This window comes from Microbacterium sp. NPDC056569, from assembly GCF_042793475.1.
Taxonomy (GTDB): domain Bacteria; phylum Actinomycetota; class Actinomycetes; order Actinomycetales; family Microbacteriaceae; genus Microbacterium.
Genome location: NZ_JBHTUV010000008.1, coordinates 168,158 through 225,828, shown reverse-complemented (window position 1 = coordinate 225,828; position 57,671 = coordinate 168,158). Strand labels below are relative to the sequence as shown.

Annotated in this window: 43 protein-coding genes and 2 tRNA genes (2 of these 45 running past the window's edge); 32 read left to right on the top strand and 13 right to left on the bottom strand. The window is 69.4% G+C overall.

Going from position 1 to position 57,671, the window contains the following annotated elements; genetic code table 11:
* On the top strand, positions 1 to 32 hold the 3' end of the coding sequence (locus tag ACFQ7C_RS11595; protein WP_378900796.1) for a TIGR03618 family F420-dependent PPOX class oxidoreductase. 409 nt of this gene lie to the left of the window's left edge; 32 of the gene's 441 nt are visible here — the last part of the coding sequence; its start codon lies beyond the left edge, outside the window; it ends in the stop codon at positions 30 to 32.
* A gap of 36 nt (positions 33 to 68) precedes the next feature.
* On the opposite strand, the gene ACFQ7C_RS11590 is transcribed toward ACFQ7C_RS11595, so the two are convergent.
* Positions 69 to 1,133 (bottom strand): LLM class flavin-dependent oxidoreductase, encoded by a 1,065-nt coding sequence (locus ACFQ7C_RS11590; protein ID WP_378900793.1) that lies wholly within the window; start codon positions 1,131 to 1,133, stop codon positions 69 to 71.
* A gap of 129 nt (positions 1,134 to 1,262) precedes the next feature.
* The gene (locus ACFQ7C_RS11585; RefSeq protein ID WP_378900790.1) at positions 1,263 to 1,904 is read right to left on the bottom strand and encodes an NADPH-dependent F420 reductase; all 642 of its coding nucleotides are present in this window, start codon (positions 1,902 to 1,904) and stop codon (positions 1,263 to 1,265) included.
* Between the two features lie 118 nt (positions 1,905 to 2,022).
* Between ACFQ7C_RS11585 and ACFQ7C_RS11580 the strand changes: the two genes are divergently transcribed.
* Entirely contained in the window at positions 2,023 to 3,009 is a 987-nt protein-coding gene (locus tag ACFQ7C_RS11580; protein ID WP_378900787.1) for an aldo/keto reductase, read from the top strand.
* Positions 3,010 to 3,030: 21 nt separating this feature from the next.
* Here ACFQ7C_RS11580 and ACFQ7C_RS11575 read toward each other — a convergent pair whose 3' ends face one another.
* Positions 3,031 to 4,386 carry a cryptochrome/photolyase family protein gene (locus ACFQ7C_RS11575; protein WP_378900783.1) on the bottom strand — a complete coding sequence of 452 codons (1,356 nt, stop codon included), beginning with the start codon at positions 4,384 to 4,386 and terminating at the stop codon, positions 3,031 to 3,033.
* Between the two features lie 117 nt (positions 4,387 to 4,503).
* On the opposite strand from ACFQ7C_RS11575, the gene ACFQ7C_RS11570 reads away from it, so the two are divergent.
* The 5 genes from ACFQ7C_RS11570 (at position 4,504) to ACFQ7C_RS11550 (ending at position 11,105) form a co-directional block, all read left to right on the top strand.
* Positions 4,504 to 5,511 carry a LacI family DNA-binding transcriptional regulator gene (locus tag ACFQ7C_RS11570; protein ID WP_378900780.1) on the top strand — a complete coding sequence of 336 codons (1,008 nt, stop codon included), beginning with the start codon at positions 4,504 to 4,506 and terminating at the stop codon, positions 5,509 to 5,511.
* A 340-nt stretch (positions 5,512 to 5,851) separates the two neighbouring features.
* Complete coding sequence (locus tag ACFQ7C_RS11565; protein WP_378900777.1) at positions 5,852 to 7,618, top strand: glycoside hydrolase family 13 protein; 1,767 nt, start codon at positions 5,852 to 5,854, stop codon at positions 7,616 to 7,618.
* 31 nt (positions 7,619 to 7,649) lie between these two features.
* A complete protein-coding gene (locus ACFQ7C_RS11560; protein ID WP_378900773.1) occupies positions 7,650 to 9,020 on the top strand; it encodes an ABC transporter substrate-binding protein in 1,371 nt (456 codons plus the stop codon).
* Between the two features lie 130 nt (positions 9,021 to 9,150).
* Positions 9,151 to 10,122 carry a carbohydrate ABC transporter permease gene (locus ACFQ7C_RS11555; protein WP_378900770.1) on the top strand — a complete coding sequence of 324 codons (972 nt, stop codon included), beginning with the start codon at positions 9,151 to 9,153 and terminating at the stop codon, positions 10,120 to 10,122.
* Positions 10,119 to 11,105, top strand: coding sequence for a carbohydrate ABC transporter permease (locus tag ACFQ7C_RS11550; RefSeq protein WP_378900767.1), 987 nt, complete (start codon positions 10,119 to 10,121; stop codon positions 11,103 to 11,105). Before ACFQ7C_RS11555 ends, ACFQ7C_RS11550 begins: the two co-directional genes overlap by 4 nt.
* Before the next feature lie 51 nt (positions 11,106 to 11,156).
* On the opposite strand, the gene ACFQ7C_RS11545 is transcribed toward ACFQ7C_RS11550, so the two are convergent.
* Positions 11,157 to 12,518, bottom strand: a complete 1,362-nt coding sequence (locus ACFQ7C_RS11545; protein WP_378900764.1) for a diacylglycerol/lipid kinase family protein — start codon at positions 12,516 to 12,518, stop codon at positions 11,157 to 11,159.
* Between the two features lie 96 nt (positions 12,519 to 12,614).
* On the opposite strand from ACFQ7C_RS11545, the gene serS reads away from it, so the two are divergent.
* The 3 genes from serS (at position 12,615) to ACFQ7C_RS11530 (ending at position 14,938) form a co-directional block, all read left to right on the top strand.
* Complete coding sequence (gene serS / locus ACFQ7C_RS11540) at positions 12,615 to 13,880, top strand: serine--tRNA ligase (protein ID WP_378900761.1); 1,266 nt, start codon at positions 12,615 to 12,617, stop codon at positions 13,878 to 13,880.
* The gene (locus ACFQ7C_RS11535; RefSeq protein WP_378900758.1) at positions 13,877 to 14,785 is read left to right on the top strand and encodes an HAD family hydrolase; all 909 of its coding nucleotides are present in this window, start codon (positions 13,877 to 13,879) and stop codon (positions 14,783 to 14,785) included. Before serS ends, ACFQ7C_RS11535 begins: the two co-directional genes overlap by 4 nt.
* A gap of 68 nt (positions 14,786 to 14,853) precedes the next feature.
* Positions 14,854 to 14,938: transfer RNA gene (locus ACFQ7C_RS11530), tRNA-Ser, on the top strand.
* 39 nt (positions 14,939 to 14,977) lie between these two features.
* On the opposite strand, the gene ACFQ7C_RS11525 is transcribed toward ACFQ7C_RS11530, so the two are convergent.
* Positions 14,978 to 16,975, bottom strand: coding sequence for a DUF4012 domain-containing protein (locus ACFQ7C_RS11525; RefSeq protein ID WP_378900755.1), 1,998 nt, complete (start codon positions 16,973 to 16,975; stop codon positions 14,978 to 14,980).
* Between the two features lie 242 nt (positions 16,976 to 17,217).
* Between ACFQ7C_RS11525 and ACFQ7C_RS11520 the strand changes: the two genes are divergently transcribed.
* Both ACFQ7C_RS11520 and ACFQ7C_RS11515 read left to right on the top strand, forming a co-directional pair.
* Complete coding sequence (locus tag ACFQ7C_RS11520) at positions 17,218 to 18,504, top strand: LCP family protein (RefSeq protein WP_378900752.1); 1,287 nt, start codon at positions 17,218 to 17,220, stop codon at positions 18,502 to 18,504.
* A gap of 80 nt (positions 18,505 to 18,584) precedes the next feature.
* Positions 18,585 to 19,835, top strand: coding sequence for an LCP family protein (locus ACFQ7C_RS11515; protein ID WP_378900749.1), 1,251 nt, complete (start codon positions 18,585 to 18,587; stop codon positions 19,833 to 19,835).
* A 43-nt stretch (positions 19,836 to 19,878) separates the two neighbouring features.
* On the opposite strand, the gene ACFQ7C_RS11510 is transcribed toward ACFQ7C_RS11515, so the two are convergent.
* Positions 19,879 to 20,571, bottom strand: coding sequence for a DUF2278 family protein (locus ACFQ7C_RS11510; RefSeq protein WP_378900746.1), 693 nt, complete (start codon positions 20,569 to 20,571; stop codon positions 19,879 to 19,881).
* Positions 20,572 to 20,688: 117 nt separating this feature from the next.
* Between ACFQ7C_RS11510 and ACFQ7C_RS11505 the strand changes: the two genes are divergently transcribed.
* Positions 20,689 to 20,780, top strand: a tRNA-Ser gene (locus tag ACFQ7C_RS11505).
* A 432-nt stretch (positions 20,781 to 21,212) separates the two neighbouring features.
* Here ACFQ7C_RS11505 and ACFQ7C_RS11500 read toward each other — a convergent pair.
* Positions 21,213 to 22,346 carry a Gfo/Idh/MocA family protein gene (locus tag ACFQ7C_RS11500; protein WP_378900743.1) on the bottom strand — a complete coding sequence of 378 codons (1,134 nt, stop codon included), beginning with the start codon at positions 22,344 to 22,346 and terminating at the stop codon, positions 21,213 to 21,215.
* Complete coding sequence (locus ACFQ7C_RS11495; protein ID WP_378900740.1) at positions 22,346 to 23,056, bottom strand: FadR/GntR family transcriptional regulator; 711 nt, start codon at positions 23,054 to 23,056, stop codon at positions 22,346 to 22,348. The genes ACFQ7C_RS11500 and ACFQ7C_RS11495 overlap by 1 nt, the downstream gene beginning before the upstream one ends.
* 203 nt (positions 23,057 to 23,259) lie before the next feature.
* Between ACFQ7C_RS11495 and ACFQ7C_RS11490 the strand changes: the two genes are divergently transcribed.
* From ACFQ7C_RS11490 to ACFQ7C_RS11440, 11 genes are all read left to right on the top strand, one after another.
* Positions 23,260 to 24,795 (top strand): ABC transporter substrate-binding protein, encoded by a 1,536-nt coding sequence (locus ACFQ7C_RS11490; protein WP_378900737.1) that lies wholly within the window; start codon positions 23,260 to 23,262, stop codon positions 24,793 to 24,795.
* A gap of 67 nt (positions 24,796 to 24,862) precedes the next feature.
* Complete coding sequence (locus ACFQ7C_RS11485) at positions 24,863 to 25,819, top strand: ABC transporter permease (protein ID WP_378900734.1); 957 nt, start codon at positions 24,863 to 24,865, stop codon at positions 25,817 to 25,819.
* 1 nt (position 25,820) lies between these two features.
* On the top strand, positions 25,821 to 27,923 hold the full coding sequence (locus ACFQ7C_RS11480) for a dipeptide/oligopeptide/nickel ABC transporter permease/ATP-binding protein (protein WP_378900731.1): 2,103 nt from the start codon (positions 25,821 to 25,823) through the stop codon (positions 27,921 to 27,923).
* Positions 27,920 to 28,726 (top strand): ABC transporter ATP-binding protein, encoded by an 807-nt coding sequence (locus tag ACFQ7C_RS11475; RefSeq protein WP_378900728.1) that lies wholly within the window; start codon positions 27,920 to 27,922, stop codon positions 28,724 to 28,726. The genes ACFQ7C_RS11480 and ACFQ7C_RS11475 overlap by 4 nt, the downstream gene beginning before the upstream one ends.
* A gap of 25 nt (positions 28,727 to 28,751) precedes the next feature.
* Positions 28,752 to 29,708: a dihydrodipicolinate synthase family protein gene (locus ACFQ7C_RS11470; RefSeq protein WP_378900725.1), complete on the top strand. Its 957-nt coding sequence runs from the start codon at positions 28,752 to 28,754 to the stop codon at positions 29,706 to 29,708.
* Positions 29,705 to 30,667: an ROK family protein gene (locus ACFQ7C_RS11465; protein ID WP_378900722.1), complete on the top strand. Its 963-nt coding sequence runs from the start codon at positions 29,705 to 29,707 to the stop codon at positions 30,665 to 30,667. Before ACFQ7C_RS11470 ends, ACFQ7C_RS11465 begins: the two co-directional genes overlap by 4 nt.
* Entirely contained in the window at positions 30,664 to 31,353 is a 690-nt protein-coding gene (locus ACFQ7C_RS11460; RefSeq protein ID WP_378900719.1) for an N-acetylmannosamine-6-phosphate 2-epimerase, read from the top strand. The genes ACFQ7C_RS11465 and ACFQ7C_RS11460 overlap by 4 nt, the downstream gene beginning before the upstream one ends.
* Positions 31,353 to 32,129 (top strand): glucosamine-6-phosphate deaminase, encoded by a 777-nt coding sequence (gene nagB, locus ACFQ7C_RS11455; protein WP_378900716.1) that lies wholly within the window; start codon positions 31,353 to 31,355, stop codon positions 32,127 to 32,129. Before ACFQ7C_RS11460 ends, nagB begins: the two co-directional genes overlap by 1 nt.
* Positions 32,126 to 33,061 carry a DUF4862 family protein gene (locus ACFQ7C_RS11450; protein WP_378900713.1) on the top strand — a complete coding sequence of 312 codons (936 nt, stop codon included), beginning with the start codon at positions 32,126 to 32,128 and terminating at the stop codon, positions 33,059 to 33,061. The genes nagB and ACFQ7C_RS11450 overlap by 4 nt, the downstream gene beginning before the upstream one ends.
* 272 nt (positions 33,062 to 33,333) lie before the next feature.
* Complete coding sequence (locus ACFQ7C_RS11445; protein WP_378900711.1) at positions 33,334 to 36,291, top strand: exo-alpha-sialidase; 2,958 nt, start codon at positions 33,334 to 33,336, stop codon at positions 36,289 to 36,291.
* Positions 36,292 to 36,882: 591 nt separating this feature from the next.
* Positions 36,883 to 42,222, top strand: coding sequence for a hypothetical protein (locus ACFQ7C_RS11440; RefSeq protein ID WP_378900708.1), 5,340 nt, complete (start codon positions 36,883 to 36,885; stop codon positions 42,220 to 42,222).
* Positions 42,223 to 42,293: 71 nt separating this feature from the next.
* Here the strand turns inward: ACFQ7C_RS11440 and ACFQ7C_RS11435 are convergent, their stop codons facing one another.
* Both ACFQ7C_RS11435 and ACFQ7C_RS11430 read right to left on the bottom strand, forming a co-directional pair.
* A complete protein-coding gene (locus tag ACFQ7C_RS11435) occupies positions 42,294 to 43,667 on the bottom strand; it encodes a glycoside hydrolase family 28 protein (RefSeq protein WP_378900820.1) in 1,374 nt (457 codons plus the stop codon).
* A 37-nt stretch (positions 43,668 to 43,704) separates the two neighbouring features.
* A complete protein-coding gene (locus tag ACFQ7C_RS11430) occupies positions 43,705 to 44,658 on the bottom strand; it encodes a family 43 glycosylhydrolase (protein WP_378900705.1) in 954 nt (317 codons plus the stop codon).
* 194 nt (positions 44,659 to 44,852) lie between these two features.
* On the opposite strand from ACFQ7C_RS11430, the gene ACFQ7C_RS11425 reads away from it, so the two are divergent.
* The 7 genes from ACFQ7C_RS11425 (at position 44,853) to ACFQ7C_RS11395 (ending at position 54,514) form a co-directional block, all read left to right on the top strand.
* The gene (locus ACFQ7C_RS11425) at positions 44,853 to 46,196 is read left to right on the top strand and encodes an ABC transporter substrate-binding protein (RefSeq protein ID WP_378900702.1); all 1,344 of its coding nucleotides are present in this window, start codon (positions 44,853 to 44,855) and stop codon (positions 46,194 to 46,196) included.
* Positions 46,197 to 46,262: 66 nt separating this feature from the next.
* Complete coding sequence (locus ACFQ7C_RS11420) at positions 46,263 to 47,285, top strand: carbohydrate ABC transporter permease (RefSeq protein ID WP_378900699.1); 1,023 nt, start codon at positions 46,263 to 46,265, stop codon at positions 47,283 to 47,285.
* Entirely contained in the window at positions 47,282 to 48,178 is an 897-nt protein-coding gene (locus ACFQ7C_RS11415; protein ID WP_378900696.1) for a carbohydrate ABC transporter permease, read from the top strand. Before ACFQ7C_RS11420 ends, ACFQ7C_RS11415 begins: the two co-directional genes overlap by 4 nt.
* On the top strand, positions 48,175 to 48,891 hold the full coding sequence (locus ACFQ7C_RS11410) for a hypothetical protein (protein WP_378900693.1): 717 nt from the start codon (positions 48,175 to 48,177) through the stop codon (positions 48,889 to 48,891). Before ACFQ7C_RS11415 ends, ACFQ7C_RS11410 begins: the two co-directional genes overlap by 4 nt.
* The gene (locus tag ACFQ7C_RS11405) at positions 48,888 to 51,989 is read left to right on the top strand and encodes an NAD(P)-dependent oxidoreductase (protein WP_378900690.1); all 3,102 of its coding nucleotides are present in this window, start codon (positions 48,888 to 48,890) and stop codon (positions 51,987 to 51,989) included. The genes ACFQ7C_RS11410 and ACFQ7C_RS11405 overlap by 4 nt, the downstream gene beginning before the upstream one ends.
* A 15-nt stretch (positions 51,990 to 52,004) precedes the next feature.
* On the top strand, positions 52,005 to 53,588 hold the full coding sequence (locus ACFQ7C_RS11400) for a family 43 glycosylhydrolase (protein ID WP_378900687.1): 1,584 nt from the start codon (positions 52,005 to 52,007) through the stop codon (positions 53,586 to 53,588).
* A complete protein-coding gene (locus ACFQ7C_RS11395; protein WP_378900684.1) occupies positions 53,585 to 54,514 on the top strand; it encodes a nucleoside hydrolase in 930 nt (309 codons plus the stop codon). The genes ACFQ7C_RS11400 and ACFQ7C_RS11395 overlap by 4 nt, the downstream gene beginning before the upstream one ends.
* 15 nt (positions 54,515 to 54,529) lie before the next feature.
* Here the strand turns inward: ACFQ7C_RS11395 and ACFQ7C_RS11390 are convergent, their stop codons facing one another.
* The 3 genes from ACFQ7C_RS11390 to ACFQ7C_RS11380 all read right to left on the bottom strand — a co-directional run bounded on the left by ACFQ7C_RS11390 (position 54,530) and on the right by ACFQ7C_RS11380 (position 57,197).
* Entirely contained in the window at positions 54,530 to 55,606 is a 1,077-nt protein-coding gene (locus tag ACFQ7C_RS11390) for a LacI family DNA-binding transcriptional regulator (RefSeq protein ID WP_378900681.1), read from the bottom strand.
* Positions 55,607 to 56,035: 429 nt separating this feature from the next.
* Positions 56,036 to 56,608 (bottom strand): TetR/AcrR family transcriptional regulator, encoded by a 573-nt coding sequence (locus ACFQ7C_RS11385; protein WP_378900678.1) that lies wholly within the window; start codon positions 56,606 to 56,608, stop codon positions 56,036 to 56,038.
* A gap of 4 nt (positions 56,609 to 56,612) precedes the next feature.
* A complete protein-coding gene (locus ACFQ7C_RS11380; protein WP_378900675.1) occupies positions 56,613 to 57,197 on the bottom strand; it encodes a sugar O-acetyltransferase in 585 nt (194 codons plus the stop codon).
* 116 nt (positions 57,198 to 57,313) lie between these two features.
* Here ACFQ7C_RS11380 and ACFQ7C_RS11375 point away from each other — a divergent pair, with 116 nt between their 5' ends.
* A protein-coding gene (locus ACFQ7C_RS11375) for an MFS transporter (protein ID WP_378900672.1) crosses the window boundary here: on the top strand, positions 57,314 to 57,671 show its 5' end (the start). The gene runs 896 nt beyond the window's last position; 358 of the gene's 1,254 nt are visible here — the first part of the coding sequence; the start codon lies at positions 57,314 to 57,316; its stop codon lies off the right edge, out of view.

Here is a 57,671-nt window from a genome sequence, read left to right as displayed (position 1 = left end):
AGGTCACGCCGCACAAGCTCATCGCCTGGTAGCGGCCGGGCTCGTCATCGCCTCGCAGCGGCCGGGGCTCAGAGGCCGAGCTCGGCGGCCAGCAGCTCGAGCGTCTGCAGTCGGCCGGGTGCGGTGTCGATCGGCTCGTTCTCGTACGATCCGGCGATCGGCGAGATCATCACCTCGTCGACACCGTGCTGGGTGGCGAACGAGCGGAGATCGGATGCCACGGCCCCGGCCGTGCCGACGAACCACTTCGCCCGGGCCGAGGCCATGAAGGTCTCGCCGAGCCCGGCGAAGTCGGCGGCGTTCGCCAGGGCGTGCTCCACCGTCTCGAGCGGGACGAGCGGCTTGTTGGTGCGCAGGCGCGCCGTCATGCGCAGGTTCGGCAGGGCGCGATCCTCGGCCTCGTCCTGCGTCGGAGCCACCAGCACGTTGGCCGTCAGGAAGGTGCGCGGAGCCGCGAGCGTCTCGGAGGGTGCGAACGCCGAGCGGTAGAGGTCGAGCGCGCGCTCGAGCCCCTCGCCCGAGAAGTGGTTCGCGAACACGTAGGGCAGGCCCAGCGAAGCCGCGAGCTGCGCGGAGTAGTCGCTCGAGCCGAGCAGCCACACCTCGGGCGTCGTCGTCGCGGCCGGCGTCGCGTGCACGTCGTAGGTACCGCCCGACGTGAAGCGCAGCGACGCCCCGTCGGGTGCGACGAGCGACAGGATGTCGCGCACGTGGTCGGGGAACCGCTCGACATCGCTCGTGGTGCCGCTCTGGCGCAGCAGCTGCGTGATGACCGGGTCCGAGCCCGGAGCGCGCCCCAGGCCGAGGTCGATCCGCCCCGGCGCGAGGGCCTCGAGAGCGGCGAACTGCTCGGCGACGACGAGCGGCGAGTGGTTCGGCAGCATGACGCCGCCCGATCCCAGCCGGATCCGCGACGTCCGCGCGGCAGCGGCCGCGGCCAGCACCGGCGGTGTCGTCGATGCGACGGCGGGCATGTTGTGGTGCTCGGCGAACCAGTACCGCCGATAGCCGAGCCGATCGGCCGCATCGACGAGGGAGAGGGATGCTGCGACCGCCTGCGCGCTCGTCTGCCCGGTGCGCACCGGAACGAGGTCGAGGACGGACAGGGCCGGGGCGTGGGTCGCGGTGCTCATCGCTTGAAGGCAACCCGCGCCCCGGCATCCGCATTCCGGACTGCTCGATTTCGGCGAGTCGCCGGAATCGGCCGCAGATGGGTGCGCTTCGTGGCGACTCGCCACGAGCACAACCACGCCAGGCCGCGGTCAGGGCAGGCGGTTCGCCTTCACGAGGTTCGCGCGCAGCTCGTCGGCGGTCTGCGCGACGACGTACGCCGGACGGTCGCGCTCAAGGCGCCACGATTCGCTCAGCGGACCCGCGCTCACGGTGTCGAAGCCCAGCGCGTCGTAGACGCCGGTGACGAACTCGATGGCTTCCGGGTCGTCGCTCGCGGTGCCGAGCGCGCGGCGCTGCGGGTCGCCCGCGGCCAGCCCGCCGGCGTTGATGTCGGAGGCGTACAGGTGGTTGAACGCCTTGACCACCTTCGAGGCGGGCAGATGCGCCTGCAGGAGGCCGGAGGTCGTGGCCTCGCCGCGATCCAGGGCGTCGATGCGGCCGTCGCGCTCGAAGTAGTAGTTGTTCGTGTCGAGGACGATCTTGCCGGCGAGGGGCTCGACGGGAACGTCCTTGAGGGCCTTGAGCGGCACGGTCACCACGGCGATGTCGGCGGCCGCGGCCGCGTCGACGGCCGTCGCGGCGCTGACCTTGGGGCCGAGTTCGTCGACGAGTCCTGCGAGGCTCTCGGGTCCGCGTGAGTTCGAGATCACGACGTCGTAGCCGAGTCCCGAGAAGGCGCGGGCGAGCGCGCTGCCGATGTGTCCTGCACCGATGATTCCGATCGTGGTCATGTCGAGCCGCAACCTCGGGGCGCAGCATCCCATTCCGGATCGACGTCATAGGAGGACATCGAGGAAACGTTTTCGTGAATCCGCCCGCCGCCGCACGCAGCCGTGTGACGATGTCGGAATGGACTACACCCACCTCGGACGCACCGGCACCTCCGTCTCGCGGATCGTGCTCGGCACGATGAACTTCGGCGACCGCACCTCGGAGGAGGAGTCGTTCGCGATCCTCGACCGCGCGCTGGAGCTCGGCATCAACTTCATCGACACCGCCAACGGCTACGGAGGCGCGGGCGGCCGCGGCGCGACCGAGGAGATCATCGGCCGCTGGTTCGCCGCGCGCCCGGGCGTGCGCGACGACGTCGTGCTCGCCACCAAGGTGCATTCGCCGATGGTGGATCCGACCTCCGACGGCGACGTCGTCAACGCCCGCGGCGCGTCGGCGTGGCAGGTGCGCCGCGAGGCGATCGGGTCGCTGCGGCGCCTGCAGACCGACCGCATCGACCTCTACCAGTTCCACCACATCGACCGGCACATCTCGTGGCAGGAGCTCTGGCAGGCGATGGAGGTGCTCGTCGCGAAGGGCGACGTCGTCTACACGGGCAGCTCGAACTTCGCCGCCTGGAACATCGCCCAGGCCAACGAGATCGCGCAGCAGCGGCACTTCCTCGGTCTCGTCAGCGAGCAGTCGCTGTACAACCTGACGCAGCGCTCGATCGAGCTCGAGGTGATCCCCGCGGCGCAGAACTACGGGCTCGGCATCCTGCCGTGGTCGCCGCTCGCGGGAGGACTCCTCAGCGGAGGATCGACGGATGCTGCGGCCCGGTCCGGTTCCGAGCGCATCACGTCGCAGCGTGCAGAGCGCCGCGACCAGCTCCAGGCGTACGAGCGCTTCGCCGAGGAACGCGGCTGGACGCCGTCGGCCCTCGGCCTCGCGTGGCTGCTGCACCAGCCCGGCGTGACCGGCCCCATCATCGGTCCGCGCACGGTCGCCCAGCTCGAGTCGGCCGTGACCGCGCTCGACATCCACCTGAGCGTCGAGGACCTCGCGGCCCTCGACGAGCTCTTCCCCGGCCCGGGCGGTCAGGCACCGGAGGCCTACGCCTGGTGAGGCCTCGAGCGGGTCGTGCGCTCAGGAGCGCGCGGCCCGCTTGACGTGCTCGTACGCCGCGAGCGCGGCCTTGCGCGTCTCGCCGAGGTCGACGACCGGCTCGGGAGCGTCATCGTCCAGCGCGTCGGGAGCCCATTCGCGCACGTAGTGCCCGTCGGGGTCGAACTTCTTCGCCTGCAGCTCGGGGTTGAAGATCCGGAAGTACGGCGCGGCGTCGGCCCCCGAGCCCGCCACCCACTGCCAGTTGAACGGGTTGTTGGCCTCGTCGGCGTCGACGAGCGTGTCCCAGAACCACTCCTCGCCGCGGCGCCAGTCGATGAGCAGGTTCTTGACGAGGAAGGATGCCACGACCATCCGCACCCGGTTGTGCATGTAGCCGGTCGTCCAGAGCTCCCGCATGCCCGCGTCGACGAGCGCGACGCCCGTGCGGCCCTGCTGCCACGCGTCGAGGTGCGTCGGCTTCAGTCGCGGCCACGGGAACGCGTCGAACTCTCGTCGGAGGTTCTTCGTCGCGAGCTCGGGGAAGTGGAACAGCGTGTGCCATGCGAACTCGCGCCAGCCGAGCTCCGACAGGAACCGCCCGCCGTGACCGGCCGCGACCGTCTCGTGCCACACCGTGTGCGGGCTCACCTCGCCCCACCGCAGCCGCGGCGACAGCAGCGACGTCGCACCCGCCGCGGGCTCGTCCCGCGCGCGGTCGTATGCGGCGAGGTCGTCCTCGAGGAACTCCCGCAGACGCCGTCGGGCAGCCGGCTCGCCCGGCTCCCACGTCTCGCGCAGCCCGCCTGCCCAGTCCGGGTGTTGGGGAAGCAGTTCCCAATCGTCGACGGAATCGGATGCCGCGCCCCCGCGCACGCCGTCGACCTCGCGCGGCTCGGGCAGAGGTGCCCGCGGCGACGGCAGGGCGAGGCACGCGCGCCAGAACGGCGTGAACACCGAGAAGTGAGTCCCGGCACCCGTCTTCACGGTCCACGGCTCGAACAGCAGCGAGCCGGCGAAGGATGCGACCTCGACGCCCTCGTCCCGCAGTCCCGCCTTGAGCGCGGCGTCGACCTCGCGCTCGGGCCCGCCGTAGCGCCGGTTCCAGAAGACGGCGCCGGGCGCAGCATCCGTCACGAGTTCTCGCACCACGCGCTCAGCCGGCCCCCGCCGGAGGACCAGGGTCGCCCCACGCTCGCGCAGGCGCTCGCCGAGGGACGCGAGCGAGTGGTGCAGCCACCACCGTGCCGCGCCGCCGAGGGGGCGGATGCCGGGTGACCCCTCGTCGAGCACGTACAGGGCGATGATCGGCTCGTCGCGGTCGATCGCGGCGCGCAGCGCCGGGTTGTCGGCGAGACGGAGGTCATCGCGGAACCACACGATCGACGGTCGGGCCATGGCTTCATCCTGCCGGGTACAGGTGCGTCGTGCCGGGGCTTGACAGCCGGTCGACGCGTCCGGATCCCGCTTGCGTCGGCTTGCGCGATCCTGCAAGTTCTTGCGTACACTGAGCGCATGTCGAAGCGTCTCGCCGAAGTCGCGCGCAAGGTCGGAGTCAGCGAGGCCACGGTGAGCCGCGTGCTCAACGACAAGCCCGGCGTCTCGGAGGCCACTCGCCAGGCGGTGCTCACCGCGCTCGACGTGCTCGGGTATGAGCGGCCGACGAAGCTCCGCGGCGAGCGGGCGCGTCTCGTGGGGCTCGTGCTCCCCGAGCTGCAGAACCCGATCTTCCCCGCGCTCGCCGAGATCATCGGCGGCGGCCTCACCCAGAACGGCTACACCCCGCTGCTGTGCACCCAGAACGCGGGCGGCATCACCGAGTCCGACTACGTCGACCTCCTCCTGCAGCAGCAGGTGTCGGGCGTGATCTTCCTCGGCGGGAACTACAGCCAGGCGGATGCCGTGCACGAGCACTACGACCGGCTCCGACAGGTCAACCTGCCGACCGTGCTGGTGAACGCGCGCATCGATTCCCTCGAGTTCGCGACGGTCTCCACGGACGACGCCGCCGCGGCCGAGCAGGCGATCCAGCACCTGCACCAGCTGGGCCACCGGCGCATCGCACTGCTCCTCGGGCCGCTCGACCACATCCCGTCGCAGCGCAAGCTCGCCGCCGCGCGCCGACTGCTCGAACGCCTGGGTTCGCCGCTCGACGACGCGCTGGTGGTGCGCGGCCTGTACTCGCTCGAGTCCGGTCAGGCCGGGGCTTCCCGCCTCTTCGCCGCGGGTGCGACCGCCATCGTCTGTGCGAGCGATCCGCTCGCCCTCGGCGCCGTGCGCGCCGCCCGTCGTGCCGGACTCCGCGTGCCGGACGACGTCAGCGTCGTCGGCTTCGACGACTCGTTCCTCATGAGCTGCACCGAGCCGCCCCTCACGACCGTGCGCCAGCCGATCGAGTCGATGGGCCGCACGGTGATCGACCTCTTGCTCTCCCAGATCGCCGGCACGACGGAAGCCGGCGACGAGCTCCTCTTCGAGCCCGAGCTCGTCCTCCGGGCCTCTACAGGCCCCGCCGCCGCCTGACCCCCGGCCCCGGACGCCCGGACGCCCGGGCCCCGGACGCGGCGCACAACCTACCCCTTCCCTTCCCCTCCCCATCCGCCGTCCGCGCCCGCCTGCACCCGGCGCAGGAGTCAGCGGAGCGGGATCATCCGGAGAGCGCGCGGGCTCGGGACTGGCGGGCGCCGCCGGCGAAGCCGACGCCGCGGGTAAGCGCGCCGGAGGATGATCCCGCGCAGCGGTCGCTTCTCTGCAAGAGATGACCAAGCATCGCAATTTTGCAGAGATTTGTCTAGGACTTGCAAAGCACAATCCCCTGGAATACATTCGTCGCATCAAGTCCTTCCCATCGACGAGGAGACACGTGGACACCGAGGTCCTCACCCGCGGCGAGCGAGCCGTTCCCGCGAGCGACAACCCCCTGTGGTGGCGGTCGGCCGTCATCTACCAGGTCTACGTGCGGAGCTTCGCGGACGGGAACGGCGACGGCACGGGCGACCTGGCGGGCGTCCGGGCGCACCTCGGCTACCTCAGAGACCTCGGCGTCGACGCCATCTGGTTCAACCCCTGGTACCCGAGCCCGCTGGCCGACGGCGGCTACGACGTGCAGGACTACCGCGACATCGACCCGCGCTTCGGCACGCTGGAAGAGGCGGAGCAGCTGATCCAGGAGGCACTGGATCTCGGCATCCGCACGATCATCGACGTCGTGCCGAACCACATCTCGGCACAGCACCCGTGGTTCCAGGCGGCGCTCGCCGCCGGCCCCGGCAGCCGCGAGCGCGAGCGGTTCTGGTTCCACTCCGGCAAGGGTCCCCAGGGCGACGAGATCCCGACGCACTGGGTGTCGAGCTTCCAGGGCGAGACATGGACCCGCACGACGAACCCCGACGGCACGCCGGGGGAGTGGTACCTGCACATGTTCACGCCGGAGCAGCCCGACCTGAACTGGAACCACCCCGACGTGCGCCGCGAGCACGAGGAGATCCTGCGGTTCTGGTTCGACCGCGGCGTCGCGGGCGTGCGCATCGACTCGGCTGCCCTGCTCATCAAGGACCCCGAGCTGCCCGAGGTCGGCGCGAAGCAAGGCCCGGGCCAGCACCCCACCGAGGACCGCGACGAGCTCCACGACGTCTACCGCTCGTGGCGTGCGATCGCCGACTCCTACCCCGGGACGCGCGTGCTCGTCGGTGAGATCTGGGTGCCCGACATCGTGCGGTTCACCAACTACCTGCGCCCTGACGAGATGCACACCGCGTTCAACTTCGACTTCCTCGCGCGGCCGTGGGGCGCGGCATCCTTCCGCCAGTCGATCACCGCGACGCTCGCGGCGCACGCGCCGGTCGGCGCACCGAGCACGTGGGTCCTGAGCAACCACGACGTCACCCGCCCGGTCACCCGCTACGGGCGCGAGGACACCGCCTTCGCGTTCCTCAAGAAGCGGTTCGGCGTGCCGACCGACCCCGAGCTGGGCCTGCACCGCGCCCGCGCGGCGGCGCTGCTGGTCGCGGCGCTGCCGGGCAGCCTCTACATCTACCAGGGCGACGAGCTCGGACTTCCCGAGGTCGAGGACCTGCCCCTCGACCTCATCGAGGACCCGATGCATTTCCGCTCCGGCGGCACGGACCCGGGACGGGACGGATGCCGCGTCCCGCTGCCGTGGTCGGGCGACCGGGCCCCGTTCGGCTTCAGCCCTGACGAGACCCGCACGTGGCTGCCGCAGCCCGAGGGGTGGAGCGGGCTCACCGTCGCCGCGCAGGAGGCCGACCCGGCGTCGACGCTCAACCTCTACCGCGATGCGCTCCGGCTGCGCCGGCAGCTTCCCGAGCTCGGCGACGGTCCCCTCGAGTGGTGGGACGGCGACCCTTCGCCGGAATGGCCCGTCCCCACCGCGAACGACACCGGCCCCGACATCCTCGCCTTCCGGCGCGGCGACCGCTTCGCGTGCGTCGTCAACGCCGGCGACGACCCGGTCGCGCTTCCCCCCGGCGCGACCGTCCTCCTCACGAGCTCGCCGGTCGAAGCCGGGCTGCTGCCCGGCAACGCCGCAGCCTGGCTGCGGCTCGGGGCGGCGGCATCCGATTCCCACACCCGCACCAACACCCCGGAGACGTCCGCGCCGAGAGGCTGACGCGGAACCTCCCCCTCAGAAAGGAAAGACGATGAAGTCACCAGCAAGGGTCCTGCTCGCCGGTGTCGCCGCCGTGGCGACCGTCGGAGCGCTCGTCGGCTGCTCGGCAGCCGGTGGCGACGGCAACAGCGACGGCAAGCTCGAGCTGCGCGTCGCGACCTTCCCGCCCGGCGCCGACGCCGCGGCGTACGAGGCGTTCGCCACGCAGGAGGAGCAGTTCGAGAAGGAGCACCCCGACATCGACATCATCGGTGTCGAGTACGAGTGGGAAGGCCCGACGTTCGCCGTGCAGCTCGCCGGCGGCAGCCTGCCCGACGTGTTCACCGTGCCGTTCACCGACTCGAAGACGCTGCTCGAGAACGACCAGCTCATGGACGTCACCGCCGAGGTCAAGGAACTCGGCTACGAGGACAGCTTCAACCCGATCATCCTCGACGGCGTCAAGGACGCCGACGGCAACATCTTCGGCTTCCCGCGCCAGGCCTACGCGATGGGCCTGCACTACAACCGCGACCTGTTCGAGCAGGCCGGGCTCGACCCCGACCAGCCGCCGACCACGTGGGACGAAGTGCGCGAGTACGCCAAGGCGATCCACGACGCCACCGGCAAGGCCGGCTACGCGCAGATGGCGATCAACAACACCGGCGGCTGGCAGCTGACCGCGCAGACCGTCGCCCGCGGCGGCCGGACGCAGACCGACGAGGCCGACGGCAGCGCCACCTCGACGATCGACAACGACGCGACCAAGGCGACGCTCGAGTTCCTCCACAACCTGAAGTGGGAGGACGACTCGTTCGGCGCCAAGGTCGACCTCGACTGGGGCACCATCAACCAGGAGTTCGCCGCCGGCAACATCGGCATGTACACGTCGGGCTCCGACGTCTACACCGCCCTCGTGCGCGACTTCGGCCTCGACCCCGCCGTGTACGGTCTGGGCGTCGTTCCGGTCGAGGGCGACGACCCCGGCACGCTCGGCGGCGGCGACATCGCGGTGATCAGCCCGACGGTCGACGACACCACCAAGGAGGCCGCGGTCACCTGGATCGACTGGTACTACATGCAGAAGCTCCTCGACGAGGACGCCGCCGTGCAGGACGCGAAGGCCCTCTCCGAGTCCGACCAGGCCGTCGGCACGCCGGTGCTGCCGGTGCTCAGCCGTGAGCTCTACGAGGAGTCGCTCACCTGGATCGAGCCGTACATCAACGTGCCGCGCGAGCAGATGACGTCGTTCACCGACAACATCTGGGACCAGACGCCGGTCGGCGAGCCGAAGAAGTCGACCCAGGAGGTCTACGCTCTGCTCGACACCGTGGTCCAGACGGTGCTCACCGACGAGAACGCCGACATCGACGACCTGCTCGCGCAGGCGCAGACCGAAGCGCAGGCGCTGCTCGACGAGTGAGGGGATCACGGATGCTGCGACCCGGCCTCGCCGCCGGGTCGCGGCATCCGTCCCTCGTCTCTCGGTCGTTGAGCGAGCGAAGCGACACGAAACGCCCCGCACCACCGCACCCCGACACAGCAAGGCGAAGATGACCGCGACCCTTCCGGAGCGCCCCGCCCCCGCGGCGGCGCCCCCGCCCACCCCACCCCCGGCGAAGCGCAAGACCCGGCGGACCCCGCTCACCTGGTACCGCGGGGGAGGTCTCGCGAACCTCCTGTTCGTCCTGCCGATGGTGTTCGTGTTCTTCTTCTTCTCGTGGTCGCCGATCGTGCAGTCGGTGGTCATGAGCCTGCAGAAGACGAACCTGCTCGTCTCGGAGTGGGTCGGTCTCGACAACTACATCGCGGTCCTCACCGACCCGCAGCTGGGTCGCGCGGTCGTCAACACCGTCTACTTCGCGCTGCTGGCGCTGCTGCTCGGCTTCCCGCTGCCGCTGTTCGTCGCGGTGCTGATGAGCGAGGTCCGCCGCGGCAAGGGGCTGTACTCGGCGCTCGCCTATCTTCCCGTCGTGATCCCGCCCGTGGTCGCGGTGCTGCTGTGGAAGTTCTTCTACAGCGCCGACCCGTCGGGCGTCTTCAACACCGTGCTCAGCTGGTTCGGCATCCCGCCGCAGCCGTGGATCTCGTCCGCCGTCCAGGCGATGCCGTCGCTCGTGCTCGAGGCGACGTGGGCCGCCGCGGGCGGGTCGATCATCATCTACCTCGCGGCCCTGCTGTCGGTGCCGCCGGAGCTCTACGACGCGGCGGAGGTCGACGGCGCGGGCATCTGGCGGAAGGTCTGGCACGTGACCCTGCCGCAGCTGCGCGGCATCCTCTTCATCATGCTGATCCTGCAGGTCATCGCGACCGCGCAGGTGTTCCTCGAGCCCTTCCTCTTCACGGGCGGCGGACCGGCCGGGGCGACGAAGACGATCCTGCTGTACATCTACGACAAGGCGTTCCGCAACAGCCTGGGCGGCGACTACGGCGAGGCCACGGCGGTCTCGGTGCTGCTCGCGATCGTGCTCGCGATCCTGTCCTGGCTGTACTTCACGCTCACGAACCGCTGGAGCACCTCATGACCACCTCGATCACGAACGCGGAGCGCCGCGAGGGCATGCGAGGCTTCCTCTCGCGCCGCGGTGCCGGGGGCGGGCGCAAGCGCGACTCCGTCGACGACCTGGCCGAGCGCTCGATCGTCTCGTCATCCGAGCGGCGGCGCCCCGGCACCCGATTCGGGATGTCGCTCACCCACGCGTTCCTCTTCGTCTCGCTCACGATCGCCGGGCTCGGGCCCATTCTCTGGCTGGCGAAGTCCGCGGTCACCCCCACGCAGGACACCCTCCAGCAGCCGTTCGCGCTGTGGCCGAACGGCATCGACTGGGCGAACCTGTCGACGGCGTGGAACGACATCCACATCGACCAGTACTTCTGGAACACGATCGTGATCGCCGCCGGCGCCTGGTTCTCGCAGCTGTTCATCGCGACGACCGCCGGCTACGCGCTCTCGGTGCTGCGCCCCAAGTACGCGCCGGTGCTCAACGCGCTGGTGCTCGCGACGCTGTTCATCCCGGGCATCGTGCTGCTGGTGCCGCTGTACCTCACCATCGTGTCGCCGCCTCTCCTCGGACGCGACGCGAGCATGCTCAACAGCTACTTGGCGGTGTGGCTGCCCATGGCGGCGAACGCGTTCAACATCCTGCTGGTCAAGCGGTTCTTCGACAACCTGCCCCGCGAGGTGTTCGAGGCCGCGAAGACCGACGGCGCCGGGCCCTTCCGGCTGTTCTGGTCGATCGTGCTGCCGATGTCGAAGCCGATCCTCGGCGTGGTCTCGGTGTTCGCGATCATCGCCGCCTGGAAGGACTACCTCTGGCCGAAGCTCGTGCTCCCCGACCCCGCGGTGCAGCCGTTGTCGGTGCGCCTGCCCGACGTGCAGTCCCAGACCGAGCTCGACGTGTTCCTGGCCGCCCTGGCCATCGCCACCCTCATCCCGATCGCGATGTTCCTGCTGTTCCAGTCGGTGTTCCTGCGCTCGGCAGGGCTGGGCGGCGCCGTCAAGGGCTGACGCGTCTTCCTTTCGCGACTCCGGATGCCGCGGGGCGCAGCATCCGGAATCTCACAAGCCGTCGGTGGTGTGGCCCTTGGGGACCACGACGACGAGCGCCGAGGGCTCGACGCGGGTCTTGACCGAGAGGGCCTCGCCGAACTCGTCGCCATCGAGCTGGACGGGGCGCGCCTCGTGCGTGGCGAGCTCGATGCCGGCGCCGCGCGAGTAGACGACCGCGTTGTCCTTCGTGCGCAGCGACAGCACGCGGCGGCCGGCGCGGAAGCGGCGAAGGAAGCTGTTGTCCCACGCCACGCGCCGCCAGACGAAGAGCCAGCCGAAGAGGCCCTTGGGCTGGAAGATCACGATGTCGAGCGCGCCGTCGGCGATGGATGCCTCGGGGATGAGGTCGAGGCCCGCGGGGAGCTTGCCGCAGTTCGCGAACAGCACGCTCTGCACGCGCGATGAGTGCAGCCGGTGCCCGGGAAGCTCGTAGACGACCCGGAACGGCTTCGCCTTCGGCAGCGACCGCGCGGCGCCGTCGACATAGGCGACCCAGCCGACCGTCTTCTTGAGCTGCGGATTCGTGTTCGCGATCATCGCGGCGTCGAGGCCGATGCCACCCATCACGACGAAGGCGTGCTCGGCCGTCGTGCCGTCGGGGCGCGCGAGCTCGGTCCAGCCGATGTCCATCGCGAGGGTGTCGCCGTCGAACACGGCACGCACCATCGCGTCGGGCTCGGTGAGCGGGAGCTTGAGGTTGCGCGCCAGCAGGTTCCCGGTGCCGCTGGGCACGATCGCGAGAGGAACGCCCGTGCCGCTCATCGCTTCAGACACAGCGCGCACCGTGCCGTCGCCGCCGGCGACGAGCACGGCATCCACGCCCTCTTCGAGCGCCTGGCGCGTCACGTCATCGCCCAGATCGTCGACCGTCGTCTCGTAGAACAGCGGCTCGGACCACCCGGCGTTCGCCGCGAGCCGGGTGACGGTGTCGCGCAGCGTGGCGGCGTCGACCTTGATCGGGTTGTAGACCAGCGCGGCCTTCGGTGACGGGTGCGCGCCGTTCGTCGACAGCGGGCGGGTCGCACCTTCGGGGCCGACGCGGCGCGCGTGGCCGCTCTCGTCCTCGGTCGTGTCGGGCTCGACATCGGCTGGCTGGCGGATCACTTCGTCGGGCTCGGCGGCCTGCTCGGGGTCGGGTGCGTCGGACCCGGCGCCTTCTGATGCATGGGATGTCGATGAATCGGATGCTGCGGCCGATTCCGCCTCCAGCTCCGCCTCGGCGATCGTCAGCTCGGCGGTGTCGGGGCCGTCGGCGTAGATCGCGTCGGCGGGGTGCGGGGTGAGGTCGGTGGGGATCTCGCCGGTGCGCAGATCCTCGGCGGGAACGCCGTCGGTGGGAACCTCGTCGCCCGTTCCGGATGCCGCCGCCATGAGGTACAGATTAGGACCGAATCGCCGGGCGGGGGCATTCGACGTGGGGCTTGACAGCCCGGCTGTCCGCTTGCGGTCGCCGACTAAGCTTGCAGGGTGATCGATCCCGTGCTGCTTCGCGACAATCCCGAGCTGGTCAAGCGCTCGCAGGAAGCGCGGGGCGAGTCGCCCGAGACCGTCGATGCCGCCGTGGACGCCGACCGCGCGCGACGCGCCGCGATCACGACCTTCGAAGAGCTCCGCGCGGCGCAGAACGCGCACGGCAAGAAGGTCGCGCAGGCGCCGAAGGAGGAGAAGGCGGCCCTGGTCGCCGAAGCCAAGGAGCTCAGCGAGCGGGTGAAGCAGGCTCAGCACGCGGTCGCCGCGGCGGAGGAGGCATCGGCCGAGGCCTTCGGGGCGCTCGAGAACATCGTGATCGATGGTGTGCCGGCCGGCGGCGAGGACGACTTCGTCACGCTGCGGACGCACGGCGAGGTCCCGGCGTTCGGCTTCGAGCCGCGCGACCACCTCGAGCTCGGCGAGAAGCTCGGCGCGATCGACATGGAGCGCGGCACCAAGGTGTCGGGCAGCCGCTTCTACTTCCTCACCGGCATCGGAGCGCGGCTCGAGATCGCCCTGATGAACCTCGCGCTCGACCGGGCGCTGCAGGCCGGATTCACGCCGATCATCCCCCCGACGCTGGTGCGTCCCGAGGTGATGCGCGGCACCGGGTTCCTCGGCAAGCACGCGGCCGAGGTCTACCACCTCGAACACGACGACCTCTACCTCGTCGGCACGAGCGAGGTGCCGCTCGCCGGCTACCACATGGACGAGATCCTCGACCTGTCGCGCGGCGCCAAGCGCTACGCCGGCTGGTCGACCTGCTACCGCAGCGAGGCCGGCTCGTACGGCAAGGACACTCGTGGCATCATCCGCGTGCACCAGTTCAACAAGCTCGAGATGTTCGTGTACACCACGCCGGAGGAGGCGGAGGCTGAGCACCTGCGCCTCGTCGCGCTGCAGGAGGGGATGCTGCAGGACCTGGGCCTCTCGTACCGCGTGATCGACGTCGCCGCCGGCGACCTCGGCTCGAGTGCCGCCCGCAAGTACGACGTCGAGGCCTGGGTGCCCACCCAGAACGCCTACCGCGAGCTCACATCGACCTCGAACTGCACGACGTACCAGGCGCGGCGGCTCGACATCCGCTACCGGCCCGAGGGCGGCAAGACGCAGCCGGTCGCGACCCTCAACGGCACGCTCGCGACCACGCGCTGGATCGTCGCGCTGCTCGAGACGCACCAGCGCGAAGACGGCTCCGTCACGGTCCCCGAGGTCCTGCGACCGTTCCTCGGCGGGCTCGAGGTGATGGAGCCCGTCGCGTGAGCGAAGCGCACCTGCCGAAGACCGGCTCCATCAAGGTCGTCGCGCCGAAGAAGGCCGCGAAGCTCGTCGAGCAGGTCGCGCGCGACACCGAGAACCCCGCAGTCGCCACCGAGCAGCTGCTCATCGCCCTCGACATCGACGGCACCGTCCTCCTCGAGGACGAATCGCTGAGTCCCGGCGTCGTCGACGCCGTCGAGCACGCGCACCGAGCGGGCCACGAGGTGATGGTCGCGACCGGACGCAGCTGGGAGGGCACCCGCGGCATCGTGCGCGTGCTCGGCATCTCGCCCGAGTTCGTCGTGTGCTCGAACGGCGCCGTGGTGCTCAAGCGCGTCGAGGCCGACGAGCTGCGCTACGAGCGGTGGCACGTCGAGACCTTCGACCCGCGCGAGGTGCTGGAGCAGCTGCGCGTGCACCTGCCCGACGCCCGCTATCTCGTGGAACTCGCCGACGGGCATCGCCTGTACACCGAGTACCTCGAGGACTGGAACCTGACGCAGGCCCGGCGCGTGCCGTTCGAGGAACTCGGCGCCCAGCCGGTGTGCCGCGTGGTGGTGGTCTCTCCCGACAAGGGCGAGCAGGACTTCGTCGACCTCGTGAAGCGCATCGGCCTCAACCACGTCTCGTACGCCGTCGGCTGGACGGCCTGGCTCGACATCGCCCCCAAGGGCGTCGACAAGAGCACCGGGCTCGAGCTGGTGCGCACCGAACTCGGCATCGACCCGGAGCACGTGCTCGTGATGGGCGACGGGCGCAACGATGTCGGCATGTTCCGATGGGCTCTCGACAACGGCGGCCGCGCGGTCGCGATGGCGCAGGGTCCCCAGGAAGTGCGGGATGCCGCGGGCGAGATCACCGACTCGGTGCACGAGGGCGGCGTGGCCGCCGTGCTCCGCCGCCTCTGACGGTGCTGCCGGTCGGCTAGACTCGACGCCTGTTCGACGGATGCCTCCCCCAGGGGTCGCATCGGTCGGGAGGGTTGTCCGAGCGGCCGATGGACCTGGTCTTGAAAACCAGTGGGCAGCAATGTCCCGTGGGTTCGAATCCCACACCCTCCGCAGGAATGATCAGGCGCGGAACCGCCGTGATGTCGACGCTCAGCCGATCGTCGACAGGCGGACGTTGCGGGAGCCTTCCGGGCTGGCGAAGAGCGCGCCGCAGCCGGCGTCGACGGTGACCTCGGTGTGGTTGGGGCCCGGTGAGTGGCGCAGCTCCAGCGGGCCGAGATCGCCGTCCGGCAGCTGAACCTCGTACGAGATCGTCCGTCTCTCGCCCATCTCGAGGAGAAGCGTCCGGCTGAGTGCGGTGTTGTCGTGGTCGACACCCGCACGGTCGCGGAACCGGTTGCCCTGCCAGTTCACGGAGTCCTGCCAGTCGCCCCGCTTGGGGTCGGTCCGCAGGATCTCCGCCCCTGGAGGGGCGAAGAACAGCACGTCGAGCATCATCGTCCTGGGGTCGATCCCGCGGAACTGGTTGCGCAGCCCCAGTGTGTACTCGCTCTTGATGTCTTCGCTCATGCGGCTGTGCAGATCCATCGTGACCGTGATCGTGCGCTCTTCCACGTTGCAGCTCGCACGCTGCGAGTAATCCAGCCAGTAGTTCAGCTTGCCCACGGTGTAGTCGTTGAAGTAGATGCCGAGCTGGGTGGCCTCCGTGTTGTCCTCCCGCAGGACCCCGTCGAGGCCGTACTCATGCGCGAGCGACTTCAGGCCCTCGTCCTCGAACCACAGGAAGATACGCCCCTCTTCAGCGCTCCGGACGAGCTGATCCCACATTGCGCCGATCTCCCACCCTCCTCCGGTGAGAGCGTCGAACATGACGGTCGTCACCTCGCTGAAGTACGCGTCCATCGCGGCGTTGTCCGTTCCGAACCGCTCGTAGGGTTCGCTCATCAGCAGGGAAGCGGTGTTCTCCGAGCTCACGACCTCGCCGGAGGCGAGCGTCAGCGGGCCCGTCGCCTCGAGCATGTGCGCCAGCACGATCGGGTCGATGGAGATCACTCCGTCGAACTCCACCTTCCCGGTCAACTCGCGCGTCGCCTGGAAGAGCTCGACGGCACGAGGGAAATGCGGGGTCATCGTGAAGTTCGACGACCAGTTCGCCAGCTCGAAGGGGTAGAGCGAACGTGTCTCCGCCGGCAGCCTGATGAGCGACCCGTTCACGGTGTCGAATCCCTGCTCGGGCAGCTCCGTGTACATCAGGTCCACGCCGTTCTCCTGGCCGAGCAGCTCCACCTGACCGTTCTCGACCTTCAGCACCAGCCAGTGGGCGGGCCCGCCGCCCGTCGCACGGATCTCCGCCGGCGTCTGGATCATCAGCTGGTACACCATCGGCCCGTCCGCGCCCGCTGCGTGCAGGATGGCCGGGAGGTGCTCCTGGACGATGTTCAGGGCGGGGATCGCGACGGCGATCAGCTCGACCATTCCGTCGAGGGGTTCGTACACCGCGGGCAGAACGCCGGTCCGATCCATGTCCGCCGCGATCGCCGACGCATCCTCGAGGGAGGAGATGACCGTCGGCAGGACGCTCCCCGCCCCGAGGAACGGCCGCAGGTCGATCCCGAGGCTCTCCCCGGTGCGCTCCTCGGTGCCGGCGGCGGCCATCATGGCGACCAGGGGCGGGAGCGACTGCGAGGTGATCGTGTTCACCGCTTCCGTCACGGTGCGCACCGCGAGCACGTTGTTCCCGACCTGAGGGAGCTGTGCGGCGAGGTCCCACAGGATGCCGTTCGACGTGGCTCGCGCCCGTTCGGTCCGGGCGACGACGTCTGCGCTCGCCTGCTCGAGCTGCGGGACGTCCATGGACACCGCGGCGACGGCGAGGACCTTCAGCTGCTCCTTCGCGGCCTCCATGTCGTCACGAACCTGCAGCACCTGCTGCGCGAACGTCCCGACGGCGAACAGCGCGACGAGAAAGACCGCGGCGATCGGGCCGCCCACCAGGCAGAAGACGAGATACCTGCGTCGGCGGCGGAGCTGCGCTCGCGTCTCCCGGGCGGCGTGGCGGGCGAGGGGAGGCCTCGCCGCAGGGCGTCTGCGCGCAGCGGGGCTCTTCGTGGCGGGGCGCGGTGCCGGCGAGGGCGCGGAGGCGGTCACGGCGGGATGCTACCGGGTGAGTGTGGCAGGAGTCTTACGGCCGGGGGTCAGCGGTCGTGCCGGAGGGTGCCCTCAGCCCACCCTCAGGGGGGTGTGAAAGGATACCCCGATACCTCGGCATCCGTCTGATGTGTCCCGAGCGGATCACGGAACAACTGTGGAATTCTTGTCTGCGGTGGAGTCCACTGGGTTAACACATCGCGTCTTCCGCGGTGTGTCCCAGACCCCTTGAAAGGAACCGAGTGAGCTCGACGCACAAGCCCGCGAGGCGCGGCCGCCGCACGGTGGCCCGTCACGGTGAGCTGTCGTCTCCGAGCCCGCTCGGCTTCATCGCCAAGATCGTCGGGATCGTCGCGGCCGTGGCCCTGGTGTCGGGGTTCGGTGTCGCAGCGTACGCCGTCACCGACTTCACGACGAGCTTCACCGAGGACGCCGTCGAACTCGAGGGCCAGGGCGCGGTCCCGCCCGACATCGGAGCGATCGAGGGCGGCGTCGACGTGCTTCTGGTCGGCACCGACGAGTGCGAGGAGGAGTACGCCTACCTCTTCGGCGACCGTTGCACGGGGGCCGATGCCGCCGGTCAGCTCAACGACGTCAACATGCTCGTCCACATCTCCGACGACCCGCGTCGGGTCACCGTGGTGTCGTTCCCGCGTGACCTCATGGTGCCGATCCCGTCGTGCACGCGCGAGGACGGCTCCACGACGCCGGCCACCAGCAAGACGCAGATCAACTCTGCGTGGGGTTACGGCGGACTCTCCTGCGTCGCGAAGACGATCAAGGAGCTGAGCGGCCAGAACATCCCGTTCGCCGCGAAAGTGAGCTTCGGCAACGTCATCAACATCACCGACTCGATCGGCGGCGTCGACGTCTGCATCGGCAACGGCGGCATCAAGGACCGCTACACGGGCATCAACTGGCCGGCCGGCCCGCGCACGATCCAGGGCGTCGAGGCGCTCCAGTTCCTTCGCACCCGTCACGGCCTGCAGAACGGCAGCGACCTGGCGCGCATCAGCAACCAGCAGCAGTACATGTCGAGCCTCGCCCGCAAGCTCGTCAGCGACCAGGTGCTGTCCGACCCCGCGACGCTGTACAAGCTCGCGGCCACGGCGGTCGACAACATCACGCCGAGCAAGTCGCTGACCAACCCGATGACGCTCGTGCAGATCGCGCTGGCGGTCAAGAACGTGCCCTTCGAGGACATCGTTTTCGTGCAGTACCCGGTGCTGACCGACCCCGCCGACACCAACCGTGTGGTGCCCGACTACGAATCGGCGAAGGAGCTGTGGGCGGCGCTCGCGGCCAACGAGCCGATCGAGGTCACCCACGACCAGGACCTCACCGGAGGAGTGATCGTGGCCGACCCGCAGCCCACCGAGCCGCCCGCCGACCCCGCCCCCACAGCGACCGCCGATCCTTCGGCGACGCCCGCGCCCAGCGAGACCGCGGTGGCGCTCCCGGACAACATCCCGGGCCAGAACGCGGCACAGCAGACCTGCTCGGCCGGCAACGTCAGGGCCAACGGCTGATGGCGTCGGCGAAGCGGCCCTCCGCGGAGGGCCGGGCTCCCCTTGCGCGCCACGGAGTGCTGAAGTCGCAGCATCCGTTCATGACCCTCGTCGCCATGCTCGGCGTCGCGCTCGCCGTCTTCGGAGTGAGCGCAGCGGGCATCGCCGTCTACAACGTGTGGGATGCGACGCAGGCGATCACCGCCAGCGCCGTCGTGCTCGATGAGGACAAGCCGCTCCCGCCCTCGCTCGGCGCGATCGAGGGCGGCGTGAACATCCTCATGGTCGGCACGGACTCCTGCGAGGGCGCGAACGCAGCGCTCTCGGGGGCGTGCCAGGCCAAGACCACGGAAGGCGAGCGCAACGACGTCACGATGCTCGTGCACATCTCGGACGAGCCGCGTCGTGTGACGGTCGTGTCGTTCCCCCGAGACATGCTCGTGCCGATCCCGTCGTGCCCCAGGGAGGACGGCACCGGCAGCTACTCGGCCATGTCGTCGCAGATGCTCAACGCGTCGTACGAGTACGGCGGGCTCGCCTGCACGGTGCTGACGATCGAGTCGCTCATCGAGGATGAGATCGACTTCGCCGCCGCGATCCGGTGGACGGGCGTCATCAACATGTCCGACGCCATCGGCGGCGTCGACGTCTGCGTCGCCGGCGACATCAGCGACCCGCACACGGGGCTCGAGCTGACCGCCGGCAATCACACGCTGCAGGGTGTGCAGGCGCTGCAGTTCCTCCGCATCCGTCACGGCATCGGCGACGGCTCCGACCTCGGCCGCATCTCGAACCAGCAGCAGTTCATGTCGTCGATGGTGCGCAAGCTCCAGTCCGATTCGGTGCTCGCCAACCCGGCTACACTGCTGAATCTCGCGACGACCGCGATCAGCCAGGTGCAGCAGGGCCAGCTCGTGCTCAGCTCGGGACTCACGAACCCCACGCTCATGGTCCAGATCGCGATGGCCGTCAAGGACGTGCCGTACGAGGACATTGTGTTCGTGCAGTACCCGACCCGCTACGCTGCGGGCGACGGCGCCAGCCGGGTGATGCCGGTGAAGGATGCCGCGAAGGTGCTCTTCGATGCGCTCAAGGCCAACCAGCCGCTGACGCTGACCGGTGACGCGAGCCAGGGCTACGGTGTGGAGGTGACAGGCGAGGCGGTCCAGCCCGAGGCTGCTCCCACGCCGGCTGCGACCGAGGCGGCGAGCGAGGCGCCCGCGGCGGAGACTCCCGCGGCCGAGGCGCCGGCTGCCGAGACGCCGGCCGCGGAGACCCGCGTGGAGCTCCCGTCGGCGATCGCGGGGCAGACCGCCGCGCAGACCACCTGCACGGTGCCCGAGGGTCGGTAGCAGGCGGGGCGCGGGTGCTTTGATGCGCCTCGTGAGTTCCGGCTCACACGGGATGACCGAGGCTGTCGGTGCGGTCGGACTGCGTCGAGAACTTCGAGATGAAGACCAGCCAGGTGCCGTCGGACTCCTGCGTCGCGACGCCGCCGTCCTGCCAGATCCCGTTCTCCGCGAACCATTGCGATCCGGCGGGGTCGCCCTGGTTCTGATGGACGTTGTGGATGCCTCGCACCGACCCCGGCGCCGCGCCCTCGGGGAACGGCTCGCCCCAGACGAGCGTCAGCGCTCCGATGAACAGGGTGGCCTCCAGCGCCTGCGACGCCTGGAGCTGATCGCCTGAGCGCCATGGCCGGACGAACGGGATCCAGAAGGGCGAGCGATCGGCGGGTACGGCATCCCGTGCACGGAACAGCCATTGCAGGAACGAGCGGATGCCGACGACCCGCAGTGCCCGGTGGCGGAGGACGTCGATGGCTCCGGACGTGGGGGAGGAGACCAGCTTCGTGAAAGCGGGGTTCGGCGGCGTCGGCCAGCCGAGCTTGGCGCCCGTGGTACGGATGGTCTTCCACTGCACCCCGGACGCGGAGTTCTTGCTGTCGACGTCGACGGCGACCCGGTAATCCCGCGCACCGCTGCGAAGCGTGAGATTGACGTGCCACCAGCGGCCGAACTCATCCGGGTCGTCGCGCTGGTGCGAGACGAGGGTTCCGCTGAGCACTCCGTACTGTGTGAACGGCATATCGGGATGAGCGGGCGGCGGACGCGGGTGATACCCGGGCGGTTCGCGGGTGCAAGAAGTCGTCCCGGACTCGGTTATGATTGCTGGGTGCATCTGCGCCCCCGCGGTCGGATGCCTGGAGACGTCGCATAGTCAGGCCTAGTGCACCACCCTGCTAAGGTGGAGTCCTCGCAAGGGGACCGAGGGTTCAAATCCCTCCGTCTCCGCCATTTTCTACCCGATTCGACGTCGTCCTGAGGCGTCTATCCGGGGTTTCGATCCTTCTCGGTCCGTGCGGTTCCGTCTCGGATGTGGGCACGGCGACGAGCGAAGAAGCCTGGTCAGCGGCGAGCCTCATCGAGGGCGTGGCCATGTCCGACGTTCTGCGCTACACCCGGCGCAGCCGCTGAGCGATTTGCGTGGCTATCGTGAGGGTGTGATCGCCTGCCCACCTCGTGCCCACGGATGAGACGCAGGGGTGCTCGCCCTCCGTCTTCGTTCCGGAGTGTGCGCCGCCGCGCTGGTGACGCCGGAACAAGCCTCGGCGGAATGGGCTCGGCAACGCGGTGGAACTGGCGGCCCTTTCCACGAGGCTGCCGATCGCAGACAGGTTCTCTGCGCCGGTGATCAGATCGCCTTCCCAACTTCCGGGCACAGCGGCATCAGGCCGCGTCGAGAAGGCTCCCCCCCGTGACCTCGTCCACGCGCACGGACCGCCCGAGCGACAGCGCGCGGGTGAGCGCCTCGGCCGTCGCGATCGCGGCGCGTGCGGCCGACCCGTCGGTGAGCGGTGCGAGCGCCGGATCGACGGCGCGCGCACCGGTCGCGAGACCGTGGAAGTACGCGATCTCGTCCGCCATCGCGGCGCGCAGCCATCGCGGCGGGCGTCGGGCGGGATCGCCGTAGGTCACGCCGCTGCCGCCCGCCGCGCCCCGGTTCTCGCGGGTGCGCTCGAGATCGGCCTCGACACTGCCGTGGAGCGGGAACGTCTCGGTCTCGCCGCCCCGCTGGAGGGTCACACCGACGTCCTGCAGGTCGATCGCGAGATAGCCCTCGGTGCCCTGGACGGTGATGGTGTGCTCGGGGCGGCGGAAGACCGACCCCCACTCGAGCGTCGCGTATCGCCCGCCGGCGAAGGTCGCGGCCGCGAGGAGGATCGCGTCCTCGTCGCCCACGCGGCGGCCGGCCTGCGGCGCGGCCCCACCGGTCATCGAGACGGACTCCGCCGGTCCGATGAGGTGCTGGAGGATGTCGAGCTCGTGGATGTGATGGAACAGATGTCCGCCCGAGAGGGCGCGGGTCTTCTTCCACCCCGGCGCGGCCGTGCCGTCCTCCCACCCGGTCCGCGACGTGCGCGCGAAGACGGGCGCGCCGATCGCGCCGGCGGCGATCAGGTCGGCGGCGCGGCGGATGCCGGGCATGAAGTGCAGGATGTGTCCCGCGAGGAACAGCGTCTCCGCCTTCTCCGATGCGGCGACCATCGCGTCGCACTCCGCGTACGAGAGGGCGACCGGCTTCTCGCAGAAGACGTGACGCCCGGCTTCGGCCGCCGCGATCGCGGGCTCGCGGTGCGCGTGGTTGGGGGAAGCCACGATCACGGCGTCGACCGAGGCGATGAGCTCGTCGATCGAGTCGACGACCCTGCCGCCGGACTCGGCGACGAGGTCGTCGGCATCCTCGGGCGACAGCACCGCGGCGAGCTCGGCGCCGGGGACCTCCGCGAGGATCCGCGCGAACTCCTTGCCGAAGTACCCTGCGCCGACGATCCCGTATCTCAGCCCTTCCGCGCCGGCCATCACGCGGCCTGCGCCAGCGCCCGCTGCAGCGGGAGGTAGTGCTCGACGACCGCGCGCCGGTAGGCCTCGACGTCGCCGCGGCGGGCGGCGTCGAGCATGTCGCCGTGCGCGCGCACCGTGAGCTCGATGTCGGCCGGCAGTGCGAGGCCGAGTTGGGGGAGCACGGCGGTGTGGACGTCCCAGAAGGCGCCGACCAGCTGCTCCGCGAGCCGGTTGCCGGTCAGGGCGAACAGCGACGTGTGGAAGGCGCGGTCGGCCTCGAGGAACGTGTCGTTGCGTGCCGCGCGGCGCTCCATCTCGTCGACCATCTCCTGCTGCTCGGCGAGGTCCTGTCCTGCGGTCGCCGTGACGACGCGGTCAGCCATGGCGAGGTCGAGAGCCAGACGCACCTCGACGACCTCGCGGAGGGCTTCGATCGATCCGTCGGGCGCCAGCACGCCGCGGAACACGAGTGCCTGCACCATCGGGTCGAGCGACATCCCGCCGACGTAGGTGCCGTGGCCGTGGCGGACGTCGACGATGTCGAGCGTCGAGAGCGTCCGGATCGCTTCACGGACCGAGGAGCGCGAGACATCGAGAGTCTCGCACAGCTCGGCCTCGGTGGGCAGGGGGTCGCCGGGCCGCAGATTGCGGGTCAGGATGAGCTGCTTGATCTGATCGGCGGTCGTCGCGCGGCGCATCCGGGATCCGCGCTGGTCGATCGAGGGCATACGGCCCACTCCGTTCTGATGTTTCGCGAGGTTCGTCAGGTAACGAGTTCGTTTCGCCCATTGTGGCGGGCGGAAACGTGTGTTTATAGTACGTCAGACGTCTGATGTCCTCAAGGGCGTCGATCACATCAACTGGAGCACACATGAACCGATACTCCACCCGCACCCGAGCGGGTCGTCTCGCGGTCGTAGTCGCTGGCACCGTGGCCACTGCGCTCGTGCTGGCCGGCTGCGGATCAGCCGCGACCACCCCCGAGAGCACGCCCGCGGCAGCCGAGGTCGACCCCGACGCGATCATCGAAGCGGGCATCTCGTACGCGCTGAGCGGCAGCTTCGACCCGATGCTGGCATCGGGCGCCGTCACGCAGGCGGCGAACTGGCACGTGTTCGAGGGCCTCGTCGACCTCGACCCCGTCACGCGCGAGCCGTACGCGGCCCTCGCAGCCGACATGCCGACGCAGATCGACGACACGACGTACGAGGTCGACATCCGCGAGGGGGCGACCTTCCAGAACGGCGAGCCCGTGACGGTCGACGACGTCGTGTTCAGCTACGAGCGCATCCTCGACCCCGAGGCCGGGAGCCTCTTCACCTCGTTCGTCGACTTCATCGACACCGTCGAGGCCGTCGACGACGACACCGTCCGGATCACGCTGGACTACCCGTTCTCGCTGATCGACCAGCGGCTCGGCGTCGTCAAGATCGTCCCGAAGGCGCTGGTCGAGGCCGACGCCGAGGCGTTCGGCGCGAACCCGGTGGGCTCGGGCCCGTACTCGCTGGTCTCCGCCGTGCCTGACGACGCGATCGTGTTCGAGCGCTACGACGACTACAACGGCCCGCGTCCCGCCCAGGCCGCCGGCATGAACTGGAACCTGCTGTCGGATGCCGCGGCCCGCGTGACCGCGCTCTCCAGCGGCACGATCGACGCGATGGAGGACGTGCCCTACATCGACGTCGACACCCTCGCGGCGACCGCGGACGTCGAGACCGTGCAGTCGTTCGGCCTGCTCTTCATGATGTTCAACACCGAGATGGCGCCGTTCGACGACCCGCGCGTCCGCCAGGCGTTCTTCTACGCGCTCGACATGGACACGATCATCGGCACGGGCCTGCTCGGCAACGCCGAGCCCGCGACGTCGTTCCTTCCGGAGGGGCACCCGAACTACCACGAGGCGTCGACGGTCTACACGTACGACCCCGAGAAGGCCCAGGAGCTGCTCGAGGAGGCGGGCGTCAGCGACCTGTCCATCACGCTGCTGACCACCGACACCGGCTGGGTGCGCGAAGTCGCCCCCCTCGTGAAGGAGTCGCTCGACGCCGTCGGCATCGAGACGACGCTCGACATCGGCCAGTCCGGAGCCCAGTACACCAAGGTGGACGCTGGCGACTTCCAGGTGATGGTCGCCCCGGGCGACCCGTCGGTGTTCGGCAACGACCCCGACATCCTGATGCGCTGGTGGTACGGCGACAACGTGTGGCCGAACAACCGCTACCGCTGGGCCTCCAGTCCGGAGTTCGCCGAGCTGACCGCGCTCCTCGACGACGCCGTCCGCGAGACCGGCGACGAGCAGCAGGCCACGTGGGACGAGGCGTTCGACCTGATCTCGGAAGAGGTCCCGCTCTACCCGCTGTTCCACCGCAAGCTCCCGACTGCCTGGAACAGCGACAGCCTCGTCGGGTTCGCGCCCGTCCCGACCACCGGCCTGTCGTTCCTCGACGTCGGCGTCGCCGCCCAGTAAGTCCCGTATCCCCTCGGTCGGGGCGCGGCATCCCCACCGCGCCCCGGCCTCCCCGGAAGGACATGACGTGTCCAACACACTCCGCCTCATCGGCCGACGGCTTCTGCAGCTGCCGCTGATGATCCTCGGCATCACGTTCCTGGTGTTCTTCGTGATGTCGTTCTCGCAGGTCGATCCCGCGCTGGCCGCCCTCGGCGAAGGCGCCTCGATCGAAGACCGCGCGGCCTATCGCGAGGCCCACGGGCTGAACGACCCGCTCCTCGTCCGCTACGTCGCCTTCCTCGGCGGCCTGCTGCACGGCGATCTCGGCACTTACTCCGCGCGCCAGCTCCCCGTGATCGACGAGGTCGCCCGCGCGCTGCCCATCACCCTCCAGCTGACCTTCCTCGGACTGCTCATCGCGGTGATCGGCGCGTCGCTGCTCGGCGTCGCCGCCGCGGTGTGGCGCGACCGCTGGCCCGACCAGGTCATCCGCCTCGTATCGATCGCGTCGCTGTCGACGCCGTCGTTCTGGCTGGCGATCCTGCTGATCCAGCTGTTCACCCTCCAGCTCAAAGTGCTCCCGGCCTCCGGGCCGCTCCCCGAGTTCTCCACCGATCCGCTCGGCTGGCTCGCGCGCATGACGCTCCCCGCCATCGCGCTCGCGGTCCCGGTCATCGGCCAGCTCTCCCGCGTGGTGCGCACCGCGATGGTCGAGGAGCTCGACCGCGACTACGTCCGCACGGCGCTCGGCGCCGGCGTCCCCCGCGCCGTCGTGGTCGCCCGCAACGTCTTCCGCAACGCCCTCATCACGCCGGTCACGGTGCTCGGCCTGCGCGTCGGCTACCTCATCGGCGGCGCCGTGGTCATCGAGATCATCTTCGCCCTGCCCGGGATGGGCACCCTCATCCTGAACGGCATCACCAACAACGAACCGAACCTCGTGCAGGGGGTCACGCTCGCCGTCGCCCTGGCCTTCGTCGTGATCAACATCGTCGTCGACCTGCTGTACGTGCTCATCAACCCGCGAATCAGGTCGGTGTGACATGCGACGCAAACTGACAGAACGACTCTCCGCCCCCGGCCTGCGGCTGGGCGGGCTCTCGACGGGGGCCAAGGTCTCGCTCGGCTTCCTCCTCCTCGTGGTGCTGCTCGCGGTATTCGCGCCGCTCGTGTCGCCCTACGACCCGCTCGCGTCCGGACCGCCGGTGCAGCCGCCGAGCCCCGAGCACTGGTTCGGCACCGACCGCCAGGGTCGCGACATCCTCTCCCGGCTGCTCTACGGGGCGCGCTACTCGCTCGTGATCGGCCTCGGCGCCACCGCGGTCGCGCTCCTCGTCGCCGCCGTGCTCGGGACGATCGCGGCGACGGCGCCCAAGTGGATCTCCGAAACGCTGATGCGCGTGCTCGACGTCATCATGTCGTTCCCCGGCATCGCGCTCGCCGCCGTGTTCGTCGCGGTGTTCGGCCAGTCGCTGCCCGTCCTCGTGCTGACGATCGCGTTCCTGTACACCCCGCAGCTGACCCGCGTCGTGCGAGCCAACGTGCTCGACCAGTACGGCGAGGACTACGTGTCGGCGGTCCGGGTCATGGGAGCCTCCGCGCCCCGGATCATCGTCAAGCACGTCGTGCGCAACTGCGTCGCTCCGGTGCTGGTGTTCACCACGGTGCTGGTCGCCGATGCGATCGTGTTCGAGGCATCCCTCTCGTTCATCCAGGCGGGCGTGCCCGACCCCGAGCCGTCGTGGGGCAACGTCATCGCCGCCGGACGCAACCTCGTCATGGCCGGGGCCTGGTGGGCGACGTTCTTCCCGGGCCTGCTGATCATGCTGACCGTGCTGGCGCTCAACATCCTCGCCGAGAGCATGACCGACGCCATGGTGTCGCCGCGCGCCCGTCGCGTGACCGTGGATGCCGCATCGGCCGAGGAGTCGACCCACGACCTCGAGGAGCACCAGGCGCCTCTCCTGGCAGGAGCAACCCCGGCGGAGGTCGCCGCGGGGGTCGACGAGCTCGATCTCGAGCTCGAAGACGCCGGGCTCGCCGCCGACCTGCCGAACACGCCGGTCGCGGACGTGCCCGTCGCGGTGCCAGCCACGACGACCGCGGTGCCGCTCGAGACGCGGCTGGCGCTGCTGCGCGACCGCGAGTCGGTCCGCACGGACCGCCTCGTCTATGCGAAGGACGCCGCGCCCCTGCTCGACGTGCAGGACCTGCGCATCTCGTTCCCGCGGCACGGCGACGTCGACGTCGTGGACCACGTGAGCTTCACCGTCCGCCCCGGCGAGACGATGGCGCTCGTGGGGGAGTCGGGCTGCGGAAAGTCCATCACCTCGCTCGCGATCATGGGTCTGCTCGACCCCCGCGCCGACATCCGCGGACGCATCCTGTTCGAGGGCGAAGACCTCCTCGCGCTGACGCCGGCCCAAAGGGTCGCCAAGCGCGGCAGCGACATCGCGATGATCTATCAGGACGCGCTGAGCTCGCTCAACCCTGCCATGCTGATCCGCGCGCAGATGAAGCAGCTGACCTCGCGCGGCGGCACCCGCACCGCCGAGGAGCTGCTCGAGCTCGTCGGCCTCGACCCGAAGCGCACGCTCGCGTCGTACCCGCACGAGCTGTCCGGCGGCCAGCGTCAGCGCGTGCTGATCGCGATGGCGCTCACGCGCGATCCGAAGCTCGTGATCGCCGACGAGCCGACGACGGCGCTCGACGTGACGGTGCAGGCGCAGGTCATCGATCTGCTCAACCGTCTGCGCGAAGAACTCGGGTTCGCCATGCTGTTCGTCTCGCACGACCTCGCGCTCGTCGCCGAGCTGGCGCACCGGATCACGGTGATGTACGCCGGGCAGGTCGTCGAGCAGGGCACCACGACCGAGCTGCTCACCCAGCCGGTGCACGAGTACACGCGGGGACTGCTGGGCGCGGTGCTCTCGATCGAGTCCGGCTCCGACCGCCTGCACCAGGTGCCCGGCGTGGTGCCCTCGCCGCGCGACTTCCCCGCCGGCGACCGATTCGCGCCGCGCTCGTCCGACCCGGCGCGCAACCTCGGGGTCACGCCGGTCCGCCGCCGCATCGAGGGCACGGACCACTTCTATGCGGGGCATCCCGATGACGCGCCCGTCGAGCCGATCGGAGCAGCACGATGAACGAGCCCGTGATCGAACTCCAGGACGTGCACGTCCGCTACAAGGCGCGCTCCTCGACACTCTTCCGTGCGCAGTACGTCGACGCCATGGACGGCGTGTCGCTCACCGTCCGGCGAGGGCAGACGCTCGGCATCGTCGGCGAGTCGGGCTCGGGCAAGTCCACGTCGGCCAAGGTGCTCGTCGGGCTCGAGCAGCCCACGAGCGGCGGCGTCGTCTTTGCCGGCGAGCCGGTGCGCGCGTTCACGCGCAGCGTCCGGCGGCGTCTCGGGCGCATCCTCTCGGTGGTGTTCCAAGACCCGGCTACCGCGCTCAACGCCCGCATGACCGTCCGCGAGGCGCTGCTCGACCCGATGCAGGTGCACGGCGTCGGCACGAAAGACCAGCGCGAGGCGAAGGTGCGCGACCTGATCGCCATGGTCGGCCTGCCGTCGTCGGCGCTCGAGGCGCTCCCCGGCCAGCTCTCGGGCGGGCAGCGTCAGCGCGTCGCGATCGCCCGGGCCCTCGCGCTCGATCCGCAGGTGATCGTCGCCGATGAGCCGACCTCCGCCCTAGACGTGTCGGTGCGCGCGCAGATCCTCAATCTGCTGACCGACCTCAAGAACGAGCTCGGCCTCGGGATGGTCTTCATCTCGCACGACATCCAGACCGTTCGCTACCTCTCCGACGAGATCGCCGTGATGAACAGGGGACGCGTCGTGGAGTTCGGCGACGCCGCGACCGTGTTCGACAACCCCTCCGACGAGTACACGCGGACGCTGCTGGGCGCCGCGCCCTCGCTCCTCGATCCCACTCCCCTCGGCTGATGCCGCGAAACACCCAGGAACACCAATGACTTCTCCCTCCTCGCTCACCCGTCCCCGCTTCGCCGGCGTCGTGCCCCCGGTGGCCACGCCGCTCCTGCTCGACGGGGCGGTCGACCACGCGTCGCTCGCCCGGCTCGTCGACTACCTCATCGGCTCCGGCGTGCACGGCCTGTTCGCCCTCGGATCGACCGGCGAGACCGCGTACTTCACCGACGACCAGCGCATCGAGATCGTGCGCACGATCGTCGACGCGACGGCCGGCCGGGTGCCGATCATCGCGGGGGCGATCGAGCTGACGTCCGCGCGCATCATCGAGACCGCCCGCCGGATCGTCGCGACCGGAGTGGACGCGATCGTCACGACGGCTCCGCTCTACACGCTCAACTCCGCCGTCGAGGTGGACGCGCACTTCCGGGCGATCGCCGCCGCCATCGACGTGCCGCTGTGGGCGTACGACGTGCCGGTCCGGGTGCACTCGAAGCTCTCGCTCGACCTGCTCATGGGCCTCGCGGCGGACGGCGTCATCGCCGGCGTCAAGGACTCCTCGGGCGACGACGTCGGCTTCCGCCGACTGGTGGCGGCGAACGAGGCCGCGGGTCACCCGCTCCAGCTGCTCACGGGCCACGAGGTCGTCGTGGACGCGATGCTCCTCGCCGGCGCGGACGGCGTGGTGCCGGGCCTCGCGAACGTCGAGGCGACCGGCTACGTCGACCTGTGGGATGCCTCGACCCGAGGCGACTGGGAGGCGACGCGCGCCGCGCAGGAACGCCTCAATCGCGTCTTCGAGATCGTGTTCCAGCCGACGGGGCTCTCCGGTGACGCGACCGGCGTCGGTGCGTTCAAGGCGGCGATGAAGGCCCGAGGCATCATCGATCACGCGACCATGGCGTTCCCGACGCAGGCGCTCGACGCCGGCGCCGTCGAGCGGATCGAAGGCATCCTGGCGGAGCTCGACCTCCTCGCGGAGCGGGTCGCCCGATGACCGACGTCGTGCTGGCGGTCGACATCGGCGGCACGAAGACGGCGGTCGCGCTGGTCGACCGCGCCGGCACGATTCTCGACGGCCTCACGGCGCCGACGCCCGCGCTCGACGGCCCCGAGGCGGTCGTGCGCACCGTCGCCGACCTCGGCGGGCTGCTGGTCCGCCGGGCATCGGCCGACGCCCGGCTGTGCGGGCTCGGCGTCGCCACGGCGGGCGTGGTCGACGTGCGTGCCGGCCGCATCGTGTCGTCGACGGACACCATGGCCCGGTGGGCGGGCACGCCGCTCGCGGCGCGTGTGCGCGAAGCCCTCGGCGCGCTGCTCGCCGAGGGCGCGGAGGTCCACGTGCAGAACGACGTCGACGCGCACGCGGTCGGCGAGTTCCGGCACGGGGCCGCCCACGGGGCCCGGAGCGCCCTGATCGTCGCGGTCGGCACCGGCGTCGGCGCCGGAATCGTGCTCGACGGACGCGTGCTGCGCGGTGCCCGTCACGTCGCGGGTGAGATCGCTCACGTGCCCGTGCCGGGGGCCGAGCACCTGCGCTGCCCGTGCGGCCGCGCCGGTCACCTCGAGGCGATCGGCTCGGGGGTCGGCATGCATCGGCACTACGTGTCTCTCGGCGGGGATGCCGCCGTGCCCGACGCCCGCGGGATCGTCGCGCTCGCGCGAGACGGCGACCCGGTCGCCCGCCGCGCGCTCGACGACTCGGCCGCCGCGGTGGGGCGAGCGGTCGCGGGTGCGGTCACGCTCCTCGATCCGGAGCTCGTGGTCGTCACCGGGGGAGTCGCACAGATCGGCGCGGACTGGTGGCATCCGATGACGGCGGCGCTCGGCGCAGAGGTCATCGACGTGCTGAGCGACGTCCCCGTCGTTCCGGGCGCACTGGCCGGGGAGGCGCCGCTGCGCGGGGCCGCGGCATCCGTCTGGGAACTCGTCGACGAGAGGGCGGTCGCCGCATGAGGTCCACCGCCGAAGGCACGCTGGCCCGGCTCGCGGGCGGGCTCGTCGTCTCGTGCCAGGCCTATCCGGGTGAGGCGATGCGCGATCCGCGCACCATGATTCAGATCGCACGCGCTGCCGTGGTCGGGGGAGCGGCGGGCATCCGGCTGCAGGGCCTCGAGGACATCCGCGCGGCGTCCGACCTCGACGTCCCGGTCGTCGGGCTCTGGAAGGACGGCGACGCCGATGTGTTCATCACGCCGACGCTCGCGCACGCCGTCGCGGTCGCCGAGGCGGGCGCCGACATCGTGGCGCTCGACGGCACGCGCCGCGCGCGCCCCGACGGCCTCACGCTCGCCGAGACGATCGCGGGGCTGCGTGCACAGCACGACGTGCTCGTGATGGCCGACTGCGGGTCGCTGGATGACGCGATCGCCGCCGAGCAGGCGGGCGCCGACATCCTCGGCACGACGCTGTCGGGCTACACGGGCGAGCGGCCGAAATCGGCCGGACCCGACCTCGAGCTCATCGCACTGATCGCCGCGCGCTGCACGAAGCCGATCGTGGCGGAGGGGCGCATCCACTCCCCGGCGGATGCCGCAGCCGCCCGCACTGCCGGCGCCTTCGCCGTCTGTGTCGGCACCGCCATCACCCACCCCGCCACGATCACGTCGTGGTTCGTCGCCGCCCTCGAGGAAGAAGCCTGATGGAAGTCGTCATCGCCGCCGAAGACACGATCGGCGACCTCGTCGCGGACGAGATCGCCGAGCTGCTCGAAGGCAGGCCCGACGCGGTGCTCGGTCTCGCGACCGGGTCCAGCCCGCTGCGGATCTACGACGCCGTCGCCGCGCGCGTCGGCCGCGGCGAGACGTCCCTCGCCCGGGCGAGGGCGTTCACCCTCGACGAGTACGTGGGGCTTGCCCCAGGGCACCCCTGCAGCTACCGGACGGTGATCGACCACGACTTCGTGTCGCGCGTCGACTTCGCTCCGGGCGCCGTGCGGGGCCCCGACGGCAACGCCCCCGACCTCTTCGCGGAGTGCCGCGCCTATGACGCGGCGATCGCCTCAGCGGGCGGGGTCGACCTCCAGATCCTCGGCATCGGCACCGACGGGCACATCGCGTTCAACGAGCCGGGCTCGTCGTTCGCGTCGCGCACGCGGGTCAAGACGCTCGCAGCGCAGACGCGGATCGACAACGCCCGCTTCTTCGAGGGCGACGTCGAGGCGGTGCCGACCCACTGTCTGACGCAGGGGCTCGGCACGATCATGGAGGCTCGGCACATCGTGCTCGTGGCGACGGGGGCGGGCAAGGCCGAGGCGGTGCATCAGCTCGTCGAGGGCGCGGTGTCGGCGCGGTGGCCGGCGACGATCCTGCAGCACCACGCGCGGGTCACCGTGCTCGTCGACGACGTCGCGGCGGCGCGGCTGCGGCTGGCCGACTACTACCGGCACGCCTACGCCCAGCGGCATCTCGTCCGGTGAGCGGCTCGCCGGCCCGCGTGCTCGTCGGCGCCTATGCGGCGTCCCCGGCGCACACGCGGTGGGATCCGCTCCTCGAGGCCGAACTCCTCGCTGCGCTGTTCGCGCTGCCGTCGGTGCGCGGCTTCGAGCTCCCGTGGCTGGGAGCGGTGCACCCGCACGATCCCCGCTGGCTGCTCGACCACGTGCCGCGCGGCGCGCAGGTCGCGCTGACGCCGCTGCCGTGGGTGATGCGCCGGTCGGCGCAGTCGCCCGCGTACGGACTCGCGTCCGTCGACCCCGAGGGGCGCGCCGCGGCGGTCGCCGACCTCCGCCGCGTGAACGACGACGTCGGCCTGCTCGCGGGGGAGTCGGACGCGGAGCCGGCGCTCGTGCTGCTGCACTCCGCGCCGCGGAGGAGGGCGGATGCCTCGGCCCTCGCCCGCTCGCTCGACGAGCTCGCCCGGTGGGACTGGAAGGGCGCCCGGCTCGTCGTCGAGCACTGCGATGCGGTGCGCCCGGGTCGGGCGTTCGAGAAGGGCTTTCTGCCGATCGACGAGGAGCTCGCCGTGATCGGGCGCGCCGACGGGGATGTCGGGCTCTGGATGAACTGGGGCCGCTCCGCGATCGAGCTGCGCGATTCCGACGCCGTGACGGCGCAGATCCGGGATGCCTCGGCCACCGGTCGCCTCGTCGGCCTGTCGTTCTCCGGCGCTTCGTCGCACGACGGCCCCTACGGCCCGGCGTGGACCGACAGCCACCCGCCGATCCGGTCGACCGATCCGTCGTCGCACTCCGTGCTCGACGACGCGCACGTCGCAGCGGCCGTCGCGGCAGCCCCGGGCGTCCCATGGCTCGGGGTGAAGGTCGCCCGGCGACCGGACGACGTCACCGCGGCGGAGGTCGCCGCCACCGTCCGTCGCAACCTCGACATCGTCCGGGGCGCGTCCCGCTGACTCTCGGTGCGCCGCGCTGCGCCGCTCCGCGCCGCCGTGCCGCGCCGCGCCCGCGGCTGAGACGCCGCTCTCTCGCTCGCCGACTTGCCCTAGATGTACGCGAGACGCCGGCGTGTCTGTACACCTAGGGCAAGTCGACGGAGGGGGCTCGACGGCCCGGTCGGAGGGTGCTGCGCGCGATATCCGCGAGAAGGCCTTGTGTCGAGGCATCTGGGTCCGATACGTTCACGGAAATCAGATGTCTGATGTCAGACACGACGGAAAGGCGCTCCATGACACACCGTCCCTCGCATCGCCACCGGCGCACGCCCCGCGCGATGACGACCCTCCTCGCGGCTCCGGCCGTCGTCGTCGCGCTGACGCTCGCGTCGGTCGTTCCGGCGCACGCCGCGCCGGCGCCGGAGTACTTGCTCGACCCGTCCGATCCGCCCGGCACGTACTCGGTCCAGAACCTCGCCGCCGACCGCACGAGCGCGAACTTCTTCTACCGCATCCCGGCGCTCGCGCACCTCGGCGACGGCGTCGTCGTCGCCGCGTGGGACGCACGGCCGGGCAGCGCCGCCGACGCTCCCAACCCGAACTCGATCATGCAGCGCCGCTCGACCGACAACGGCGCGACGTGGGGGCCCGCGACGATCATCGCCGCGGGCAGGCTCGGCGACGCGAACGGCGCGAAGTACGGGTACTCCGACCCGAGCTACGTGCACGACCGCGAGACCGGACGCCTGTTCGCGTTCTTCGTCTACTCGAAGGACCAGGGCTTTCACGGCAGTGCCTACGGCAACGACGAGGCCGATCGTCAGGTCATCAGCTCGGCGGTGATCCACTCCGACGACGGCGGGGTGACCTGGAGCGAGCCGCGGCTCATCACCGACGTCACCAAGCCCGCGAACGGCACCGTCACCGGCGGGGTCTACACGCCGGTCGCCGGCGACGTGCGGGCTAACTTCGCGACCTCGGGCGAAGGCATCCAGCTGCGCTACGGCGCCTATGCCGGGCGGCTCATCCAGCAGTTCGCCGGCACGGTGCGCCAGGCGAACGGCTCGGTCGCCATCCAGGCGTACTCGGTGTACTCCGACGACCACGGCGCCACGTGGCACAAGGGCGAGAACGTCGGCACCGGGATGGACGAGAACAAGGTCGTCGAGCTCTCGGACGGCCGCGTGCTGCTCAACTCGCGCGACAGCGACAACGGCCGCTACCGCAAGGTCGCGATGTCGACCGACGGCGGCGCGACGTACGGCGCCGTGACCCAGGACCTCGAGCTGCCCGACCCGACGAACAACGCATCGATCGTGCGCCTGCACCCCGACGCCGCCGAAGGCACCGCCGACGCGCGCAAGCTCCTCTTCACGAACTCGAACAACGGCGCCAACGGCAACCGGGTGAACGGCGCGGTGCGCGTCTCGTGCGACGACGGGCAGACCTGGCCGGGCCTGCGCGGCATCGACACCGGCTCGTTCGCCTATTCGAGCGCGACCGTGCTCGACGACGGGCGCATCGGCGTGCTCTGGGAGCGCAACTACACGAGCGACATGCCGTTCTCGTCGTTCGACGAGGCGTGGATCAACTACGTCTGTGCTCCGCTCAGCGTGCCCGAGCAGGCGCTCGCGCCCGGCGTCGAGTCCGTGGTGCCCGTGACCGTGACCAACCAGGAGCAGACGGCCCTCAGCGGCGCGGTGACGTTCCACACGCCGAGCGGCTGGACCGCGGACACGGTCGCCGTCGAGGGGATCGCCCCCGGCGCATCGACGACCGTCGACGTGCGGGTCACCGCGCCGGCCGGAGCCGCGGGCACGCAGCGCCTGCAGGCCGCGTTCACCGTGACCGACGGGCGGCTCAGCCAGTTCACCTCGACGCTGCGGCTGCCCGCGGCGACGAACCTGGGGCTCACGCTCACCTCGGCCTCGACGAGTCCGACGCGCGACGTCGTCGCGAACCCGTACGTAGAGGGCGACGTGCTGAGCTTCAGTCTGCGCGTCACGAGCACCGCCGGGGTCGCGACGCTCGTCACCCCGAAGGAGGCCAACTTCACGACCGGGTTCCTGCCGACCGCGTGCCGCTGGCAGAACCTCGCCCCCCTCGGCGCCTACAACTGCACCACCCCGAAGCGCACGCTGACGGCCGACGACATCGCGCGCGGATGGTTCACACCGGAGTTCTCGTTCACCGTGGCGCCCATGAGCGACACGGCCGCGGCCGTCACCGTGACCCATACCGGTGCACCGGTGGCGCTGCGCGACGGAGTTCTCGGTGCGACGATCACGGGTGCGCGGGCGGATGCCTCACGCGACCTCGCCGCGGATCCCTATGCGGTCGGCGAGCAGGTGCCCTACTCGTTCCGGGTCGACAGCACATCGCCGGTGACCAGCACCGTCGCACCGACCTCGGGGAGGTTCGCCCCGTTCGTGCCGCCGGGAGCCGGCAACTGCCGCTTCACGGGTCTGGCGGCGTTCGCGGGGTACGACTGCGCGACCCCGCGACACACCGTGACCCAGGCGGACCTCGACCGCGGCTACTTCGACGCCACCTCGTCGTGGACCGTGACAGCGGTGGGTCAGACCACCGCGTCGGTCACGGTCGAGGCCCCTGAAGTGGATGTCATCGCCCGCGACCCGCGGATCGGCGGGGCGACCGTCGGGACGTGGCAGGACGTGAACGGCGACGGCGTCGCCACAGTCGGCGATACGGTGACCTGGACCACGCGGGTCGAGAACACCGGCAATGTGCGACTCGACGCCGTGACGGCGGGGGATCTCGAGCGAACGTCGCTCGCGCCGGGGGAGAGCGAGGTCGCCGAGACGTCGACCGTCGTGCTCGCCTCGGCCGACATCGCCACCGGCGAGGTCGCGGCTCCGGTGATCGCCGCAACCGCGTCGAACGGCGCTCGTGCCGTCGGAGCGGACATCGCCGGCCCGGCGATGGTGCTCGCGGTGCCCGGCGCGTGGTCGGCAGGCGTCACGTACCTCGCGGGCGAGCGGGTGCAGTACGCCGGCACGCAGTGGGTCGCCTCGTGGTGGACGCGCGCGCAGACACCCGGCGACCCGTCGGGCCCGTGGCAGGAGTTCGCGACCGACGAGTCCGGCGCGACGCTCTGGACGCCGTCGCGGATCTACACGGCCGGCGAGGTCGTCGAGCACGACGGCGAGTCGTTCGTCGCGAAGTGGTGGACACGCAACCAGCGCCCCGGTCAGGCGTGGGGGCCGTGGCAGGCGGTGACCGAGGACTGACCCGCGGCAGGAGTGGCGGAGGGGGCGAGCGATCCGGCTCGTTCCCTCCGCCTCCGGCTGCGGGCGGCGGACGTGATCGCGTTCAACGACGCGATGGCGGCCGTCGGATGGCGCGGCGGAAGCGGGACCGTCGTCGTGGGGCGCACATCGGACTTGCGATTGGCCTTCACGCCAACTCGGTTCGTGATCACGGCGTGCCCACGAACCAAAGGGAATGGGGTGGAACCAGTGCCGGAGATTGCGGAGCAACGCACGTCAGGATGCGCGTGATTGCGCGGTATCTCGTCTGAGACAGGTTCAGACGGATCAGCCAGGATCCCGCTCGGCGTGCTTCAAATCCCTCCGTCTGCGCCAGTTTCCGGCCGGTTATGCGTCGTTCTGGCCCTACGTCTCCGCACTGGAGTGCGCGCCGCCCCGCTGGGGGCCCAGGTACAGCCTCGGCTGAATGGGTTCGGGACTGAGGCTGAAGTGGCGGCTCACTCTTCACTGTTGACTGCCCCACGATCCTTCGATAGCGTCTGCAACTAGTTGCATGGATAGCGCTTACCAACGCGCGCAAGAGGTTGTGAATCGCCGATCGAAGGAGATCCTGTGTTCCCCACATTTCCGAGCGACCGGCCGCGCCGGGCGAGCCGCGCCGCGATGCTGCTGATAGCGGGCGCAACGACGCTTGCGCTCACGCTCTCGGTCGCGCCCGCGGCGTCCGCAGCGGCAGCCGCCGACATCAACGCGAGGCACGGTGAGCACGCCGCTGCACCGGTCGCCGGTGTGATCGATCGCGTGACGTTCGGTGATGCCGCGTCCGAGGAGGCGCATCGATTCCGGACGGACGGGAGCACGGTAGAACCTCGTGAGTCGGGATCGGTCCGTGTCGCGCAGCCGCTCGCGCCCACTCAGAACCGACTGGGCGATCTGGTGGTGACGCTGGCGGTGGATCCGGCCGCGCAGAACCACCTGAGCATGACGTTCTCGGGGGACGAGGCATCCCCACTCCGCACTCACCTCCTCGTGGACGGCCAATACATCAGCTACCTCGCCGCGGGCGACTACGAATCGATCAACCCCGCGTTCGGCGCTGGCCTCCCCGGGCGCCCGTACACGGCGACCACGCTTCTGCCTCTTGAGTCGACGCAGGGACGCACGCACGTCCAGGTGACGGTCCGCACCGCGGCGGCCGCGGCAACGGCGCACGCCGCCAGCCCGTCGCGTTCGTACTACGACATCAGCACCCACGTCGAGGCGTCCGCAACGCTCCCGTCGGAGTCTGCGCGTGGCGCGCTCGAAGCCGTCGGTGTCGCCGACGCCTGGAGCGAGGCCGATGAGCAGGCGGCGATCGATGGATACCGTTCCCTGCAGCTGAGCCGTGTCGCCGCGATCGCGGGCAAGATCGATGCGGGTCCGGCGGGCATCCCCGACATCTCGAAGTACGCGAACGAACTGCGCTATTACGCCGAATCGCTGACGAGCTCCTGGTCGCCCGACGACACCCCGGTGGAGCAGCGCGCCGCGCTCGGACGGATCTTCTCGGCGATCGACCGGTACACCGTCCGCTACTACGCCGACGTGCGCTCGCTCGGCAGCGGCGGCCATCAGTCCGACTGGGGTGGCTACTACGCGGAGCTCGGCGAGGCGCTGTACATCGTCGAGAACCTGATCGCGGATGACTCGGTCTTCGGCCGCGAGGCATTCGAGGCGTTCCTCGAGGAGCCGTTCACGACGGGCACCGTCGACGGGCCCAACACGATCGCCGGGGTGGACTGGAGCGGGGACTCGCTCAGCCGCGGTGAAGCCTGGGAGCGCGTGCTCAAGGCGAACTTCGACTTCGCCCGGTCACGGCTCTCGTACATCTCGAACCAGGTCCACTACACCTACGAGGGCGCATGGCGCGCACACGAGGGGCTGCGCGTCATCGGGTCCGACTTCTATGAAGGGCGCGCACGCAGCCATGAGATCCTCCGGGAGATCTGGGGCATCTCCCCTTTTCTGGGGGAGGAGATCCTCGTCGGTCCTGACGGACAGGAGCTCGACGTCTACCACTCGCTGTTCAACCACGACGCGAACGCCGAGTACACCGAGGACTACCTCCAAGTGATCATGCGAGGACTCGCGAAAAGCGCCCTGGATGACCACGGCGGGGTTCAGCGGCGTCTGCCGTACGGCACGGAGTACACCTCGATCAGCGAGCAGGCGCTGCTGCGTGAGAACCACTACGTCGGCAACTACGGTGAGACCGCGAATTGGATCCCGACGTACTTCTGGCGCACCTGGGGTCACGTCGGCGACGAGCAGATCAACGCCGAACTGCTCCAGCAGGCGCTCAAGAACATGCACTCCCGCGCGCTCACCCGCTATCAGGGTGTGACGACAGCCGGAGACCGGGCGATGTTCATGGAGCAGATCGTCGACGATCGAAACACTGCCTATCCGGGCAAGGTCGCGTACGCCACCGACAGTGGAACGAACCTCGGTCTGATGTACGTGTCGCTCGAGCAGCACATGGTTGAGAACGCGTCGCTCTACGACGGTGACGAGTGGGACGAGTACTGGGAGTACGCGCGTGAGGGTGTGGGCATCATGCAGCAGCAGCTCGCCGACAACCAGTACTTCCCTTATTTCTCCAGCGCGACCCGCGCCACGCCGCAGGTCAACAAGGATCATCGCCTTCCTGAGTCGTGGGCCTACCTCAACGGTGGTCGCGAAGCGGCGCTGGGGGACGCTGATGCGGCGGTCGTGCTGCCGAACACCGACCTGGCTCTTTACTCCGACGCCGAACTCGCCGACCTCGGGGTAGCCCGAGACGCACTGGACGAGCCGGGCGCGTGGGTCGACATCGACAACCTGTTCGTGCGGATGCGCGACGGGTCGACCACGATTCTCGGATCGCTCGCGATGCGCAACTACGGCTACCTCGCGAACGGACGCCTGCACGTTCAGTCTGACGGGAATGAGCACCTGGCGCAGATCGCCACATCCGGGGTGTTCACCTACGACCAGACGACGACGATCGGCGAGGGCGTGAGCAATCCCATCTTCGTCGACCCGGACTCGGACGGCCCGAACCCGGGCAATGCTCGCGCCGGGCAGGTGGTTCCGATCACGTCCCAGCCCGGTGTCGGGGAGGTCGTTCGCGACAACTTCACCGTCGACACCCCGTACTCCGGGTATCCGGATCTGATCCGTGCTGTCTACGGTGACTACCTGTTCGCCGTGAACACCACGCGCGACGCGTATGACAACGCGAGGACGATCGCCGTGGAGCTCCCTCAGGGGGTTCAGGCGCGAACCGTGTTCGACCTCGTCTCGGGCAGTGAGTTGCAGGTCCGCGACGGGGCGGTGCAGGTACCCTCGCACACCGCGGTGGTGCTCCGTGTCGCCGACGCCGACCAGCCGCAGGAGGCGCCGGCGAAGGTCGACGCGGTGGTGTTGACGCCCTCGCCGTCCGGCGTCGTCGTCTCGTGGCGCCTCGCATCAGGGGCGAGCAGCTACCGTATCGAGCGCGAAGCAAAGAACGGTCGCTTCGAGGTCGTCGCACGCAAGGTCACCGGGTCCACCTACCTCGACGACAATGTGCGCAGCGGAACCCAGCGGTATCGAGTGGTCGCGGTGAACGGCAAGACCGAAGCCTCGCCCTCCGCCCCGCGTTCGACCGAGGTCGCCGGCTCCACGCTCAAGAAGGACTGGGACAACACGTCGGTCGGCGCTATTGGACACCCCCTGATCGAGGTCCGTGGTGACAGCATCCGGATCAGCGGTGCCGCCGCCTCCGGGTACGGCGTCGGTGACGACTATATGATCTACGACCGATTCGCCGAAGACTCGCTCGCGCAGGTGACCACGGCGCGAACGGGGAGCTATTCGATCTCCACCAAGCTCACTGCGCACTCTGGCGACATCGCCGGCATCACCGTCCGCGGCGGTGCGAGCGCCACCGCGCCGTACGTCTACCTCGGCGCTCGGTCAGACGGCCAACTGGAGATCCGACAGCGCACCCTCGACACGCGGGTGAATCTCGTGGGATCGGCCGGCGGTGCGGGCACGACCCGCTCCGAACAGACGTCACCTCGGACGATCGCGCTGCCTGACGCGACCCTCGCGCAGTATCCCTACCTCCGACTGGATCGGGACGCCGGCGGGCAACGCGTGATCGCGCTGGTGTCGGCCGACGGAAAGACGTGGACTCAGATCGCTCAGCTCGCGCTGGTCACCGCCGGCGGCTCGCACGTCGGAGTCGTCACCACCTCCACCGTGACGGCCGAGAAGATCGACGTCGGCGCATTCAAGGTCGACGAAGTCGTCGCATCCGCCCGACAGGTCGATCAGCTGGTCTCGCTGGTGTGGAACCGTCCCGAGTCAGCATCGGCCTTCCGCGTGTACCGCACGTTCGACGCGAAGGCCGCGGCGAAGGGGCTCCGAGGCGACGCGTGGTCGGTCATCGCCGACGGCATCGTCGAATCCGGATACACCGACAGCCTCGTCGGCGAGGACGCGTGGTATGTCGTGGCGTCGCTCGACGAGCGCGGCGACGTCATCGGGAGCAGCGCCGCGGTCGGGGCAACCGGCTATCCGATCGCATCGCTGATCGCGGCCGCTCGCAGCATCGACCTGAGCGGGTTCACTGCTGCCAGCGTGGGGCTGTACCTCGCGGAGATCGACGCGGTCGAAGCCGAGGCGGCAAGCCCCGAAGCGGATCACGGTGCGCTGGCGATCCGCCTCGCGGCGGCGACAGACCTGCTCGTGCAGCTCTACATCGATGGCTTCGAGCCGGCGACCGCGGATCGCTGGGAGGGCCTTCGGACGACGAGCACTCCCGCGGCCTACACGCAGGAGGTCAGTCAGGATCCCGCCGTCGCACGAACGGGCTCGGGCTCGCTCGTGATCACGAACTCCGGCGCGGACCGCAACGCCGCGCACAACGCGTGGTTCACGAACATCTCGAGTCCGGTCCAGATCGACGCCGCTCCCCAGACGACCTATCGGGTTTCGTTCTCCTACCGGCTCGAGAACTACGCGTACGCCTCCGGCGTCGGCGCGTACCTCTTCCTCCGCGGGTACAGCGGGTCGAGCGCGCCCGAGCCGGAGACCCGGTTCTGGCTGCAGGAATCGAGCACGCCGGGGAGCGAGTGGAAAACCTTCACGACGCTCCATACGACCAGCGCAGCACCGATCGATCGGTTCGTGACGCAGTTCGGCCTGCGTGGGGCCACGGGAACCGTGCGAATCGATGATCTCCGCATCGAACCGGTCGACCTGCTGACCGAGCTCATCGCTGCTGCCCGCCTCGTCGATCTCGCGGGCTACACCGCCGCGAGTGCGGAGGCGTACAGCTCCGAGATCGATGCGATCGCCGTGGCAGCGACGGCACCGGATGCCGACAAAGCGGTTCTCGTCGCACGTGTGCGCGCCGCGGCATCCCTTCTCGTTCAGGTCTTCACCGAGGGGTTCGAGGCCGATGCCTCGAGTCGATGGGCGGTAGGGCGTGCGAGCGGGACGCCGACGACCTACGCAGCGACGATCGAATCGGATGCGGCGACCGCTCGCACCGGCGAGGGTTCGCTCCTGCTCGCCGGCAATGAACCGACGCTGAACGCGGCGCACAACGTGTGGCTCACCAACGCGGCATCGAACTCGCCCGTCAAAGCGGCCCCGTTGACGACCTACCGGATCCGCTTCAGCTACCAGCTGACCGACCTGTCGGCCGCCCCGACCGTCGGCGCGTACCTGTTCGTCCGAGGGTTCTCCGGGTCCACCGGCGGAACCGAGACGCGCTACTGGCTGCGCGAGTCGACGGCTGCCGGGGAGTGGCGCGAGTTCGACGCGACGTTGACGACGTCTGCGGCGGCGGTCGATCGGCTCGTCCTGCAGTTCGGGTTGCGTGGGTCGAGCGGTGCGTTCCGGATCGATGACGTGCGGGTGGAGCCGGTGCAGCCGTGAGCTGAGGTATCCGCCGTCCCAGGCCGATGGTCCCGACCCGCGTAGGGTCGGGACCATCGGCACATCCGTGCTTAGACCGGCGCCAGAACTGTGACGTCTTCGTTCAGCACGGTGCATCCCTCGATGACATAGGGCGGGCGCGCGTCCGGATGCTGCGCCTCCAGCACGATCGCGTCTAGTCGAAGCTGGTCGACATTGCGGACATCAAGGAAGGTTGTGCGGCTCCACGTCGGGTAGTAGTTCGAGGATGTGCCCTCGGTGCACCGCTCGAGCGCGTCGACGACCTCTGGGTACTCGTCGAACGGGTGTGAAGGCTCCCGCACCCCGCCCCAGGGGACATAGGTGATGTCGCGGAGCGTGAGATTCCGGATGGGCCTGCTCCGCGCGGCATCCACGCGCATGCCGGCGAACTCGGGCGTGCCCTGGATGTCATGGTCGAACCTCCACTGCTCGAGCGCCATATCTGCGGAGTCGACCGCGGTCAGTCCGGTGATCCGGACGTGGGACAGCTCGCCGATCGGCGGCATCTGGTCGAGCTCGATCGACGAGCCCAGGTCATCGGGCTCGAAACGGTTGTTGAGCAGGATCCAGACCGGGCGGCGGACATCGTGCATGACGACGTCGCTGATCGCGATGCGGGTGATCGTGCCACCCTCGGTGCACTCGATTTTGACGCCCTCGCGGAGGATGCGGTTCATCGTGATGCCACGGACCGTGACGTCGCTGATCGTCCCGATCGACTTCAGCCCGATGCGGATGCCGGCGCACACCGAGCTGAGCTCGCAGTCGCTGATGTGGATGTTCCGCGTCGGATACGCTTCGCTGGAGGACTGCAGGCAGATGTTGTCGTCGGTGCCGACGATGTGGCATCCGCGCACGAAGACGTGCTCGCAGCCGTCGAAGTTCAGGCCGTCGCCGTTGAAATTCGATTCGTTGTGGATGCGGACGCCCTCCACCCAGATCCATCGGGAATCGAGGAAGGCTGTCGTCCAGCCGGCCGCGTCGAGGAGCCGCAGGTCGCGCACGCGCACATGGCTCGCTCGGAGCGTGCGCAGCATCATGGCGCGCTGGCCTGTGTCTCGCTGGGGAAACGCGGGCCCGTTGCCGTTGATCTCGCCCGGGCCGCTGAGGGTGACGTGCTCCACGTCGCGGGCCAGGAGCAAACACCGGTCGAGTTCGGGCTCGTTGCGGTACCTGTTGTGGTGGACGTCTTCTGGATAGTCCGCGATGTCGGGGCTCGCGAGCAGCCGGGCCGAGGCCGCGACGTGCAACTCCACACGCGACCGGAGGAAGAGTGTTCCGGTGAGGTACGTGCCGTCCTCGACGGCGACGAGGCCGCCGCCGGCCGCCCCGCAGGCGTCGAGTGCCGCCTGCAGAGCTGCGGTGTCGAGCGTTGTCCCATCGCCGATGGCGCCGAAGTCACGTGGGTCGAAGGTGTGCGGCATAGCTGAGGTTCCCTCTTCGTCGTGTTGTATCTCGTCGTCAGTCGCACCCATCGGTGGCGTCATCGCCTGGGTTGAATCGGCTTTCGAGCGGTCGCCAGGACTCGGTCCACTCGAGTACGGCGGATCCGGCCGACAGCCGGAGTGGGAGCCAGACCGCCGCAGAGTTCGCGAGATCGTCGGGCAGCCAACGGTCCCCGATGTAGAGGAATCGGTCGCCGTCCAGCGCAACCACCGCGCTCACCTGAGATTCGAACGTGCGGCTTCCGGGAGGGGCGAACTCTTGCCAGCCGGACCATGGCCCGCGGAGGTCGGCCGCCGTGGCGTACTTGTTGTCGTTCATGGACCAGCCGGTGAGATCCGAGCCGAACAGGTAGTACAGGCCGTCGTGCTTCACGAGCGCGGGGGACTCGTACCCGAACTCGGGTCGCGCCTGTTGCGACAGCGTCGCGACGATCGACTCCGCGCCGGTCCACTCCGCGTTCAATCGGTAGATGTGCAGGCCGTTGGTGCGGTCCTCCGACAGGAGATACGCCACGTCGCCTTCGGCGTAGACACCGATGTCGCGACTGAGATTCGACAGCGGTCGTTCGCTGCCGAGGTACTCGTATGGTCCGGCGGCGGAGTCGGCGATCGCGTAGCCGACGCGGGCGTCGGCGTAATCCCCGCTGTCGATGTGGAGATAGAGCACCCAGCGTCCGTCGGGGCGTCGTAACGCCTTCGGCCGTTCGATGATGCGGTCGCGAGCGAGGTCGCCGGTGCCGGCCTCGATCGCGTTGCCCTCGAATCGCCAGGCGGCGAGATCGGCGGACGAGTAGACCGCGACGGCGGTGAAGGTCGAGCCCGCGGTCTTGTCCTCACCCCACGCCCACCACCGGTCGTCGATGCGCTGGATGCCGACGCCGTGCAACTGCGCGACGCGGCCACGGTCGTCGATGAAGGGGGTCCCTGGCGTGATCGCCGCTGAGGCAGCCGCGGGGTCGAGTTGTGTCATGGTGTGGTCCTTTCACGTCTCACGGAGCGATCCTCGACCTCGGTGCACAGGAAGATCGGCACTGGACTTGCGGAAACCGTCCGTCGAGATCAAACTGTAATGCAACTAGTTGCAAAAAACTCTGGAAAACGCCTTCCTCCGGAGTTATGCTTCGAGCGGCGGACCTGATCCGGCCGAAAATCAAGGGAGATGAAATGACAATCGCAACGACGCGTAAGGCAGCAGGCCGCATCGCAATCGTGGCCGCAGGGGCGGCTGTGTCGGCGCTCGTTCTCGCCGGCTGTACTGGCTCCGAAGGAAGCGACGCGGCTGCGGAGAAGACGGAGATCCGTTTCCTCTACGCCACAGGTGACGAGACCTGGAACAGCACGGTGGACGCTCTCGTGACGGCGTTCAACGAGCAGAGCGACACCACGACGGTCGAGCTCGACCCGCTTCCCGCCGGCACCGACTACCCGACCGCGCTGAAGACGGTGGACGCGACCGGCAACTGGCCGGCGATCGTCGACATGCGCGACACCCTGACCTACGTCACGGCGGGCAAACTCGCCCCCATCCCATCCGAGGTCACCGACCTGCTCGAATCCGACGCGTACGCCGCCGCCGCAGACGGCAACGTCTACACCATGCCGTACAGCGCGCTCAACGGCGAGCTCGGAATCAACATCGTCTACAACAAGGACTACTTCGAGGAGAACGACCTCGAGGTGCCCGAGACGTACGACGAGTTCGTGGAACTGCTCGAGGACATCAAGGCGAACGGCGACGTTCCGCTCGCGACCGCCGCCGCTGAGATCTGGCCGGCCGACCAGCTGTGGAAGTCGCTGGCAGCATCGACGTTCGCGGAGTACTCCGAGGACGGTGGCTACTGGAACACCGCGGCGGCCGGCGACGCGTCCGTCGAGGATCTGCGTGAGCCGCTGGAGAAGCTGCAGTACATCGTCGACAACTTCGTCCTCGACGGCTGGCAGTCCACCGCGGACGCACAGACGACCACGCTGCTGGTCAACGACCAGGCGGTCATGGCGACCTCGTCGGCCGGCCTCGGCCGGCTGATGGACATCAGCAAGGTCGACCCCGATTTCAACGCCGGCATGTTCATCGTCCCCGCTGAGGACGGCAACCTCTACGTGCTGAAGAACAGCCCGGTCGGCGACACCGCCGGTGGCCTCGCGATCTCGTCACAGGCCGCCGAGGACGAGGACGAGTACGCGTCCTCGATCGAGTTCCTCGAGTACTTCTACTCCGTCGATGCGGCGAACCTGATGCAGGAGAACGGCTGGCTGTCGCCCAACATCGTCAAGTCGGACGAGGTCGTGCAGAACGACTCGATCCCCGGTGCCGCCGACTACTTCGGTCTGCTCGATAACCCGAACCTGGTCTGGTACGAGAACGCACCGGAGTTCTCGACCTTCAGCGCTCTGAACACGTTCTTCCGCCAGGCCCGCATCGAGATGCAGGACGGCCAGACCACGATCGACGAGACGATCGCCAAGACGCAGACCGAGCTCGAGACCCAGGTCGCAGCCGCCAAGTAAGACCACTGCCGGGTGGGGTGCGTTCCCCACCCGGCAGATCCACAGTTCGGTCCGAAGGAGGACGACATGAGCGATCAGAGCTCACAAGAAGGCAGTGGCGGCATCGTTGCCGCGACGACGCTGCTGACCGGGAAGCGTCCCCTCGACGGCATCCCGGATGATGATCTCGCACCCGAGACCGCGGCGCCCCCGAAGGCGCGGCGGTTCACCGCGGCCCATCGCGGGAAGCTGGTGCTGTTCGGGTTCGTCGCTCCAGCGCTCGCGATCTATCTGCTGATGGTGATCGTCCCCTCGATCCAGTCCGTGCAACTGAGCTTCACGGACTGGGACGGCATCAGCGACGGCTACGACTACATCGGCTTCCAGAATTACCAAGACATCCTCACCAGCGGCCGGTTCTGGAATGCGGTGAAGAACACCCTGATCCTGGGCCTCGGATCGGCCATCATCATCAACGTCATCGCGCTCATCGTCGCGCTGCTCCTGGACCGGCTGAACCACGGTCAGGGGTTCTTCCGCACCGCTGTCTACCTGCCGGCGCTCGTCAGCGCATTCATCATGGCGACGATCTGGAAGTACCTCCTGAACTACAACTTCGGGATGGTCAACAACGTGCTGCGCGATCTCGGACTGCCCGAGTGGGCGCGCGACTGGCTCGGCGACAGCAGCATCGTCGTCTGGGTGATCCTGTTCATCACCTGCTTCACCCTCGGTGGCAACACCACCCTCATCTACCTCGCCAACCTGCAGTCCGTGCCGCAAGAGCTGCTCGAGGCCTCCAAGATCGACGGCGCAAATGGGTGGCAGTCCTTCTGGAACGTCACCTGGCCGATGATCGCCGGTGCCGTCACCGTCAACATGACCCTCGCGATGATCGCGGGCTGGGTCATCTTCGATCAGGTCATGGTGCTCACCTCCGGTGGTCCCGGTTTCGTCAGCGAAACTATGGCGTTTTTCATCTACAAGGTTGGCTTCGGCGAGTACCGCGCCGGCTTCGGTTCGGCGGCCGCTGTCGTGCTGTTCCTCGTCGTCATCGTCAGCACCGTCGGCGCGAACGCCTACATGCGCAAGAGGGAGATCCAGGCATGAGCACCTCGGACGCCACACGCCTCAACGTCCTCCCGAGGGCGCGTCGTCAGAAGACGCCCAGGGAGAAGAAGAAATGGACCATCGGCGAGGTCGTGGTCATGGTCATCCTCTCCGTCCTGGTCCTCATCGTCGCGTTCCCCGTCATCTACGCACTGCTGCAGTCCTTCCGCAGCTACGCCGAGATCACCATCGACCCGATGGGGCTTCCGACCAGCTTCACCTTCGACAACTACGTCGCGCTGTTCGAGCAAACCGATTACGCCGAGGCCCTGCTGAACACGCTCATCATCACGGTCGGCACGGTGGTGCTGCTCGTGGCGATCGTGCCGATGGCAGCGTGGGGCATCGAGCGCATCGGCGGCACGTGGGGGCGCTTCCTCTACATCCTGTTCATCGCCGGACTCATGATCCCGTTCCAGGTGCGCATGATCCCGCTCGTGAAGGGCTTCAACGAGGTCGGCCTCTACAGCACCCTCACCGCGGTCATCCTGGTGCACCTGGGCGGGGCGGCGAGCTTCGGCATCCTGCTCTACTGCAGCTTCATCAAGGGCATCCCCATCGACGTCGAGGAAGCCGCGCACGTCGACGGCGCCGGCCGGTTCCGCACCTTCTGGTCGATCGTCTTCCCCATGCTGCTGCCTGTGACGAGCGCATTCGTCATCATCCAGGCGCTCGGACTCTGGAACGACTTCTTCATCCCGCTGGTCTTCCTCGATTCGTCCAACGCGGGAACGATCAACGTGGCGATCAACCGCATGGTGGGACTGCTCACCTCCCAGTGGCAGCTCATCTACACCGGTGCGATCCTCGCGATCGTCCCGTCGATCGCGATCTTCGCGGCGTTCCAGCGCTACTTCATCAAGCGCATGTCGGTCGGGGCGGTGAAGGGATGACCATCGCACGTCTCACATCGCGGCGCCCGCCGTCGCGGATGCAGCGCCTGCTCGGATACGACGGGCCGGTCGCGACGATGCTGCTGGCGACCTTCCAGTACTTCACCGTCTCGGTTTCGTTCGTCGCCTGTCTCGCGCCGGTGCTCGCGTTCCAGGCTCTCGTCGGCTGGCAGCCGACCCACCTGGCCATCGGGCTCGGCGCGCTGTCGCTGCTTCCCGTGTTCCCCGCCGTGCACGGTCTGCTGCTCGCGGCCGAGGTGCTTCGGGCAGAGGGCGCGAGCGGCCGGGCAGGTCGTCGATTCTGGGCGGGCTTCGCTTCGGCGTTCCGCACCATGACGTGGGCGGCGGTCGGCGTCGTCGTCGCCGCGCTACTGATCGGCTACGACCTCGCCCTGTTCGGTCACGAAGACATCGTGTTCCTCATGGCCGTCGGCACGGCCGCCGTCGCGGTGATCCTCGCGATCGCAATCTCCTCCGTCGCATTGCGCGAACGGGTGTCGCCGATCGCGCTGCTCACCGCCGCTGTCGGCGGAATCGCGAGGCGCCCCCATGTCGCGCTCGCCTGGCTGCTGCTGGTGAGCCTCGCGGGAGCCGCCACGATGCTTCCCGTCGTCGGCGCGGTGGCGTGGGTCTTCGCGCCCGCCGCCGCGGCCGTGGCGGTGCGGATCTGCAACCGGGCTCTGGGCTTCGACCGGGTGGTGGCGACCCGATGACGGACACTCTCGATGCCGTCGAGATCCCGGATGTCGATGCGGCTGAATCCCGCGCGGCCGCGATCGGCGGGTTCACGCTCGAGTGGGGCGACCACCGCCCCGCCTCCCTTCGAGTCTCGGGTTCGGTGCTCGTCGGTCGTCGCGCCGTCGCACTCGTCGAGGTCTTCACCGCGGCTGAGCAGCGTGCTCGCACCAGCCAGGCGTACTACCGCTCGGCGGTCGGCGAGCGTCTGCGGGTCGGCGCGGTCGAGCGGGACGGCGACGGCCTCACCGTCACCCAGCTCGATCCGGTGACCGGTCTAGAAGCGACGACCCGGCTGACCACCCCGACGGCCGACAGCATCCGCATCGAGACCCGCGTCGCCAACACCGCTGCGCAGACAGTCGTCCTCACCGCGGTCGGCTCCGCGACCATCGGCATCGCACGCTCCGAGGTCGACCTCGACCGCATCGTCGTCTCGACCGCCCGCAGCGAATGGCTCGCCGAGAACCGATGGTTCGACGCGCCGCTGCGTGACAGCGTCCCGGATCTCTCCCTTCCCATCCACGGTCAGGATGGCCGTGGCCACGGCTCGTGGACGAGTCACGGCGCCTGGTCCACCGGCGAACTGCTGCCGGTCGGGGCTCTCGCCGACACCACCACCGGCGAGGCGATCGCATGGCAGATCGAGTCGAGCGCCGGCTGGCACGTCGACATCAGCCAGGGCGCGGACGGCGCCGTGCTCACCCTGCTCGGCCCGACCGACCTCGAGCACCAGTTCGCGCAGGCGCTCGGCCCCGGTGAGGGGTTCGATGCGGTGCCGGTCGCGCTCACCGTCTCGGCCGTGGGTCGTGACGGCGCCCTCGCGGCGCTCACGCCGTACCGTCGCACGCTGCGACCGGATGCCGCGGCCGAGGGCGTGCCGATCGTCTACAACGACTTCATGAACACCCTCATGGGTCAGCCCTCGACCGAGAAGCTGCTCCCGCTGATCGGAGCGGCCGCCGAGGCGGGCGCTGAGGTGTTCTGCATCGACGCCGGGTGGTTCGCCGATCCCGAGATCGGGGACTGGTGGTCGACCGTCGGCGAGTGGCGCGAGGCCTCCACCCGATTCGATGCCGCCGGATTACGGGGCGTGGTCGATGAGATCCACCGGCACGGCCTGCGGTCGGGGCTCTGGCTCGAGCCCGAGGTCGTCGGGGTGCGCAGCCCCGCTGCGGCGACGCTCCCCGACGAAGCGTTCTTCACGCGGTTCGGCGTGCGCGTGCAGGAGCACGAGCGCTTCCACCTCGACTTCCGGCATCCTGCCGCCCGCGCACACCTCGATGCCACCGTCGATCACCTGGTGGCCGAGTACGGCATCTCGTACCTGAAGCTGGACTACAACATCAATCCCGGCGCGGGAACCGAAGCGGATGCCGCGGGTGCCGGCGCAGGTCTGCTCGGGCATGTGCGGGCCTACCGCGACTGGCTGGTCGCCGTGCAAGAGCGCCACCCGGGGCTGCTCCTCGAGAACTGCAGCTCCGGTGCGATGCGCGCCGACTACGGACTCCTCGCCGTGACGCACCTGCAGTCCACCACCGACCAGCAGGACTTCCTCCGCTACCCGCCTGTCGCGGCGTCCGCTCCCGCCTCGATCCTGCCCGAGCAGTGCGGGAACTGGGCGTATCCGGCGGCGGACATGACCGATGCCGAGACGGCGTTCACCCTCGTGACCGGGCTCAGTGGACGTCTCTACCTCTCGGGGTTCCTCGGACGGCTGCGGCCATCGCAGTGGGCGCTGGTGACGGAGGCGACGGCGCTGCACAAGGACCTTCGCGCCGGGCTGGCCGAGTCCACCCCGTTCTGGCCGCTGGGCCTTCCGGGGTGGGACGACGAGGTGATCTGCCTCGGTCTGCACACCTCCGACGCCGACCTGATCTTCGTCTGGGACCGTGGTGCCGAACCCGGCGAAGTGCTGATCCCCGGCGTGTTCGGCGAGGCGTCGTTCCTGTTCCCCGCCGCGCCGGCCGACTGGTCCGCGGTCAGCACCCGGTACGGGCTCCTGCTGCGAACCGCGCCCGGGACAGCGGCGCGCGTGCTTCGCGTCGACACCCAGCCCGGCGGTCGTGCACACGACTACCGCAACGAGAAAGGCGATCTGATGAAGGCCGTGATGGTGATGGCCTCGGATGCCCGGGACCTCGTCTTCACAGAGGACGACCTCGCGAAGCTGCGCGACATGCTGGATGTCGACACCGATCGGATGATCACATCGCTCGACGCTCTGTCCGAAGAGGAGCGCGCGCGAACCGAACTGCTCGTCACAGGCTGGGGCACACCCGACCTCGGTCCCGCCGATCTCGATACGCTGCCCTCGCTGCGGGCTGTCGTGCACTGGGGCGGAGGCGTAGGCTTCCTCGACTCGTCCGCGAACGATCGCGGGATCGTGGTCTCGTCCGCGCGTGCCGTCAATGCGATCCCGGTCGCGCAGTTCACCGTCGCGATGATCGTCCTCGCCGCGAAAGAGGCCTTCTGGGTCTCGCGGCGGTACGGAGCCGAGCAGCGGTTCATCGATCGCGAGGCGGAGCTGTCTCACACGGGCCTCTACCGCTCGACGATCGGCATCGTCGGCGCCTCGAGCATCGGATCGCTGACCATCGAGATGCTCGCGGACTATGACGTGGACGTGCTCGTCTACGACCCGTACCTCACCCCGGATCGCGCCGCCGCGCTCGGGGTCGAGATCGTGGGCGACCTGGTCGAGCTCGCGCGGCGCAGCCGCATCCTGTCGATCCACACCCCCGACATCCCCGCGCTGCGTGGCATGATCTCGCGCGATGTGCTCGCAGCACTTCCTGACGGGGCGACCGTGATCAACACCGCACGCGGGCGACTGGTCGACCAGGATGGCCTGGTCGACGAGCTCCAGTCAGGACGACTCCGGGCGATCCTCGACGTGACCTACCCGGATGTGCTTCCGGCCGGGCACCCCCTGTACACGCTGCCGAACGTGTTCCTGACGCCGCACCTGGCAGGTTCGACGGGAAGCGAACTGCGTCGGCTCGGCGCCACCGCCACCGATGAGGTCGAACGACTCGTCACAGGTCAGGAATTCCAGCATCCGATCACACCCTGAGTGAGGCCCCGCCGCATGGCGACGATTCACAACCCCGTACTGCGGGGGTTCAACCCCGACCCGTCGATCGTTCGCGTCGGCGAGGACTACTACCTCGCCACGAGCACGTTCGAGTATCACCCTGCCGTCCGGATCCATCATTCGCGGGACCTCGTGAACTGGACCGTGCTGGGGCACGCCCTCACCGAGGGATTCGACCTGCGTGGCGTCCCCGACTCCGGTGGGGTCTGGGCGCCGAGCCTGAGCCACGCAGACGGCAGATTCTGGCTCGCGTACTCGATCGTGCGGACCATGGACGGCGACGACAAGGACATCGACAACTACCTCGTCACCGCCGACAGCATCACCGGCCCCTGGTCGGCACCGGTCCACCTCGGGTCGCGCGGATTCGACTTCTCGTTCTTCCACGACGTCGACGGCACCCACTGGATCATCGGCGTGCAGTGGGACCACCGGCCGGAGCACCCCTCGTTCAGCGGGCTCGCGATCGAGCAGTACTTTCCCGACGAACAGCGAGTCTCGGGCGAGGCGACGACGATCTATCAGGAGGACGTTCTCGTCGAAGGACCGAACCTGTACCGCATCGGCGACGAGTACGTGCTGACGATCGCGTCGGGTGGCACGGGCTGGAATCACAGCATCACCACCGCCCGATCCCGCGCCCTCACCGGGCCTTACGCGCGCGACCCGCTGCCTGCGATGCTCACCGGTCGCGATGCCCCCGGCGCCCCGCTCCAGAAAGCCGGGCACGGTGAACTCGTCCAGACACCGCACGGCGAATGGATGCTGGCACACCTCGCCAGCCGACCCACGCTGCACCTCGGCGAGCGGTACTGCACCCTGGGGCGCGAGACCTCGATCCAGGCCGTGGTCTTCGAGGACGGCTGGCTGCGCCTGCGTGACGGAGGCCATCATGCCGCGCTCGACGTCGCGGTCCAGACCACCCCGGTGCCTGCCGAGGACTCGGCACCGTCCGACGACGGCGGCTCGTGGACCGAGGGCTTCGCCGGTGACCGGGTGGACAGCCGCCGCTGGTCGACCCTGCGCGTCGCGCCCGCCCCCGACGTCTTCGACCTGCGCGCGCGCCCCGGCTCCCTGCGGCTGCGGGGCGGCCACTCGACCGCGTCGGTGTTCGAGCAGTCGATGCTCCTCACACGCGTGCAGGAGCACCGCACGACCTTCGAGGCGGTGATCGACGCCGCACCCCGCACCGCGCGCGAAGCGACCGGCATCATCGCCTGGTACGACCGTCAGGGCTGGATCTGGATGCAGCAGTCCTGGGACGAAGCGGCGGGGGGCAGCATCAGGATCGTGGCTCGCGATGGGGCTCGCACGACGCGCTCGGCCGCGGTGCCGGTTCCGGACGGGCCACTGCGTCTGCGCGCCCACCTCGACGGGGCCACCCTCACCTTCGCGTGGGCGACGACGACGGGGGAATGGAACGCGGTCGACGGCGAGTACCCGGCCTGGACGCTATCAGACGACCATGGCCCCCGACTCCGCTTCACCGGGATGTTCTTCGGCGTGCGCGCCGAAGACCTCGACGGACGCGGCTGGACTGCGGACGTCCTGAGCACATCGCTGCGGGCCCGGGCATGACCGATCCTCGACGCCCACGACCCCGTCTGCGGGTGATCGTCGACAACGACTTCTCCGGCGATCCCGACGACCTGTTCCAGCTCGTCCATCACGTGCTGTCGCCGAGTGTGCAGATCCCGCTCGTCATCGCGTCGCACCTGTCACCGGGCGACCCGATGGATCCCGGCGACCGCCAGGCTCAGAACGCGGCCTCGATCGCTCGCGACCTTCTCGGGCGGATGAGTGCCGGCATCCCGGTGGTGGCAGGCAGCGATGCGGCACTGGATGCCCCGGGGTCGGACTCCACCGCGGCGGTCGACGCCATCGTCCGCGAGGCGCTGCGCGACGACACCGACCTGCCGCTGTACTACGCGGCGGGCGGGGGGCTCACCGACGTCGCTGCGGCACTGCGGGCGGCACCGCACATCGCCGACAGGCTCACCCTCGTCTGGATCGGCGGCCATGCCTACGACGACCCAGCAGCCCTGACCCTGCCCGTCGAGTACAACCTCGCGATCGACCCGGTGGCCGCGCGCGAGGTCTTCGCGTCCCGCATCCCGTTCTGGCAAGTGCCGCGAGACGCCTACCGCCAATGCCTGGTCTCGACTGCCGAACTCGACGCCCGCGTGCGCGACGGCGGCGAGCTCGGGCGTCACCTCTCGGATGCGATCGACCGCGTGCGAGACTTCCACGGCCACGGCTCGCTGGACGGCGAGACCTACTGCCTCGGCGACAACCCGCTCGTGCTCGTCACCGCGCTGCAGTCCTTCTACGGACCTGATGCCTCATCGTCGGGCTGGCAGTGGCGACCAGCGCCGGCGATCGACGCGCGCGGCCACTATGCCGGGACCTGCTCTGACGCGCGACGGATCAGGGTGATGACGCGCGTCGACACGCGGCTCATGTTCGAGGACTTCTTTCACAAGCTGGACGTGTTCACGCGCTGAGCCGACGCGCCGCGGCTACTTCGCGCGAAGAGGCCCCGAAGAATCGCGGGCGATGAACGCGCTCGGCAGCACGATCGGAGACTCGTACGGGACGTCGCCGACGGCGATCCGGCCGGCGAGCACGCCGACCTCGCGGAACGGCGCATGGACGGTCGACAGCGCGGGCGTCAGGTACCCCGCCAGCGGCATGTCGTCGAATCCGACGACCGAGACGTCGTCGGGCAACCGCACTCCCTCGGCGCGGAGAGCGCCCGAAACTCCGACGGCGATCATGTCGGTCTGGCACACATACGCGGTCACGTCGGGATGCTCGGCACGGAACGGGTGCAGGATCTCCTCCGCCTGCTCCGTGAAGTTGTCCGTGTGCATCACGAGTGACTCGTCGAGTTCGATTCCGGCCCGCTCGAGCGCGGATCGATAGCCGAGGTAGCGCTGCTGCGAAGTGGTCATTCGGTCGGTCTCGCCGACATAGGCGATGCGGTGGTGGCCAAGGGTGACGAGGTGCGCCACCGCGGCTTCGATGCCGCCGACGTGGTCGTAGTCGATGCTTGCGATCTCCGGCAGCCCCTCGACAGCGGGACGGCCGCAGACGATCAGCCGCGCGCCGACGCGAGCCAGCTTGTCGGCGTAGGTGGCCGCGCGCTCCGTGAAGACGTCATCGGTTGGCGTCGAGCCCACCAGCAGCACGGCCGCAGCCCGCTGCTCGCTGAGCGAGTCGATGAGTTCGGCCTCGACCGCCGGGTCGCCGTGGGTGGTGCACATCATGAACAGATGGCCGTGGGCCGTCACGACACTCTCAGCGCCGGAGGCCATCGCAGCGAACGTCGGGCCCACCATCTGGCTTGAGACGAACGCGATGCTGCGCCGTCCAACCCCCATCATCGACCGCGCCAGCCCGTTCACCACATAGCCGAGTTCGTCCGCGGCAGCGAGCACTCGGGCATGGCTCGCCGCCTTGCCGGTCCCGCGACCCGCGAGCACTCGGGACGCCGTGGCGGTCGACACGCCGGCCAATCGCGCGACATCAGCGAGATTCGCCCGCCCGACAGGCTCGGGACCGCGCGTCGCGCCACTGCGGTTCGAGGTGCTCACAACTGCAAATGTACGCGACGGGAGAGCGCTTTCGCCGTGTTGTACGGTGATTTCACGAGACGTTGTGCAACTAGTTGCCCAGGGTGGCTGTTCCGGGGGTGGCATGTCACGACTCCGTGCCCACGTGATGCCCACGGCTGATCCGGAACGGCGTGGACCCGGAGCGAAGCAGATCAGGTTCCGCGCCTACTCGAGCCGCATGACCACGCGGAAATCGGCCACGACGGATCGAGCGGGATCGAGGCGGACGTGGCTCTGCGTGCTTCAAATCCCTCCCGCTCCCCGGAAGAACCCCCGGTCGACCGGGGGTTTTCGCGTTGTGTGAGCTCGGCGCCGGCGCCTCTCGGACGAATGCGTGGTGTGCGTGGAGCGGACCGAGTGCGCACGCGGTTCGCGCGGCCTTGCACCGCAATGCACTGAGGGCAGTCGCTAGGCGGCGATGATGCGGGCGACAGCCCGCTCCACTTCGCGCGGATCGCGAGCCTCGGCGTCGAGGGCGCGGTGGATGGTGAGCCCTTCGATGAGCGCGTCGAGCAGGCGTGCGGTCTCGGGGTCGAAGTGACGCTCGAGCGCAGCGCGGCTGCGTTGCATCCATGCGCTGGTGATCGAGCGGTACGCGGGCTCCCGGGCGGCGAGGGTGTAGAGCTCGTGCGACAACACGAGGTCACGGTCGTCGCCGAAGACGTCCTCGAGGATGATGGCGGTCACGGCCGCCTGAGCGGCGTCATGGTCTTGCGCGGCGGCCATGCGGCGTTCGAATCTGTCGCTGACTGTCGTGGCGAATCGGGTGAACGACTCCCGGAGCAGATCGTCCATGCCGTCGAAGTAGTACGTCATCGCGCCCAGCGGCACCCCCGCGTGGGCAGCAACCTTGCGGTGGGACGCGCCGGCCACGCCGGAGCGCGCGATGACGTCCAAGCATGCATCGATGATCCGGTCACGACGGTCGGGATCGTTGCGGCGGCCGAGGCGGGAGCCCGGTGTGCCTTGCTGAGCGACCATGGAACTACCCGATCGTGCGGATGACTCGGGCGGGGCTGCCGACGGCGACGACGTTGGCCGGAATGTCCTTGGTGACGACTGACCCGGCACCGATCACCGAGTTCTCGCCGATGGTCACGCCTGGGCACACGATGACACCGCCGCCGAGCCAGACGTTGTCTTCGATCGTGATCGGTTGCGCCGCCTCGAGCTTGTCCCGTCGCGGCGCAGGGTCGATCGGGTGCGTGGGAGTCAGGAGCTGGACGTTGGGCCCGATCTGGCAGTCCGCCCCGATCGTGATGGCGGCCACGTCCAAGGCGGTGAGGTTGTAGTTGACGAAGGTGCCGGCGCCGATATGGATGTTCTCGCCGTAATCCACGAACAGCGGTGGGTTGAGGTGGGCGCCGTCGCCGAGACTGCCGAGGAGCTCGGCGAGGATCGTCCTGGCCGCCGGGTCGCCCGCGACATCGGCGCGGTGATACGCGTCGGCAAGGCGGACTCCGCGCCTGTGGAGTCGTTCATTCTCGGGATCGTCCGCGATGTAGAGGTCCCCGGCGAGCATCCGTTCCCGGTTCGTACGCAGGTCGCCGGCGAAGTAGTCCGCAGTCATACGACGAACCTACACCAGATGTGTACGATCGTACCCATAGTGTGTACGATCGTACCTGCTCACGGTTTCTTCCGTCGCCATGGCTGCATCGAGGTTCACGAAAGGCAACGCCCCCTGTGTATTCGCTCCTGCTCGCGATCATCTACGTCGCCTTCATCAGTCTCGGACTGCCCGACTCGCTCGTCGGCGCCGGCTGGCCGGTCATGCATCAGGACCTCGGCGTGCCGGTGGCGTTCGCCGGCGGCCTCACCATGATCATCGCGGGCGGCACCATCCTCTCCAGCCTCGCCTCTGAACGGGTGACCCGCCGATTCGGCGCGGGTGTCGTCACGGCGGTCAGCGTGGGCATGACCGCGGCCGCGCTCGTGGGTTTCTCGATGAGCAATTCATTCTGGATGCTGTGCCTCTGGGCCATTCCCTACGGCCTGGGTGCGGGCGCGGTCGATGCGGCGCTCAACAACTACGTCGCGGTGC

Bases quoted from the DNA above. Each gene is read 5' to 3' on its own strand.
- ACFQ7C_RS11590 (WP_378900793.1), bottom strand. From the start codon at position 1,133: ATGAGCACCGCGACCCACGCCCCGGCCCTGTCCGTCCTCGACCTCGTT.
- ACFQ7C_RS11585 (WP_378900790.1), bottom strand. From the start codon at position 1,904: ATGACCACGATCGGAATCATCGGTGCAGGACACATCGGCAGCGCGCTC.
- ACFQ7C_RS11580 (WP_378900787.1), top strand. From the start codon at position 2,023: ATGGACTACACCCACCTCGGACGCACCGGCACCTCCGTCTCGCGGATC.
- ACFQ7C_RS11575 (WP_378900783.1), bottom strand. From the start codon at position 4,386: ATGGCCCGACCGTCGATCGTGTGGTTCCGCGATGACCTCCGTCTCGCC.
- ACFQ7C_RS11570 (WP_378900780.1), top strand. From the start codon at position 4,504: ATGTCGAAGCGTCTCGCCGAAGTCGCGCGCAAGGTCGGAGTCAGCGAG.
- ACFQ7C_RS11560 (WP_378900773.1), top strand. From the start codon at position 7,650: ATGAAGTCACCAGCAAGGGTCCTGCTCGCCGGTGTCGCCGCCGTGGCG.
- ACFQ7C_RS11555 (WP_378900770.1), top strand. From the start codon at position 9,151: ATGACCGCGACCCTTCCGGAGCGCCCCGCCCCCGCGGCGGCGCCCCCG.
- ACFQ7C_RS11550 (WP_378900767.1), top strand. From the start codon at position 10,119: ATGACCACCTCGATCACGAACGCGGAGCGCCGCGAGGGCATGCGAGGC.
- ACFQ7C_RS11545 (WP_378900764.1), bottom strand. From the start codon at position 12,518: ATGGCGGCGGCATCCGGAACGGGCGACGAGGTTCCCACCGACGGCGTT.
- ACFQ7C_RS11515 (WP_378900749.1), top strand. From the start codon at position 18,585: ATGACCCTCGTCGCCATGCTCGGCGTCGCGCTCGCCGTCTTCGGAGTG.
- ACFQ7C_RS11510 (WP_378900746.1), bottom strand. From the start codon at position 20,571: ATGCCGTTCACACAGTACGGAGTGCTCAGCGGAACCCTCGTCTCGCAC.
- ACFQ7C_RS11500 (WP_378900743.1), bottom strand. From the start codon at position 22,346: ATGGCCGGCGCGGAAGGGCTGAGATACGGGATCGTCGGCGCAGGGTAC.
- ACFQ7C_RS11495 (WP_378900740.1), bottom strand. From the start codon at position 23,056: ATGCCCTCGATCGACCAGCGCGGATCCCGGATGCGCCGCGCGACGACC.
- ACFQ7C_RS11480 (WP_378900731.1), top strand. From the start codon at position 25,821: ATGCGACGCAAACTGACAGAACGACTCTCCGCCCCCGGCCTGCGGCTG.
- ACFQ7C_RS11475 (WP_378900728.1), top strand. From the start codon at position 27,920: ATGAACGAGCCCGTGATCGAACTCCAGGACGTGCACGTCCGCTACAAG.
- ACFQ7C_RS11470 (WP_378900725.1), top strand. From the start codon at position 28,752: ATGACTTCTCCCTCCTCGCTCACCCGTCCCCGCTTCGCCGGCGTCGTG.
- ACFQ7C_RS11465 (WP_378900722.1), top strand. From the start codon at position 29,705: ATGACCGACGTCGTGCTGGCGGTCGACATCGGCGGCACGAAGACGGCG.
- ACFQ7C_RS11460 (WP_378900719.1), top strand. From the start codon at position 30,664: ATGAGGTCCACCGCCGAAGGCACGCTGGCCCGGCTCGCGGGCGGGCTC.
- nagB (WP_378900716.1), top strand. From the start codon at position 31,353: ATGGAAGTCGTCATCGCCGCCGAAGACACGATCGGCGACCTCGTCGCG.
- ACFQ7C_RS11445 (WP_378900711.1), top strand. From the start codon at position 33,334: ATGACACACCGTCCCTCGCATCGCCACCGGCGCACGCCCCGCGCGATG.
- ACFQ7C_RS11435 (WP_378900820.1), bottom strand. From the start codon at position 43,667: ATGCCGCACACCTTCGACCCACGTGACTTCGGCGCCATCGGCGATGGG.
- ACFQ7C_RS11430 (WP_378900705.1), bottom strand. From the start codon at position 44,658: ATGACACAACTCGACCCCGCGGCTGCCTCAGCGGCGATCACGCCAGGG.
- ACFQ7C_RS11425 (WP_378900702.1), top strand. From the start codon at position 44,853: ATGACAATCGCAACGACGCGTAAGGCAGCAGGCCGCATCGCAATCGTG.
- ACFQ7C_RS11420 (WP_378900699.1), top strand. From the start codon at position 46,263: ATGAGCGATCAGAGCTCACAAGAAGGCAGTGGCGGCATCGTTGCCGCG.
- ACFQ7C_RS11415 (WP_378900696.1), top strand. From the start codon at position 47,282: ATGAGCACCTCGGACGCCACACGCCTCAACGTCCTCCCGAGGGCGCGT.
- ACFQ7C_RS11410 (WP_378900693.1), top strand. From the start codon at position 48,175: ATGACCATCGCACGTCTCACATCGCGGCGCCCGCCGTCGCGGATGCAG.
- ACFQ7C_RS11405 (WP_378900690.1), top strand. From the start codon at position 48,888: ATGACGGACACTCTCGATGCCGTCGAGATCCCGGATGTCGATGCGGCT.
- ACFQ7C_RS11400 (WP_378900687.1), top strand. From the start codon at position 52,005: ATGGCGACGATTCACAACCCCGTACTGCGGGGGTTCAACCCCGACCCG.
- ACFQ7C_RS11395 (WP_378900684.1), top strand. From the start codon at position 53,585: ATGACCGATCCTCGACGCCCACGACCCCGTCTGCGGGTGATCGTCGAC.
- ACFQ7C_RS11385 (WP_378900678.1), bottom strand. From the start codon at position 56,608: ATGGTCGCTCAGCAAGGCACACCGGGCTCCCGCCTCGGCCGCCGCAAC.
- ACFQ7C_RS11380 (WP_378900675.1), bottom strand. From the start codon at position 57,197: ATGACTGCGGACTACTTCGCCGGCGACCTGCGTACGAACCGGGAACGG.